At 44.8% G+C, this 55,232-nt stretch carries 70 protein-coding genes, 11 tRNA genes and 1 pseudogene (2 of these 82 cut by a window edge); 80 read left to right on the top strand and 2 right to left on the bottom strand.

The genetic code is table 11. The features are described from left to right. The 54 genes and pseudogenes from rpsG to VEHSUH05_RS02730 all read left to right on the top strand — a co-directional run. Positions 1–263, top strand: partial view of a 30S ribosomal protein S7 gene (rpsG, locus tag VEHSUH05_RS02995; RefSeq protein WP_004693556.1) — the 3' portion only. Its footprint begins 208 nt before the window's first position; the window shows 263 of its 471 coding nt (coding positions 209–471); its start codon lies beyond the left edge, outside the window; its stop codon occupies positions 261–263. An 18-nt stretch (positions 264–281) separates the two neighbouring features. Beyond that, positions 282–2,357: an elongation factor G gene (gene fusA / locus VEHSUH05_RS02990; RefSeq protein ID WP_038116211.1), complete on the top strand. Its 2,076-nt coding sequence runs from the start codon at positions 282–284 to the stop codon at positions 2,355–2,357. Positions 2,358–2,407: 50 nt separating this feature from the next. After that, positions 2,408–3,595, top strand: a complete 1,188-nt coding sequence (gene tuf, locus VEHSUH05_RS02985) for an elongation factor Tu (RefSeq protein ID WP_095066419.1) — start codon at positions 2,408–2,410, stop codon at positions 3,593–3,595. A gap of 181 nt (positions 3,596–3,776) precedes the next feature. Continuing rightward, a complete protein-coding gene (gene rpsJ, locus VEHSUH05_RS02980) occupies positions 3,777–4,088 on the top strand; it encodes a 30S ribosomal protein S10 (RefSeq protein WP_004695100.1) in 312 nt (103 codons plus the stop codon). A gap of 12 nt (positions 4,089–4,100) precedes the next feature. Beyond that, positions 4,101–4,742 (top strand): 50S ribosomal protein L3, encoded by a 642-nt coding sequence (gene rplC, locus VEHSUH05_RS02975; RefSeq protein ID WP_038116111.1) that lies wholly within the window; start codon positions 4,101–4,103, stop codon positions 4,740–4,742. A 26-nt stretch (positions 4,743–4,768) separates the two neighbouring features. Further along, entirely contained in the window at positions 4,769–5,392 is a 624-nt protein-coding gene (rplD, locus tag VEHSUH05_RS02970; RefSeq protein ID WP_038116113.1) for a 50S ribosomal protein L4, read from the top strand. Beyond that, on the top strand, positions 5,392–5,676 hold the full coding sequence (rplW, locus tag VEHSUH05_RS02965) for a 50S ribosomal protein L23 (protein WP_004695108.1): 285 nt from the start codon (positions 5,392–5,394) through the stop codon (positions 5,674–5,676). The genes rplD and rplW overlap by 1 nt, the downstream gene beginning before the upstream one ends. 26 nt (positions 5,677–5,702) lie before the next feature. Next, complete coding sequence (gene rplB, locus VEHSUH05_RS02960) at positions 5,703–6,533, top strand: 50S ribosomal protein L2 (RefSeq protein ID WP_038116115.1); 831 nt, start codon at positions 5,703–5,705, stop codon at positions 6,531–6,533. 23 nt (positions 6,534–6,556) lie between these two features. Further along, entirely contained in the window at positions 6,557–6,838 is a 282-nt protein-coding gene (gene rpsS, locus VEHSUH05_RS02955; protein WP_038116116.1) for a 30S ribosomal protein S19, read from the top strand. A 13-nt stretch (positions 6,839–6,851) separates the two neighbouring features. Beyond that, the gene (gene rplV / locus VEHSUH05_RS02950) at positions 6,852–7,187 is read left to right on the top strand and encodes a 50S ribosomal protein L22 (RefSeq protein WP_038116117.1); all 336 of its coding nucleotides are present in this window, start codon (positions 6,852–6,854) and stop codon (positions 7,185–7,187) included. Positions 7,188–7,203: 16 nt separating this feature from the next. Beyond that, positions 7,204–7,872, top strand: a complete 669-nt coding sequence (gene rpsC / locus VEHSUH05_RS02945; RefSeq protein WP_105090685.1) for a 30S ribosomal protein S3 — start codon at positions 7,204–7,206, stop codon at positions 7,870–7,872. Beyond that, entirely contained in the window at positions 7,872–8,309 is a 438-nt protein-coding gene (gene rplP, locus VEHSUH05_RS02940; protein ID WP_038116122.1) for a 50S ribosomal protein L16, read from the top strand. Before rpsC ends, rplP begins: the two co-directional genes overlap by 1 nt. Further along, the gene (gene rpmC / locus VEHSUH05_RS02935) at positions 8,299–8,502 is read left to right on the top strand and encodes a 50S ribosomal protein L29 (RefSeq protein ID WP_004695115.1); all 204 of its coding nucleotides are present in this window, start codon (positions 8,299–8,301) and stop codon (positions 8,500–8,502) included. Before rplP ends, rpmC begins: the two co-directional genes overlap by 11 nt. A 41-nt stretch (positions 8,503–8,543) precedes the next feature. After that, positions 8,544–8,804: a 30S ribosomal protein S17 gene (rpsQ, locus tag VEHSUH05_RS02930; RefSeq protein ID WP_004695116.1), complete on the top strand. Its 261-nt coding sequence runs from the start codon at positions 8,544–8,546 to the stop codon at positions 8,802–8,804. A 24-nt stretch (positions 8,805–8,828) separates the two neighbouring features. Beyond that, positions 8,829–9,197 carry a 50S ribosomal protein L14 gene (gene rplN, locus VEHSUH05_RS02925; RefSeq protein ID WP_004695117.1) on the top strand — a complete coding sequence of 123 codons (369 nt, stop codon included), beginning with the start codon at positions 8,829–8,831 and terminating at the stop codon, positions 9,195–9,197. A gap of 18 nt (positions 9,198–9,215) precedes the next feature. Beyond that, positions 9,216–9,536: a 50S ribosomal protein L24 gene (gene rplX, locus VEHSUH05_RS02920; RefSeq protein WP_038116124.1), complete on the top strand. Its 321-nt coding sequence runs from the start codon at positions 9,216–9,218 to the stop codon at positions 9,534–9,536. 23 nt (positions 9,537–9,559) lie between these two features. After that, positions 9,560–10,099 (top strand): 50S ribosomal protein L5, encoded by a 540-nt coding sequence (rplE, locus tag VEHSUH05_RS02915; RefSeq protein ID WP_038116127.1) that lies wholly within the window; start codon positions 9,560–9,562, stop codon positions 10,097–10,099. A 16-nt stretch (positions 10,100–10,115) separates the two neighbouring features. After that, the gene (gene rpsN / locus VEHSUH05_RS02910) at positions 10,116–10,385 is read left to right on the top strand and encodes a 30S ribosomal protein S14 (protein WP_004695122.1); all 270 of its coding nucleotides are present in this window, start codon (positions 10,116–10,118) and stop codon (positions 10,383–10,385) included. Positions 10,386–10,412: 27 nt separating this feature from the next. After that, the gene (gene rpsH / locus VEHSUH05_RS02905) at positions 10,413–10,799 is read left to right on the top strand and encodes a 30S ribosomal protein S8 (RefSeq protein ID WP_038116130.1); all 387 of its coding nucleotides are present in this window, start codon (positions 10,413–10,415) and stop codon (positions 10,797–10,799) included. A gap of 24 nt (positions 10,800–10,823) precedes the next feature. Next, complete coding sequence (gene rplF / locus VEHSUH05_RS02900; protein ID WP_038116133.1) at positions 10,824–11,369, top strand: 50S ribosomal protein L6; 546 nt, start codon at positions 10,824–10,826, stop codon at positions 11,367–11,369. A gap of 17 nt (positions 11,370–11,386) precedes the next feature. Beyond that, on the top strand, positions 11,387–11,767 hold the full coding sequence (gene rplR / locus VEHSUH05_RS02895) for a 50S ribosomal protein L18 (protein WP_038116136.1): 381 nt from the start codon (positions 11,387–11,389) through the stop codon (positions 11,765–11,767). A gap of 18 nt (positions 11,768–11,785) precedes the next feature. Beyond that, on the top strand, positions 11,786–12,289 hold the full coding sequence (gene rpsE, locus VEHSUH05_RS02890) for a 30S ribosomal protein S5 (protein WP_004695136.1): 504 nt from the start codon (positions 11,786–11,788) through the stop codon (positions 12,287–12,289). 14 nt (positions 12,290–12,303) lie between these two features. Next, positions 12,304–12,483 (top strand): 50S ribosomal protein L30, encoded by a 180-nt coding sequence (gene rpmD / locus VEHSUH05_RS02885; RefSeq protein WP_004695138.1) that lies wholly within the window; start codon positions 12,304–12,306, stop codon positions 12,481–12,483. Between the two features lie 22 nt (positions 12,484–12,505). After that, a complete protein-coding gene (gene rplO, locus VEHSUH05_RS02880) occupies positions 12,506–12,949 on the top strand; it encodes a 50S ribosomal protein L15 (protein ID WP_054674630.1) in 444 nt (147 codons plus the stop codon). A 1-nt stretch (position 12,950) separates the two neighbouring features. Continuing rightward, positions 12,951–14,213, top strand: coding sequence for a preprotein translocase subunit SecY (secY, locus tag VEHSUH05_RS02875; protein ID WP_038116141.1), 1,263 nt, complete (start codon positions 12,951–12,953; stop codon positions 14,211–14,213). A 12-nt stretch (positions 14,214–14,225) separates the two neighbouring features. Beyond that, positions 14,226–14,789: an adenylate kinase gene (locus VEHSUH05_RS02870; protein WP_038116143.1), complete on the top strand. Its 564-nt coding sequence runs from the start codon at positions 14,226–14,228 to the stop codon at positions 14,787–14,789. A gap of 3 nt (positions 14,790–14,792) precedes the next feature. Continuing rightward, entirely contained in the window at positions 14,793–15,563 is a 771-nt protein-coding gene (gene map / locus VEHSUH05_RS02865; protein ID WP_105090683.1) for a type I methionyl aminopeptidase, read from the top strand. Between the two features lie 23 nt (positions 15,564–15,586). Further along, the gene (gene infA / locus VEHSUH05_RS02860; protein WP_004695147.1) at positions 15,587–15,805 is read left to right on the top strand and encodes a translation initiation factor IF-1; all 219 of its coding nucleotides are present in this window, start codon (positions 15,587–15,589) and stop codon (positions 15,803–15,805) included. Positions 15,806–15,831: 26 nt separating this feature from the next. Further along, the gene (gene rpmJ / locus VEHSUH05_RS02855; protein WP_004695148.1) at positions 15,832–15,945 is read left to right on the top strand and encodes a 50S ribosomal protein L36; all 114 of its coding nucleotides are present in this window, start codon (positions 15,832–15,834) and stop codon (positions 15,943–15,945) included. Positions 15,946–15,968: 23 nt separating this feature from the next. Then, positions 15,969–16,337, top strand: coding sequence for a 30S ribosomal protein S13 (gene rpsM, locus VEHSUH05_RS02850; protein ID WP_038116149.1), 369 nt, complete (start codon positions 15,969–15,971; stop codon positions 16,335–16,337). Between the two features lie 19 nt (positions 16,338–16,356). Beyond that, positions 16,357–16,746, top strand: coding sequence for a 30S ribosomal protein S11 (gene rpsK / locus VEHSUH05_RS02845; protein ID WP_004695151.1), 390 nt, complete (start codon positions 16,357–16,359; stop codon positions 16,744–16,746). 73 nt (positions 16,747–16,819) lie between these two features. Beyond that, a complete protein-coding gene (locus VEHSUH05_RS02840; protein WP_038116152.1) occupies positions 16,820–17,821 on the top strand; it encodes a DNA-directed RNA polymerase subunit alpha in 1,002 nt (333 codons plus the stop codon). A 12-nt stretch (positions 17,822–17,833) separates the two neighbouring features. Beyond that, positions 17,834–18,169 carry a 50S ribosomal protein L17 gene (gene rplQ, locus VEHSUH05_RS02835; protein ID WP_038116154.1) on the top strand — a complete coding sequence of 112 codons (336 nt, stop codon included), beginning with the start codon at positions 17,834–17,836 and terminating at the stop codon, positions 18,167–18,169. 176 nt (positions 18,170–18,345) lie between these two features. After that, positions 18,346–19,179: pseudogene (locus VEHSUH05_RS02830) on the top strand (energy-coupling factor transporter ATPase); the annotation flags it as partial. Positions 19,180–19,349: 170 nt separating this feature from the next. Further along, complete coding sequence (locus tag VEHSUH05_RS02825) at positions 19,350–20,210, top strand: energy-coupling factor transporter ATPase (RefSeq protein WP_054674638.1); 861 nt, start codon at positions 19,350–19,352, stop codon at positions 20,208–20,210. After that, positions 20,200–21,003 (top strand): energy-coupling factor transporter transmembrane component T family protein, encoded by an 804-nt coding sequence (locus tag VEHSUH05_RS02820; protein WP_105090681.1) that lies wholly within the window; start codon positions 20,200–20,202, stop codon positions 21,001–21,003. The genes VEHSUH05_RS02825 and VEHSUH05_RS02820 overlap by 11 nt, the downstream gene beginning before the upstream one ends. After that, positions 21,000–21,785 (top strand): tRNA pseudouridine(38-40) synthase TruA, encoded by a 786-nt coding sequence (truA, locus tag VEHSUH05_RS02815; RefSeq protein ID WP_105090680.1) that lies wholly within the window; start codon positions 21,000–21,002, stop codon positions 21,783–21,785. The genes VEHSUH05_RS02820 and truA overlap by 4 nt, the downstream gene beginning before the upstream one ends. Before the next feature lie 275 nt (positions 21,786–22,060). Next, positions 22,061–23,812, top strand: coding sequence for a 2-oxoacid:acceptor oxidoreductase subunit alpha (locus tag VEHSUH05_RS02810; RefSeq protein WP_105090679.1), 1,752 nt, complete (start codon positions 22,061–22,063; stop codon positions 23,810–23,812). 1 nt (position 23,813) lies between these two features. After that, positions 23,814–24,686: a 2-oxoacid:ferredoxin oxidoreductase subunit beta gene (locus tag VEHSUH05_RS02805; protein ID WP_105090678.1), complete on the top strand. Its 873-nt coding sequence runs from the start codon at positions 23,814–23,816 to the stop codon at positions 24,684–24,686. A gap of 154 nt (positions 24,687–24,840) precedes the next feature. Further along, on the top strand, positions 24,841–26,187 hold the full coding sequence (locus tag VEHSUH05_RS02800) for an MATE family efflux transporter (protein WP_105090677.1): 1,347 nt from the start codon (positions 24,841–24,843) through the stop codon (positions 26,185–26,187). A 103-nt stretch (positions 26,188–26,290) separates the two neighbouring features. Further along, entirely contained in the window at positions 26,291–27,178 is an 888-nt protein-coding gene (locus tag VEHSUH05_RS02795) for a prephenate dehydrogenase (protein ID WP_105090676.1), read from the top strand. Between the two features lie 56 nt (positions 27,179–27,234). Beyond that, the gene (gene cobT, locus VEHSUH05_RS02790) at positions 27,235–28,272 is read left to right on the top strand and encodes a nicotinate-nucleotide--dimethylbenzimidazole phosphoribosyltransferase (RefSeq protein ID WP_105090675.1); all 1,038 of its coding nucleotides are present in this window, start codon (positions 27,235–27,237) and stop codon (positions 28,270–28,272) included. After that, positions 28,269–29,372 (top strand): nicotinate-nucleotide--dimethylbenzimidazole phosphoribosyltransferase, encoded by a 1,104-nt coding sequence (locus VEHSUH05_RS02785; protein WP_105090674.1) that lies wholly within the window; start codon positions 28,269–28,271, stop codon positions 29,370–29,372. The genes cobT and VEHSUH05_RS02785 overlap by 4 nt, the downstream gene beginning before the upstream one ends. 201 nt (positions 29,373–29,573) lie before the next feature. Then, positions 29,574–29,648, top strand: a tRNA-Gly gene (locus tag VEHSUH05_RS02780). A 5-nt stretch (positions 29,649–29,653) separates the two neighbouring features. After that, a tRNA-Asn gene (locus tag VEHSUH05_RS02775) sits at positions 29,654–29,729 on the top strand. Between the two features lie 30 nt (positions 29,730–29,759). Next, positions 29,760–29,835 (top strand) — tRNA-Lys (locus VEHSUH05_RS02770). A 5-nt stretch (positions 29,836–29,840) separates the two neighbouring features. Further along, positions 29,841–29,915, top strand: a tRNA-Glu gene (locus tag VEHSUH05_RS02765). A gap of 3 nt (positions 29,916–29,918) precedes the next feature. Further along, positions 29,919–29,994: transfer RNA gene (locus VEHSUH05_RS02760), tRNA-Val, on the top strand. A 3-nt stretch (positions 29,995–29,997) separates the two neighbouring features. Further along, positions 29,998–30,072 (top strand) — tRNA-Gly (locus tag VEHSUH05_RS02755). Positions 30,073–30,077: 5 nt separating this feature from the next. Continuing rightward, positions 30,078–30,153, top strand: a tRNA-Asn gene (locus VEHSUH05_RS02750). Between the two features lie 34 nt (positions 30,154–30,187). Further along, a tRNA-Gln gene (locus tag VEHSUH05_RS02745) sits at positions 30,188–30,262 on the top strand. A gap of 11 nt (positions 30,263–30,273) precedes the next feature. Further along, positions 30,274–30,349: transfer RNA gene (locus tag VEHSUH05_RS02740), tRNA-Lys, on the top strand. Positions 30,350–30,354: 5 nt separating this feature from the next. Then, positions 30,355–30,429 (top strand) — tRNA-Glu (locus tag VEHSUH05_RS02735). Between the two features lie 4 nt (positions 30,430–30,433). Next, positions 30,434–30,509 (top strand) — tRNA-Val (locus tag VEHSUH05_RS02730). 87 nt (positions 30,510–30,596) lie between these two features. Here the strand turns inward: VEHSUH05_RS02730 and VEHSUH05_RS02725 are convergent. Together VEHSUH05_RS02725 and VEHSUH05_RS02720 are read right to left on the bottom strand one after the other, a co-directional pair. After that, entirely contained in the window at positions 30,597–30,920 is a 324-nt protein-coding gene (locus tag VEHSUH05_RS02725; RefSeq protein WP_105090673.1) for a YnfA family protein, read from the bottom strand. A gap of 2 nt (positions 30,921–30,922) precedes the next feature. After that, positions 30,923–31,822: a LysR family transcriptional regulator gene (locus tag VEHSUH05_RS02720; RefSeq protein WP_105090672.1), complete on the bottom strand. Its 900-nt coding sequence runs from the start codon at positions 31,820–31,822 to the stop codon at positions 30,923–30,925. Between the two features lie 299 nt (positions 31,823–32,121). Between VEHSUH05_RS02720 and rpsD the strand changes: the two genes are divergently transcribed. From rpsD to hemA, 26 genes are all read left to right on the top strand, one after another. Continuing rightward, the gene (rpsD, locus tag VEHSUH05_RS02715; protein ID WP_008602541.1) at positions 32,122–32,709 is read left to right on the top strand and encodes a 30S ribosomal protein S4; all 588 of its coding nucleotides are present in this window, start codon (positions 32,122–32,124) and stop codon (positions 32,707–32,709) included. Positions 32,710–32,931: 222 nt separating this feature from the next. Continuing rightward, positions 32,932–33,372, top strand: a complete 441-nt coding sequence (gene rplM / locus VEHSUH05_RS02710; protein WP_105090671.1) for a 50S ribosomal protein L13 — start codon at positions 32,932–32,934, stop codon at positions 33,370–33,372. 20 nt (positions 33,373–33,392) lie between these two features. Continuing rightward, entirely contained in the window at positions 33,393–33,785 is a 393-nt protein-coding gene (gene rpsI / locus VEHSUH05_RS02705) for a 30S ribosomal protein S9 (protein ID WP_005377846.1), read from the top strand. Positions 33,786–34,170: 385 nt separating this feature from the next. Continuing rightward, positions 34,171–34,749: a TMEM175 family protein gene (locus VEHSUH05_RS02700; protein ID WP_038125724.1), complete on the top strand. Its 579-nt coding sequence runs from the start codon at positions 34,171–34,173 to the stop codon at positions 34,747–34,749. A gap of 321 nt (positions 34,750–35,070) precedes the next feature. After that, the gene (fabM, locus tag VEHSUH05_RS02690) at positions 35,071–35,862 is read left to right on the top strand and encodes a trans-2-decenoyl-ACP isomerase (RefSeq protein ID WP_105090670.1); all 792 of its coding nucleotides are present in this window, start codon (positions 35,071–35,073) and stop codon (positions 35,860–35,862) included. Between the two features lie 171 nt (positions 35,863–36,033). After that, positions 36,034–36,789: a 6-phosphogluconolactonase gene (gene pgl, locus VEHSUH05_RS02685; protein WP_105090669.1), complete on the top strand. Its 756-nt coding sequence runs from the start codon at positions 36,034–36,036 to the stop codon at positions 36,787–36,789. A 35-nt stretch (positions 36,790–36,824) separates the two neighbouring features. Next, positions 36,825–37,067 (top strand): Sec-independent protein translocase subunit TatA/TatB, encoded by a 243-nt coding sequence (locus tag VEHSUH05_RS02680; protein WP_054674656.1) that lies wholly within the window; start codon positions 36,825–36,827, stop codon positions 37,065–37,067. 11 nt (positions 37,068–37,078) lie between these two features. Beyond that, a complete protein-coding gene (locus VEHSUH05_RS02675) occupies positions 37,079–37,387 on the top strand; it encodes a heavy-metal-associated domain-containing protein (protein WP_038117867.1) in 309 nt (102 codons plus the stop codon). Positions 37,388–37,453: 66 nt separating this feature from the next. Further along, positions 37,454–37,897: a cupin domain-containing protein gene (locus tag VEHSUH05_RS02670; RefSeq protein WP_105090668.1), complete on the top strand. Its 444-nt coding sequence runs from the start codon at positions 37,454–37,456 to the stop codon at positions 37,895–37,897. 99 nt (positions 37,898–37,996) lie between these two features. Beyond that, the gene (locus tag VEHSUH05_RS02665; RefSeq protein WP_105090667.1) at positions 37,997–39,400 is read left to right on the top strand and encodes a DASS family sodium-coupled anion symporter; all 1,404 of its coding nucleotides are present in this window, start codon (positions 37,997–37,999) and stop codon (positions 39,398–39,400) included. Positions 39,401–39,926: 526 nt separating this feature from the next. Then, complete coding sequence (ilvD, locus tag VEHSUH05_RS02660; protein WP_105090666.1) at positions 39,927–41,597, top strand: dihydroxy-acid dehydratase; 1,671 nt, start codon at positions 39,927–39,929, stop codon at positions 41,595–41,597. Between the two features lie 47 nt (positions 41,598–41,644). Further along, complete coding sequence (gene ilvA, locus VEHSUH05_RS02655) at positions 41,645–42,868, top strand: threonine ammonia-lyase (protein ID WP_038117885.1); 1,224 nt, start codon at positions 41,645–41,647, stop codon at positions 42,866–42,868. An 18-nt stretch (positions 42,869–42,886) separates the two neighbouring features. Then, entirely contained in the window at positions 42,887–44,596 is a 1,710-nt protein-coding gene (ilvB, locus tag VEHSUH05_RS02650; protein ID WP_105090665.1) for a biosynthetic-type acetolactate synthase large subunit, read from the top strand. Then, positions 44,596–45,084: an acetolactate synthase small subunit gene (gene ilvN, locus VEHSUH05_RS02645; protein ID WP_038117884.1), complete on the top strand. Its 489-nt coding sequence runs from the start codon at positions 44,596–44,598 to the stop codon at positions 45,082–45,084. The genes ilvB and ilvN overlap by 1 nt, the downstream gene beginning before the upstream one ends. An 11-nt stretch (positions 45,085–45,095) precedes the next feature. Further along, complete coding sequence (locus VEHSUH05_RS02640; RefSeq protein WP_054674660.1) at positions 45,096–45,881, top strand: ABC transporter ATP-binding protein; 786 nt, start codon at positions 45,096–45,098, stop codon at positions 45,879–45,881. Positions 45,882–46,018: 137 nt separating this feature from the next. Continuing rightward, entirely contained in the window at positions 46,019–47,026 is a 1,008-nt protein-coding gene (gene ilvC / locus VEHSUH05_RS02635; protein WP_105090664.1) for a ketol-acid reductoisomerase, read from the top strand. Positions 47,027–47,179: 153 nt separating this feature from the next. Beyond that, entirely contained in the window at positions 47,180–47,641 is a 462-nt protein-coding gene (locus tag VEHSUH05_RS02630; RefSeq protein WP_038117851.1) for a DUF3290 family protein, read from the top strand. A 12-nt stretch (positions 47,642–47,653) separates the two neighbouring features. Beyond that, entirely contained in the window at positions 47,654–48,364 is a 711-nt protein-coding gene (locus VEHSUH05_RS02625; protein ID WP_105090663.1) for a DUF421 domain-containing protein, read from the top strand. 86 nt (positions 48,365–48,450) lie between these two features. Further along, positions 48,451–50,178, top strand: coding sequence for a radical SAM protein (locus tag VEHSUH05_RS02620; protein ID WP_105090662.1), 1,728 nt, complete (start codon positions 48,451–48,453; stop codon positions 50,176–50,178). Positions 50,179–50,257: 79 nt separating this feature from the next. Continuing rightward, the gene (locus tag VEHSUH05_RS02615; RefSeq protein WP_105090661.1) at positions 50,258–51,232 is read left to right on the top strand and encodes a purine nucleoside phosphorylase YfiH/LACC1 family protein; all 975 of its coding nucleotides are present in this window, start codon (positions 50,258–50,260) and stop codon (positions 51,230–51,232) included. Between the two features lie 171 nt (positions 51,233–51,403). After that, on the top strand, positions 51,404–52,090 hold the full coding sequence (locus VEHSUH05_RS02610; protein ID WP_105090660.1) for a YggS family pyridoxal phosphate-dependent enzyme: 687 nt from the start codon (positions 51,404–51,406) through the stop codon (positions 52,088–52,090). 53 nt (positions 52,091–52,143) lie between these two features. Continuing rightward, the gene (locus VEHSUH05_RS02605; RefSeq protein ID WP_038117842.1) at positions 52,144–52,635 is read left to right on the top strand and encodes a cell division protein SepF; all 492 of its coding nucleotides are present in this window, start codon (positions 52,144–52,146) and stop codon (positions 52,633–52,635) included. 26 nt (positions 52,636–52,661) lie between these two features. Then, positions 52,662–53,456, top strand: a complete 795-nt coding sequence (proC, locus tag VEHSUH05_RS02600; RefSeq protein WP_105090659.1) for a pyrroline-5-carboxylate reductase — start codon at positions 52,662–52,664, stop codon at positions 53,454–53,456. A 2-nt stretch (positions 53,457–53,458) separates the two neighbouring features. Next, on the top strand, positions 53,459–54,244 hold the full coding sequence (locus VEHSUH05_RS02595) for a YlmH family RNA-binding protein (RefSeq protein ID WP_105090658.1): 786 nt from the start codon (positions 53,459–53,461) through the stop codon (positions 54,242–54,244). 56 nt (positions 54,245–54,300) lie between these two features. Further along, positions 54,301–54,948: a precorrin-2 dehydrogenase/sirohydrochlorin ferrochelatase family protein gene (locus VEHSUH05_RS02590; protein WP_105090657.1), complete on the top strand. Its 648-nt coding sequence runs from the start codon at positions 54,301–54,303 to the stop codon at positions 54,946–54,948. Then, positions 54,917–55,232 carry the beginning of a glutamyl-tRNA reductase gene (gene hemA, locus VEHSUH05_RS02585; RefSeq protein ID WP_038117836.1) on the top strand. 956 nt of this gene lie beyond the right edge of the window, so 316 of the gene's 1,272 nt are visible here — the first part of the coding sequence; it begins with the start codon at positions 54,917–54,919; its stop codon lies beyond the right edge, outside the window. Before VEHSUH05_RS02590 ends, hemA begins: the two co-directional genes overlap by 32 nt.

The following is a 55,232-nucleotide window of genomic DNA, read 5'->3' as shown; positions in this document are numbered from 1 at the left end:
TGCCTGTGCTTGAAGTGCGCGCTCGCCGTATCGGTGGTGCTAACTATCAGGTACCAGTTGAAGTTCGCGCTGATCGCCGTCAAACCCTGGGTATTCGTTGGGTTGTAAACTACGCTCGTCTTCGTGGTGAACGCACTATGAAAGAACGCTTGGCAGGCGAATTGATGGACGCTTTCAACAATGCAGGCGCTGCAATCAAGAAAAAAGAAGATACTCATAAAATGGCAGAAGCTAATAAAGCATTTGCTCATTATCGTTGGTAATAAGAGGAGTTGACAACTGTGGCAAGAGAGTTTTCCTTAGCAAAAACTCGTAATATCGGTATCATGGCTCACATCGATGCCGGTAAAACAACTACTACAGAACGTATCCTCTACTATACAGGTATCGTTCACAAGATCGGCGAAGTACACGAAGGTGCTGCTACGATGGACTGGATGGAGCAAGAGCAAGAACGTGGTATCACAATCACTTCTGCTGCAACAACTTGTCAATGGAAAGAACATCGTATTAACATCATCGATACTCCTGGTCACGTTGACTTTACTGTAGAAGTAGAACGTTCTCTACGTGTTCTTGACGGCTCCGTAGCGGTGTTCAGTGCCAAAGGTGGCGTTGAACCTCAATCCGAAACTGTATGGCGTCAAGCGTCTAACTACGGTGTACCTCGTATTGCTTATGTAAATAAGATGGATACGATCGGTGCTGACTTCTTTAACGTAGTTGACATGATGAAAACCCGTTTGGGTGCAAATTCCGTAGCGATTCAAGTGCCGATCGGCGCCGAAGATACTTTCCAAGGCATCATCGATTTGATGACTATGAAAGCGGAAATTTACAAATCCGATGACGGTAAAGAATTTGAAATCACTGATATCCCGGCTGAATATCAAGAAGTGGCGGAAGCTCGTCGCGAAATGATGATCGATGCTATCGCTGAAACTGATGACGATATCATGATGAAATATTTGGAAGGCGAAGAAATCTCCATAGAAGAATTGAAAGCAGCGATGCGTAAAGCCGTTATCGCTAACCAATTGTTCCCGGTTCTTTGCGGTTCTTCCTACAAAAATAAAGGTGTGCAAATGTTGTTGGACGCTGTCATCGATTACATGCCTGCTCCAATCGATATTCCACCTATTAAGGGTGTTGTTCCTGGTACTGAAGAAGAAACAACTCGTCCTTCTTCCGATGAAGAGCCATTCTCCGCATTGGCATTCAAAATCATGGCTGACCCTTATGTTGGTAAATTAGCGTTCTTCCGTGTGTACTCCGGTACATTGGAATCCGGTTCTTACGTTTTCAACTCCACTAAAGGTAAGAAAGAACGTATTGGCCGCATTCTTCAAATGCACGCTAACTCCCGTAAAGAAATCGAACGCGTATATTCCGGTGATATCGCTGCGGCGGTCGGCTTGAAGGATACCACTACAGGCGACACATTGTGTGATGAAAAAGCTCCTGTAATCCTTGAATCCATGGAATTCCCGGAACCGGTTATCTCCGTTGCCGTTGAACCTAAAACAAAAGCTGACCAAGAAAAAATGGGTACGGCTCTTGCTCGTTTGGCGGAAGAAGATCCTACTTTCAAAGTTCGCACCGATGAAGAAACAGGTCAAACAATTATTTCCGGTATGGGTGAGCTTCACTTGGATATCATCGTTGACCGTATGCATCGTGAATTCAAAGTAGACTGTAACGTAGGTAAACCTCAAGTTGCGTACCGCGAAACTATCCGCAAGTCTGTTAAGGCTGAAGGTAAGTTCGTACGCCAGTCCGGTGGTCGTGGTCAATATGGTCACTGCTGGTTGGAATTGATTCCTCAAGAACCGGGCGCTGGCTTTGAATTTGAAAACAAGGTCGTAGGTGGTGCGATTCCTCGTGAATACATCGGACCTGTTGAAAACGGTGTTAAAGAAGCTATGGAAACCGGTGTTATCGCCGGATATCCAATGGTTGACATCAAAGTTATCGTATTCGACGGCTCTTACCATGACGTTGACTCCAACGAAATGGCCTTCAAAATCGCCGGTTCTATGGGCTTTAAAGAAGGTGCTCGCAAAGCGGACCCTGCATTGCTTGAACCGTACATGGCCGTAGAAGTAGACGTTCCTGAAGAATATATGGGCGACGTAATCGGTGACTTGAACTCCCGTCGTGGTCGTATGGACGGCATGGAAGCTCGCAATGGTAACCAACATATCAAAGCATATGTTCCGTTGAGTGAAATGTTCGGTTACGCAACTGATCTTCGTTCCAAAACGCAAGGTCGCGGTAACTACTCCATGACATTCGATCATTATGAAGAAGTTCCTAAGAAAATTGCTGAAGAAATTCAAGCAAAGAAAAATGGTTAATCTCACATTTGATTAATAGAATTACTATTTTCCTCGGAGGATAATTTAAAATGGCTAAAGAAAAATTTGAACGTACGAAACCGCATGTTAATATCGGTACAATCGGTCACGTTGACCATGGTAAAACTACTTTGACTGCTGCAATCACTAAAGTATTGGCTGAAAAAGGCCAAGCTGACTTCCAGGATTACAGCATGATCGATAAAGCTCCTGAAGAACGTGAACGCGGTATCACAATCAACACTGCACACGTTGAGTATGAAACTGAAAATCGTCACTATGCACACGTTGACTGCCCGGGCCATGCTGACTATGTTAAAAACATGATCACCGGCGCGGCGCAAATGGACGGCGCTATCTTGGTTGTATCCGCAGCTGACGGCCCTATGCCTCAAACTCGCGAACACATCTTGTTGGCTCGTCAGGTTGGCGTTCCTGCAATCGTAGTATTCTTGAACAAAGCCGATATGGTTGATGACGAAGAATTGATCGAATTGGTTGAAATGGAAGTTCGTGAACTTCTTTCTTCCTACGAATTCCCTGGCGACGAAGTACCTATTATCGTAGGTTCCGCATTGAAAGCTTTGGAAGGCGACGCTCAATATGTAGCAAAAATCGACGAATTGATGGCGGCTGTAGACTCCTACATCCCAACTCCAGTTCGTGATACTGATAAACCTTTCTTGATGCCTGTGGAAGACGTTTTCACAATCACCGGTCGTGGTACAGTAGCAACTGGCCGTGTTGAACGTGGTGAAGTGAACGTTGGTGACACTGTAGAAGTAGTAGGCTTGAAAGAAAAAGCTGAACAATATGTTGTTACAGGTCTTGAAATGTTCCGTAAAACATTGGATTCCGCAGTAGCAGGTGACAATGTGGGCGCATTGCTTCGCGGTGTTGACCGTAAAGACATCGAACGTGGTCAAGTATTGGCTAAACCGGGTTCCATCAACCCACACACTAAATTCAAAGCAGAAGTATACGTTTTGACTAAAGAAGAAGGTGGTCGTCATACGCCATTCTTCTCCAACTACCGTCCACAATTCTACTTCCGTACAACAGACGTAACAGGTGTTGTAAACCTTCCTGAAGGTGTAGAAATGTGTATGCCTGGCGATAACGTAACAATGGAAATCGAATTGATCACTCCAATCGCTATCGAAGAAGGTCTTCGTTTCGCGATCCGCGAAGGTGGCCACACAGTAGGTGCCGGTGTAGTAACACAAATCGAAGGTTAATATACCTTTTATGCTCATCGCAGTAATGCGCTGAGTACAATACTTGCAGCACATAAGAGCGGCAGATACTGCCGCTCTAGTGTTGTGTTTTTAAACTATGAAGTAGAAGGTTGCCTCTGCGGGGGAGAATTTCTATGGAGCAGTTCATTCATGAAATGGACGACAGGAGGAATTATTAATAATGGCTAAACAGCAAAAAATCCGTATTCGCCTTAAGGCATACGACCACAAAGCTCTCGATCAAAGCGCTGCTAAGATCGTAGACACTGCAAAAAGAAATGGCGCTATGGTTTCTGGTCCGATTCCATTGCCAACAGAAAAGAATATCTTCACGATTCTTCGTTCAGTACATGTAAACAAAGACTCCCGTGAACAATTCGAAATGCGTACACATAAACGCTTGATCGATATTCTTGAACCAAATTCGAAAACAGTAGATGCTATCACTCGTTTAGATTTACCGGCTGGTGTATCTATTGAAATAAAACTATAAGGAGGTGCGATAATGTCTAAAGCTATTTTGGGTAAAAAATTAGGAATGACACAAGTCTTCACAGCTGAAGGCCGTTTAGTTCCTGTAACAGTAGTGGAAACTACCCCAAGCGTTGTAGTGCGCGTAAAGACTGTTGAAACAGACGGCTACGAAGCAGTACAAATTGGTTACGGTTCCATTAAAGAAAAACATTTAACAAAACCTGTAAAAGGTCAGTTCGACAAAGCTGGCGTAGATCCAGTGAAATACCTTCGCGAAGTTCGCGTTGACAATGCGGCTGACTACACAGTAGGCCAAACTCTGGCAGCTGATATCTTCGCAGAAGGTGAATTGGTGGACGTAGTGGGTACAGGTAAAGGTAAAGGGTTTGCTGGCACGATTAAACGCCATAATTTCTCCCGTGGTCCTGAAACTCACGGTTCCAAATCTCACCGTGAACCTGGTTCCATCGGTCCTATGATCTCCGGTGGCGGCGGTAAGGTATACAAAGGTAAAAAACTCCCTGGACAAATGGGTGGTTACAGAGTTACCGTACAACGCTTATCCGTTGTGAAAGTTGATGCTGAACGTAACCTTTTATTGGTTAAAGGTGGTATCCCAGGCGCTAAAGGTAGCTTGGTTATGGTTCAGAGCACGGTTAAACCTGTTAAATAATCATTTGTCGAAAGGAGGATTATGTAATGCCTACAGTAGCAACATATAATCAATCCGGCGTTAAAGTCGGTGAAATACAGTTAAACGATGCAGTATTCGGCGTTGAAGTAAACGAAGCCGTTATGCATCAAGCCGTAGTTCGTCAATTGTCTAACGAACGTCTCGGCACACATGCAACAAAAACTAGAGGTATGGTTCGCGGCGGCGGTCGCAAACCTTGGAAACAAAAAGGTACCGGTCGTGCACGTGCAGGCTCCAGCCGTTCCCCAATCTGGATCGGTGGCGGTACTACATTTGGTCCTCAACCTCGCAGCTATTATAAAGCTATGCCTCGTAAGGCTAGACGTTTGGCAGTTAAATCTGCTCTTAGCGATAAAGTGAATAATAGCGAATTATACGTTTTGGAAGAAATCACATTAGCAGCTCCTAAAACTAAAGAAGTGTTGAACATTCTTAACAGCTTCAACGTTGGTGATGCAAAAGTATTGTTCATCACTGAAGGTGATGTAAATGTTGAACGTTCCGCTCGTAATATCCAAGGTGTTAAAGCATTGGCTTGCGAAGGTATGAACATTTTCGATCTTCTTCATTACGATAAGCTCTTCATTACTAAAGGCGCTGTCGAAAAAATCGAGGAGGTGCTCGGATAATGCAATTACATGATGTACTAATCCGCCCGGTTATTACCGAAAAATCCACTATGCTTATGGAAGAAGGCAAATACACTTTCCGTGTGCCTTTAACTGCAAATAAAGTGCAAATCCGTCAAGCAGTTGAAAAAATCTTCAATGTAAAAGTAGAGAAAGTAGCTACTATTCGCGTTTTAGGCAAAACTAAACGCATGGGTCGTACACAAGGTAAACGTAGCGATTACAAAAAAGCTATCGTAACCTTAAAAGCTGGCGAATCCATTGAATTCTTTGAAGGTGTCTAAGAGTCTAGTTGTAAGGAGGCCCACTAATGGCAATTAAATCATTTAAACCGTACTCCGCTGGTCGCCGGTTTATGACAGTATCCGCCTTCGACGAAATCACAGCAAGCAAACCGGAAAAATCCTTGCTCACTAAGATTTCTCAAAAAGGTGGTCGTAACAATACTGGTAAAATGACGGTTCGTCACCAAGGTGGCGGTCATAAACGTCAATACCGTATCATTGACTTCAAACGTACTAAAGATAATATTCCGGCTAAGGTAGCTACAATCGAGTATGATCCTAACCGTTCTTCTCGCATTGCTTTGCTTAACTATGCTGATGGTGAAAAACGTTATATTTTAGCGCCAAACGGCTTAAAAGTTGGTGACGTTGTATTCTCCGGCCCTGATTCCGATATTAAACCTGGTAACTGCTTACCATTGATGAATATCCCAGACGGTACTCAAATTCACAATATCGAATTGAAAATCGGTAAAGGCGGTCAAATCGTTCGTTCCGCTGGTACATCCGCTCAGTTGATGGGTAAGGATAATGGCTATGCTATCCTTCGTTTGCCATCCGGCGAAATGCGCCGCGTACGTCAAGAATGCCGTGCGACAATCGGTGTTGTTGGTAACGCTGACCACAGCAACCTTGTAATCGGTAAAGCTGGTCGTCATCGTTGGATGGGCGTTCGTCCTGGTAACCGCGGTGTTGTAATGAACCCTTGTGACCATCCACATGGTGGTGGTGAAGGTAAATCTCCTGTTGGTCGTAAACATCCTGTTACACCTTGGGGCAAACCAGCACATGGTGTTAAAACTCGCGACAAGAAAAAAGCTTCTAACAGCTTGATCATTAAACGTCGTACAAAATAGGATAAAGGAAAGGAGATAAAATAGTGTCCAGATCTATTAAAAAAGGCCCTTTCGTAGCAGATCATTTGCTTAAGAAAGTTGATGCTTTAAACGAAACTAACGAAAAGAAAGTTGTAAAAACCTGGTCCCGTGCCTCTACTATTATCCCTAGTTTTGTAGGCCACACAATTGCTGTGCATGATGGTCGCAAACACGTACCTGTATTCATTACAGAAGATATGGTAGGTCATAAATTAGGTGAGTTCGCCCCTACACGTACTTATAGAGGTCATGGTAAGGACGAAAAATCTACAGGCAAAAAATAGGAGGAAATAATACATGGAAGCAAAAGCAATCGCTAGACATATCCGAATCGCGCCTCGTAAAATCCGTATCGTAGCAGATTTAGTGCGCGGTAAAAACATCGGCGAAGCATTTGCCATCTTGAAGTTTACTCCGAAAGTTGGCGCCGATGTAGTAGAAAAAGTAATGCGTTCTGCTGTAGCAAATGCAGAACACAATTTCGATATGAATGTTGACAATCTTTACGTATCCGAGATCTTCGTTGATCAAGGCCCTACATTAAAACGCATTCATCCTCGTTCCCGTGGTCAAGCTTTCAAAATCTTGAAACGCACTAGCCACGTAACAGTAGTAGTTAAAGAAAGAGCTTAAGAAGGAGGGAATCAGAGTGGGTCAAAAAGTTAATCCACACGGTTTGCGTGTCGGTATCGTAAAAGATTGGGACGCAAAATGGTATGCAGATAAAGATTTCGCTGCTAATCTTCATGAAGACGTAAAAATTCGTAACTTCTTGAAAGAAACCCTTTTCATTGCTGGTATTTCCCGCATTGAAATCGAGCGTACAAATAAACGTATTAAATTGACTATCCACACTGCAAAACCAGGTATGGTTATCGGTCGTGGTGGTGCTGGTATCGAAGATATCAAAAAAGCAATGACTCGTTTCACTGATAAACAAGTGGACGTTAACATCGCTGAAATTAAACAGGCAGACATGGATTCGACATTAGTTGCTGAAAACATTGCCGGCCAATTGGAACGCCGTATTGGTTTCCGCCGCGCAATGAAACAAGCTGTTGGTCGTACGATGCGCTTGGGTGCAAAAGGTATTAAGATCATGGTAAGCGGTCGTCTTGGTGGCGCTGAAATCGCTCGTAGCGAATCCTACCGTGAAGGTTCTATCCCATTGCATACATTGCGTGCAGACATCGACTATGGTACTGCTGAAGCTCATACAACATACGGTTGTATCGGCGTTAAAGTATGGATTTACAAAGGTGAAGTTTTGCCTGAGGCGAAACAAACGCCTGCTAAGAAGGAAGAAGGTGGCAAGTAATGCTTATTCCAAAGCGCGTAAAACATCGTAAGCAATTCCGCGGCCGTATGAAAGGTCGTGCTATGCGCGGTAATACAGTGTCTCATGGTGAGTTCGGCTTGGTAGCATGCGAACCATCTTGGATTACAAACCGTCAAATCGAAGCTGCCCGTATTGCTATGACTCGTTATATCAAACGTGGCGGTAATGTATGGATTAAAATTTTCCCTGACAAACCAATCACAGCTAAACCTGCAGGTACTCGTATGGGTTCCGGTAAAGGTTCGCCTGAATACTGGGTAGCAGTGGTTAAACCAGGTCGTGTAATGTTTGAAATGGACGGTGTGCCTGAGGCTGTAGCTCGTGAAGCTATGCGTCTTGCAAGCCATAAACTTCCAATCAAATGCAAATTTGTTGTTAAGGGTAAAGAATTGGGTGGTGACGTAAATGAAGGTTAATGACATTCGCAATATGAGCGCTGCCGAAATGGAACAAAAAGTTTCCGGTCTTAAGGAAGAGTTATTTAACCTCCGTTTTCAGCTTGCAACAGGTCAATTAGAAAATCCTATGCGCATTCGTGAAGTTAAGAAGACAATCGCTCGTATTAAAACTGTACAACGTGAAGTTGAACTTAAATCTGAAAACGCATAATAACACAGATTTGTTAAAGTTTGAAAAGGAGGCTTAAAATCGTGGCAGAAGAAAGAAACGTACGTAAAGTCCGCGTAGGTAAAGTTGTTAGCGACAAAATGGACAAAACTGTTGTTGTTGCTGTTGAACGTAAAGTACCTCACGCATTATATAATAAGCCAATGGTTAGCACAAAACGCTTCAAAGCTCATGATGAAAACAATGAGTGTCAAATTGGCGATACAGTTAAAATTGTAGAAACTCGTCCACTTTCTAAAGATAAATGTTGGAGAGTTGTTGAAATTCTTGAAAGACAAAAATAAGAGTGATGTAAGGAGGAATAGACGATGATCCAGCAACAAACAATTTTGAATGTTGCCGACAACACTGGTGCTAAACGTATTATGTGCATCCAAGTCATGGGCGGTTCTTATCGCAAATTCGGCAATATCGGTGACGTAATCGTTGCTTCTGTAAAAGATGCATCACCCGGTGGCGTTGTCAAGAAAGGCGACGTAGTCAAAGCTGTTATTGTTCGTTCTAAAAAAGGTATCCGCCGTCAAGACGGTTCCTATATCCGTTTTGATGAAAACGCAGCAGTAGTTATTAAAGATGACAAGACCCCTCGTGGTACTCGTATCTTTGGACCGGTAGCGAGAGAACTTCGTGAAAAAGACTTCATGAAAATCGTTTCTTTGGCTCCGGAAGTATTATAAGAAGGAGGAACGCAGCATATGGCTAAATTACAAATCAAAAAAGGCGATACCGTTGTTGTTATCTCCGGTAAAGATAAAGGTAAGCAAGGTAAAGTAATCGCTACTGAACCTAAAAAAGAACGCGTATTTGTTGAAGGCGTTAATACTGTAAAACGTCACACAAAACCTTCTCAAGCTAACCCACAAGGCGGCATCGTTACTAAAGAAGCTGGTATCCATGTTTCCAACGTAATGATCGTTGATCCAGAAACTAAAACAGCTACTCGTATCAAAAAAGTAGAAGGTAAAGACGGTAAATTCGTTCGCGCTACTGTTAAATCCGGTACAGTACTTAAATAATCAGGAAAGGAGGAGCTACATAAATGTCTCGTTTGTTTGAACAATACAACTCTGAAATCAAAAAGAGTATGCAAGAAAAATTCAGTTACGGCAACGTAATGGAAATTCCTAAATTGGAAAAAATCGTTATCAACATGGGCGTAGGTGATGCAGTAGGCAATGCAAAAGCATTGGAAGCGGCTGTTCATGATTTGACTATCATTGCAGGTCAAAAACCTGTAATCACAAAAGCTAAAAAATCCATTGCGAACTTTAAAGTTCGTGAAGGCATGGCGTTGGGTACAAAAGTTACTCTTCGTGGCGAACGCATGTATGAATTCCTTGATAAATTGATCAATGCGGCATTACCTCGTGTACGTGACTTCCGCGGTATCAGCGCTACTGCATTTGATGGCCGTGGTAACTACGCTTTGGGTCTTAAAGAACAGCTCATCTTCCCTGAAATCGAATATGATCAGGTAGAACGCGTTACTGGTATGGATATCATTATCGTAACAAGTGCTAATACAGATGAAGAAGCTCGTGAATTGTTGACTCAATTCGGTATGCCTTTTGAAAAATAATAGGAGGAACATATAGATGGCTAAAAAATCTATGATTGAACGCGAAAAGAAACGCGCTAAAATCGTTGAAAAATATGCAGCTAAACGTGAAGCGTTAAAAGCAGCAGGTGATTATGAAGGCTTATCCAAATTACCGGCTAATGCATCCCCGACACGCTTGCACAATCGTTGCAACTTAACTGGTCGTCCTCACGGCTATATGCGTAAATTCGGTATCAGCCGTATTGCGTTCCGTGAATTGGCGTATAAAGGACAAATTCCTGGTGTTAAAAAAGCCAGCTGGTAATATTAGACGAGAGGAGGTTTTTAGATTATGGTAATGACCGATCCTATCGCGGATATGCTTACGCGCATCCGTAATGCAAATGCTGCACTTCATGAAACGGTAAACATTCCGGCATCTAGAATGAAAGCAGCTGTTCTTGAGATCCTTTTACAAGAAGGTTTCGTAAAGAACGTAGAAAAAGAAGAAAACACTTTAAAAGTAACTTTGAAATATGGTTCCAATAGCGAAAAAGTTATTACAGGAATTAAACGTATTTCCAAACCTGGTTTACGTGTTTACGCGAAAAAGGAAGAACTTCCTCGTGTACTTGGTGGTTTGGGTATTGCAGTTATTTCTACATCTAAAGGCGTTATGAGCGACAAGCAAGCTCGTAAAGAAGGTCTTGGTGGCGAAGTAATCGCATACGTTTGGTAATAGTAACAAGAGGAGGTAGAAATAATGTCACGTATCGGTAGAATGCCTATCGAGATTCCTGCAGGCGTTACTGTTACATATGATAATCATCATATGCATGTAAAAGGTCCTAAAGGCGAATTATCTCGCGATTTGCATCCAGATATGAATATCACTGTAGAAGGTAACACAATTACAGTAGCTCGTCCTTCCGAAGACAAAGCTCATCGTTCCCTTCACGGTTTGACTCGCGCTCTTGTTGCTAATATGGTAACAGGCGTAACTGAAGGATTCACTAAAACGCTTGAAATCAACGGTGTTGGTTACAGAGCGGCTAAACAAGGCAATAAATTAGCTCTTACACTTGGCTTCTCTCATCCGGTAGAAATGGAAGCTCCAGCTGGTATTACAATTGATGTTCCGGCTCCTAACAAAATCGTTGTGTCTGGTGCAGACAAAGAAGTTGTTGGTGCAGTAGCAGCTGATATCCGTAAATGGAGAAAACCTGAACCTTACAAAGGCAAAGGTATCCGCTATGAAGGCGAAGTTGTTCGTCGCAAAGCTGGTAAAGCTGGTGCAAAAGGTAAATAGTAATATCATCTATATAAATGAAAGGAGTGAATATCTTGCCTCGTAAATCTAATAGAAACATCGCACGAGCAAAACGTCATCTTCGTATTCGCCGTCACATTTCCGGTACGGCAGCTTGCCCACGTTTGAACGTATTCCGTTCTTTAGGCAATATCTATGCTCAAGTTATCGATGACGTAGCAGGTACAACTTTGGTGGCTGCTAGCTCTTTAGATAAAGATTTGAACTTGTCCTATGGTGGTAACATAGCCGCTGCTAAAGCTGTCGGTGAAGCAGTTGCTAAAAAAGCTATCGCTAAAGGCATTGACACAGTAGTGTTTGATCGTGGTGGTTATATTTACCACGGCCGCGTAGCAGCACTTGCAGAAGGTGCTCGTGAAGCAGGCTTAAAATTCTAAGAAGGAGGAACTATAGACATGGCGAGAATTGACTACACCAGTCTTGATCTTAAAGAAAGAGTAGTATTCATCAACCGCGTAGCCAAAGTAGTTAAAGGTGGTCGTCGTTTTTCCTTCAGCGCACTTGTAGTTGTTGGTGATGGCAACGGTTATGTAGGCGTTGGCTTAGGTAAAGCAGCGGAAGTACCTGAAGCGATTCGTAAAGGTATCGATGATGCTAAGAAAAATATTGTAAATGTAGCGATTAAAAATGGTACAATCCCTCACAGCGTAACAGGCGTATTCGGCGCAGGCCGCGTATTCTTGAAACCGGCTGCTGAAGGTACCGGCGTTATCGCCGGCGGTCCTGTTCGTGCCGTATTGGAATTGGTTGGTGTTCGTAACATCTTGACTAAATCCTTGGGTTCTTCTAACCCTAATAATATGGTTCGCGCTACAATCGAAGGTTTGAAAGATTTGAAACGCGCTAGCGAAGTTGCTGAACTTCGTGGTAAAACCGTTGAAGAAATCTATAACGCGTAATAAGGAGACAAGAAATGGCACAAGTTAAAGTAACATTAACAAGAAGCTTAATCGGTCGTCCTGAAGATCAACGCGCGACAGTTAAAGCTTTGGGCTTGAAGAAAACTAATTCTCAAGTCGTTAAAGAAGTAACACCTCAAATCGAAGGTATGCTTCACAAAGTTAGACATTTAGTAAAAGTTGAAGAAGTTTAATACTGATAAGGAGGTGCACTGAATGAAACTTCATGAATTACAACCGGCTGCCGGTTCTAAAAAAACTAGAACTCGTGTAGGTCGTGGTCTTGGCTCCGGTTTGGGTAAAACTTCCGGCCGTGGTCAAAAAGGTCAAAACTCCCGTAGCGGCGGTGGCGTTCGCTCCGGTTTTGAAGGTGGCCAAATGCCTCTTTATCGTCGTTTGCCAAAACGCGGTTTCAACAACGTATTTGCTAAAGAATATGCTGAAGTTAACGTAGCACAATTAAATCGCTTTGAAGATGGTGCAACAGTTGATCCTGTAGCACTTATTGAAGCCGGTATTTTGAAAAATGTACGCGACGGTATCCGTATTTTAGGTAACGGTACATTGGAAGTAAAAAACTTGACTGTTATCGCTAACGGCTTCACTAAATCTGCTGAAGGAAAAATTACAGCAGCAGGCGGAAAAGTAGAGGTGATCTAGGGTGCTAGATAGCCTCTCGAACATCTTTAAGATTACCGAATTACGTAATAAGATTTTATACACATTGATGATGTTTGCTGTATTCAGAGCAGGCATTCATATTCCTGTGCCAGGTGTAGATGCATCTGTTATCGAATCCTTGTTTACATCCGGTAACCTATTCGGTCTATTAGACTTGTTTGCTGGTGGTGCGCTAAGTAAGTTCTCTATCTTTGCAATGAGTATTACTCCTTACATTAATGCTTCCATCATCATGCAACTGCTTCAAGCTGTAGTTCCTCAGTTTGAGGCGTGGAGTAAAGATGGTGAAGAGGGTCGTAAGAAAATAGCGAAGGTAACTCGTTATGGCACCGTAGTCCTTGGCTTTGTACAAGCCTCCGGCATGGCATTTGCCCTCAAGGCAAATAACGCTTTGGTAAATAATGATTTCCTTAGTGTATTCGTTGTGGCCATCATCCTTACAGCAGGCACATGCTTGTTGATGTGGATCGGTGAACAAATCACAGCATATGGTGTAGGTAATGGTATTTCCCTGATTATCTTTGCCGGTATCGTCGCACGTTTACCGGATGGACTTCAAACCATTTACCAATACATCGAAACGGGAACAATTAATATGTTCCAAGCATTTTTATTTGCTGTAATTGCATTGGCGATGATCGCTATCGTTGTCGCAGTTACACAAGGCCAACGTCGTATTCCGATTCAATACGCTAAACGCGTGGTAGGTCGTAAAATGTACGGTGGTCACTCTACATTCTTGCCGTTGAAAGTCAATCAGGCAGGTGTAATTCCCATTATCTTTGCGTCATCTGTGTTGATGTTCCCTGTAACACTTGCGCAATTTATCGACAATGATATGGTTCATAAATTTGCGGATTACTTCACATGGGGAACGCCGTTACAAACGGCATTGTATGCAATATTGATCTTCATATTTACTTACTTCTATACTGCGATCTCTATCAACATTACAGATATGGCAGATAATATGAAAAAATACGGTGGTTTTATCCCAGGTATTCGTGCGGGTAAACCAACTGCTGATTATGTGGATAACGTGATGACCAAGATCACTTTGGCAGGCGCTGTATTCCTAGCTGTCGTTGCTATCGTACCGAATTTCCTCGGTACTATAACAGGCGTCCAGGGCGTATACTTTGGTGGTACGGCTCTTCTCATCGTTGTAGGTGTAGCACTTGATACAATGCAACAAATTGAGTCGCTCATGGTAACACGCCACTACAAGGGCTTTGTTAAATAGGAGGGAAACAATATGTATATTCTATTAATGGGACCTCCGGGTGCCGGTAAAGGTACTCAGGCGGCTCGACTTATTGAAAAATACGGTATTCCCCAAATTTCAACAGGTGATATGTTCCGCGCTGCGATTAAGAACGAAACACCTCTTGGAGTTGAGGCTAAAAAATACATCGACGCCGGTCAGTTGGTGCCTGACAGTGTAACTGTCGGTATCGTGCGTGATCGATTGGTTAAAGATGACTGCAAATCTGGATTTATTCTTGATGGATTCCCAAGAACTACGGCACAGGCTGTATCCTTGGATGCAATCCTTAAAGAATTAGGAATTGCTCTTGATGCGGTGCTTAACTTGAACGTTCCTTCCGAGGAATTGGTTAAACGTATCAGTGAACGGGCTGTTCTTGAAAATCGTGCTGATGATAACCCTGAAACAGTACAGAAACGTCTAGCTGTGTACGAAGAATCTACAAAACCGTTAATTGATTACTATCGCAATAGCGGATTATATCAAGAAATCGACGGTTTACAAGATGTAGACGCAGTATTTGCCGACATCATTAAGGCTTTGGAGAAATAATCCATGATTATTTTGAAATCGTCTCATGAAATTGAATGTATCCGCAAGGCAAGTAAGCTTACAGCAGACACGTTGTCCTTGTTAGTAGAAAAGGCTAAACCTGGCATCACGACGCTTGAGTTAGATACAATTGCCGAAGAATATATTCGCAGCCACGGTGGTATACCAAGTTGTAAAGGGTACTATGGATTCCCGGCAACAATCTGTGCTTCTATCAATGATGAAGTCGTTCATGGTATTCCGAGCGCCAAGCGGAAGCTTAAAAACGGTGATATCATCAGTATTGATTTAGTATCATCCATTGATGGGTATCACGGCGATTCGGCTGTGACGATTCCTATCGGTCATGTCAAACCCGATGTGATGAAATTGTTAAAAGTAACAGAAGAAAGTCTGTTCAAGGGAATTGAACAGGTGAAGGTAGGCAACCATATCGGTGCTATCGGTCACGCTGTTCAAACGTATTGTGAGAAACATGGTTACGGTGTCGTTCGCGACTTCGTAGGTCATGGTTTAGGCCGCGAAATGCATGAAGATCCACAAATACCGAACTACGGCAGTCCTGGACAGGGACCGCTTATGAAACCGGGGATGGTATTGTGTATCGAACCTATGATTACATTGGGTTCTTATCAAGTTCGTGTATTAGGGGACGACTGGACGGCGGTTACCGCTGATGGTAAAGCTGCCGCTCATTTCGAACATACAGTGGTTGTTACAGAAAACGGCCCTGAAATATTAACTATGCGGGATGAACTGCGGTTAATTAAATAAAACAGGTAACCGGAGGAAAAGATATGTCAAAAGAAGACGTTATTGAGGTGGAAGGTACGGTAGTTGAGGCTTTACCGAATGCTATGTTCCAAGTTGAGTTGGAAAATGGTCATATCGTATTGGCTCATGTGTCAGGCAAAATGCGTATGAATTTTATCCGTATTCTTCCTGGTGATAAAGTTACTATGGAACTGACACCGTATGACTTAAATCGTGGTCGCATCACCTATCGCTTTAAATAAGCATAGGGTCCACAAAGGAGGTACTAATGAAGGTTCAACCATCAGTTAAAAAGATATGCGAAAAATGTAAAATCATTAAACGCAAAGGCCGTGTAATGGTTATTTGCGAAAATCCAAAACATAAACAAAAACAAGGATAATCTGATAGGAGGTGGAGATTTAAATGGCACGTATCGCCGGTGTAGATTTACCTCGTGATAAACGAGTGGAAATTGGTTTAACTTATATTTATGGTATTGGTCCGACTCTTGCTACTGAAATTTTAGCAAAGACAGGCATCAATCCTGACACACGTGTTCGTGATCTTTCTGAAGATGAAGTTGCGAAAATTCGTGAAGTGTTAGATGCTGATTACAAAGTTGAAGGTGACCTTCGTCGTGAAGAAGCTCTTAACATTAAACGCTTGATTGAAATCAACTCCTATCGAGGCAAACGTCATCGTATGGGTTTACCACTTCGTGGTCAACGTACTAAAACGAATGCACGTACTCGCAAAGGTCCTAGAAAAGCAATTGCTGGTAAAAAGAAATAAGATAAAGGAGGGATAAAGCGTGGCTAAAAAAGTTGTTAGAACTAAAAGAAAAGAAAAGAAACATATTGAATCCGGTGCGGCTCATATTCGTTCTACATTCAATAACACTATCGTAACTTTAACTGATACAAACGGTAATGCGTTGTCTTGGGCTTCCGCTGGTGGCTTGGGCTTCCGTGGTTCCCGTAAATCCACTCCATTTGCAGCACAAATGGCGGCGGAACAAGCTGCTAAAGCTGCTATGGAACATGGCCTTCGCACTGTTGAAGTATTTGTAAAAGGTCCTGGATCCGGTCGTGAAGCTGCGATTCGTGCTTTACAGGCTGCAGGGCTTGAAGTTACTTCCATTAAGGACGTAACTCCAATTCCTCATAATGGTTGTCGCCCTCCAAAACGCCGTCGTGTATAATTCATAGGGACCGCTTTGGTACGGTTTGCTATAATTAAACTATGAACGTGTGTTATATAGGAGGATGTTCCTGATGAGCGAAGAAAAGAAACTTAAAATCGAGAAAGTGGACATCGCTGATGGCGGTCGTTATGGTAAGTTCGTATGTGAACCTTTGGACCGTGGTTATGGTATCACTCTCGGTAATAGCTTACGCAGAATTTTGCTTTCATCCTTGGATGGGGCAGCTATCACCTCTATCAAGATTGATGGAGTTCTTCATGAATTCTCAACTATCCCAGGTATTCGCGAAGATGTGACGGATATTATCCTTAACTTGAAGCAATTGTGTATTAAACTTGAAGAAGATGCACAAGTACCGTTGGAAGTCCATATGGACTTTCAAAAGGATGGCGTATTAACAGCCGGTGATTTAGCTGAACAATTCCCACCGGAAGTAGAAGTATTGAATCCTGAACTCGTGATTGCGACAATGGATGAGACTGCTCACCTCGTAATGGACGTAGTGATTGAACGTGGCAAAGGCTATGTTCCGTCCACGAAGAATAAAAAAGATACGGATGTAATCGGTTGTATTCCTATCGATTCCATCTATTCTCCGATTCTTCGCGCTAAATACGAAGTGAGTGATGTTCGTGTAGGTAATGAAATGGACTTCGACAAACTGACATTGGAAGTTTGGACCGACGGTTCTATTACCGCTGCTGATGCAGTGGCAAAATCTGCTGCCATTATGATTGGTTATTTAGGGAACTTCACTAAATTAGCTCATTCTGCTGATGTTGTTGCTGTTGGTAGTGCTGATGACGGTATTATTATCGGACCTACTGATGATCCTGTGGATCAACCTGAAGATGAAGGTCCGGCAAAGATTTCCATCGATGAATTGGAATTATCCGTGCGCGCTTACAATTGTTTGAAACGTGCCGGCATCAATACAATTGCAGATTTGCTAGACAAAACCATTGATGACTTAGGAAAAGTTCGCAACTTAGGTAAAAAATCCATCGATGAAATTGAGGAAAAACTCAACAATCATCCGGGCGGATTTAGACTTAAACAAAAAGGCGAATAAGGAGGAAGACGAATGTACAGAAAATTAGGCCGCGACAGCTCCGCTCGTAAAGCGTTGTTCCGTGGAATGTTAACATCTTTCTTCCAACATGAGCGTATTGAAACGACTGAAGCTAAAGCGAAAGAACTTCGTTCTTTAGCAGATCAGATGGTTACATTGGCTAAACGTGGTGATCTTCATGCACGTCGCCAAGTTCTTTCATACCTTATGGATGAAGATGTAGTAAAAAAATTGTTTGATACTATTGCTCCAAAATATGCTGAACGCCAAGGCGGTTACACTCGTGTAATCAAAACTGGTATTCGTAAAGGTGACTCTGCACCTTTGGCTATTATCGAGTTGGTTTAATCAAACTCATACGGTGTTGTAACTTCGGTTGCGACACCGTTTTTTTATTGTCAATTTTGTGGTACAATCGATGAGTATAAATGTCATAATATATTAGCAGTTATCGTAAATGATGAAAGTAAATTGTCAACCTTTCACAAAGAGGCGAAATTGACTAGAAAGATATGAGGCTATTCATGAACGAACAGGACATTATGATCGATGTGGATCATATCAGTCATATTTACACAGATGAAAACGGCAATGATGTACGCGCATTGGATGATGTGAGCTTGTCGATCAAGCGTGGCGAATTTGTCTGCATCATCGGTACTAACGGTAGCGGTAAGAGCACGCTGGCCAAGCATTTTAACGTATTATTACAGCCCAGTATCGGTAAAATTCGCGTGTGCGGATATGATACGAGCGATGAAAATCACATATGGGATATTCGACAACATGTGGGCATGGTATTCCAAAATCCGGATAATCAGATTGTGGCGGCCGTCGTAGAGGAGGATGTCGCTTTCGGTCCGGAAAATTTAGGCGTTCCCAGCGAAGAAATCGTGGCTCGTGTCGACGCGGCTCTCGAAGCGGTGAACATGACGGAATACAGAGAACATGGGCCTCATTTATTGTCTGGAGGGCAGAAGCAACGCATCGCCATTGCCGGTGTATTGGCGATGAAACCGGACTGTATCGTTCTCGACGAACCTACGGCCATGTTGGACCCTAAGGGGCGGCGTGAGGTCCTTGAAACCGTACATAAGCTCAATAAAGAAGAAGGCATTACGATTGTACTTATCACTCATTTCATGGAGGAAGCCGTAACGGCTGATCGCGTAATCGTCATGAGGAACGGCAAAAAGTTACATGACGGTACGCCGCGCGAAATCTTCAGTCATGTGGATGAATTGAAATCCATCGGCCTCGATGTGCCGGTAGCATCGGAAATTGCTTTCAAATTAAATCAGCATAGCTATGCATTAGGGGACAGTATCATCAACAATGAAGAACTGGCGGATGCACTTATCAAATCGGATAAAGGTTCGCGTCTGATATGTGACGGTATAGCTGCGGTTGAGAATATTACGGCAGATAGTGCTGCTACAGCTGTTACCGCAACTACGGCTACTACGGAGGTAAATCATCTTGAAGCGAATAGCATTGTTAACACGGTAAGAGGGGAGGGTGCCCGGTAATGGCGATTGTATTAGATAATATCACCTATACATACGGTATGGGAACACCTTTTCAAAAGACGGCCCTTCACGGCGTTTCTCTTACTATTAATAATGGTGAGTTCTTAGGGATTATCGGTCATACCGGATCCGGTAAATCTACATTCGTTCAACATTTGAACGGCTTATTACATCCTACTACGGGAACCGTTACGGTGAACGGCGTGGATATCAGTGCTTCTACGGAGGAAGCGAAGCGGATGCGCCATAAGGTGGGTATGGTATTCCAATATCCGGAGCATCAGCTGTTTGAGGAGACGATTGCTCAGGATATCGCCTTCGGTCCGAAAAATTTAGGTTTCTCGGAACAGGAAGTGGATGAACGCGTGCGCGATGCCATGAAGTTTGTAGGCCTTGACTATGATACGTATGCGGAACGGTCTCCGTTTCATCTTTCCGGAGGTCAAATGCGCCGCGTCGCCATTGCCGGCGTGGTGGCTATGGATCCGGATTTTCTCGTTCTGGATGAACCGTCCGCCGGACTTGATCCGTTCGGTCGTGAGGAAATATTTGAAGAGATTATCCGACTTCATAAGGAAAAAGGAATTACGGTTATTCTTGTATCTCATAATATGGAGGATATCTCCCGCATGGCTTCGCGCCTTGTAGTTCTCGATAAGGGACGTATCATTCTCGATGGGGCTCCCATGGATATTTTTAACGATCATCGCGATGAATTGCAGGCTATCGGGGTTGACGTACCGCCGGTATCGGTAACGATGGAATATCTGCGCTCTCGCGGCCTCGATGTATCAAACCGTGTACTCTCCGTAGATGATGCAGTTGCTGCTATCATGGAAGGAGGCAGTCATGTTAAATAATATAACGATCGGACAATACTTTCCGGGCAATTCCTTCTTGCACCGCATGGATCCGCGTGCGAAAATCATTGCCACTACGATTTTCGTGGTAGCGATTTTCCTGGCTAATTCGACATTAGCATACGGTATTGTGGGAGGCTTTACGATTTTTGCGATGCTCTTATCGCGCTTGCCGCTCCGTTTGATGTGGACGGCCATTAAACCGCTGTGGATTATCATCGTATTTACCATGGGTATTCATATATTTACGACACCGGGCAACACGATTTTTTCGTGGGGGTTTATCAATATCAGTGATCAAGGTGTGGCGATGGGCTTGCAGATGGCGGCGCGCCTCATATTCCTGATTCTGTTTTCATCGCTGTTGACGTATACGACGTCACCGATACGCTTGACGGACGGCATTGAGCACTTATTGAATCCGTTCCGCTGTATCGGTGTGCCGGCTCATGAACTGGCGATGATGATGACGATTGCGCTGCGGTTTATTCCGACCTTGCTGGATGAAACGGATCGTATTATGAAAGCTCAATCAGCACGTGGCGCGGACTTTGTGACGGGCTCCATCATTCAACGGGCAAAGAATATGGTACCGCTTTTAGTGCCTTTGTTTATCAGCGCTTTCAGAAGGGCCGATGAACTGGCTACAGCCATGGAGGCGCGCTGTTATCGGGGCGGTGTGAATCGGACGCGTATGAAGGCCCTCAAGGTGACCTATGTCGATTATATCGGCGTCGGCGCTGTTATTATCGTTACGATTATCCTTCTTATATTGTGGTGGTTCGGGTTATGAGAAATATACGACTGATTGTAGCTTATGACGGGACGGATCTGGCTGGCTATCAAAAGCAGCCTGATGACAAGGGGCTGACCGTGCAGGGCTGTCTGGAATACGGTTTGTCGCGTATCTGTAATGAACCGATTCAGATTTACGGGGCGTCCCGCACTGATGCGGGGGTGCATGCAAAGTTTCAGGTATGCACGTTCCGGACGTCCGGCTCGATTCCGGTGGAGAATATTCCGCGAGCCATGATTGCGCATATTCCTGAGGACATCGTTGTCACTGCGGCGGAGGAAATCCCCATTGACTGGAAGCCTCGGTGGAACATATACGGCAAGGAATACGCATACACCATTTATAATCGGGAAATAGGGAATCCGCTAACAAAACGTTTCCATTGGCATGTGAAGAAGCCTCTTGATATTGAACTGATGCGTCAAGCCGGCGCTGAACTCGTCGGAACGCATGACTTTACGACTCTGCAAGGGACGAATTCGACGCCGGCTAATCCGGTGAAAACGATTCTGGGGATTGCCGTTGAAGCGGATGGCCCGAATGTGACCATATCCGTTGTAGGGGATGGTTTCCTGTATCATATGGTGCGCAATATTGCGGGGCTTCTTGTCGATATAGGACAGGGACGGCGCAAGGTGGAGGATATCAGAGGGTATTTAGAGGCCAGAGACCGCCGTGTTATCGGTAAAACAGCACCACCTCAAGGCTTGTGCCTGGAGGAGATTTTCTTTACCGAAGCGCGCTTGCAAGAGGTGCTTGAGAATAAATATTCTATATAATCCGATATAGCGATAAATGGATTGAGTAATAAATTTAATCAATAAATCTAACCGGCAAAAGAGGTACTGCGTGATTACAGTATCTCTTTTTATTTATAGATTTTAGTTATAATACGGTGATTTATACCTATTATTATGTGAAATGATACATTGTAAAGCGATTTTAGACATGATACAATGACCTTGTAAGACAGGTTTGTTACGTGTATATCGGTTAAATAAGTACGATAGACTCTTGTCAGCAGTATAATTTTATCCTAAGGAGGGTGAATCTCTTGCAAAAGCGTAAAGATTTTATCTGGAAAATGGGCGGCCAACAAGGTGAAGGTATCGAGAGCTGTGGCGAAATCATGGCCACAATCCTCGCTAAAGAAGGGTATTCTTTATATAGTCAACGTTTATTCGCATCCCGCATTAAGGGGGGGCATACTACATTTGCATTGCGTGTAGCATTGGAACAAATTATGTCCATCGGTGAAGGTGTCGACTTTCTGCTTGCTTTGGATCAGGAAACCGTGGACATGCATGGCGGTGAAGTTCGTGATGGCGGTTATATCATCTGTGACAGCAAGGTGAATCCGGACTTTTCCAAATTTGAAGGTTCCAAGGTTCATTGTTTGTCCCTGCCTATTTCCGAAACAGCGATGAAACAAGGCTCCTTGTTGATGCGTAATATCGTTGCCCTCGGTATGTCCGTAGCACTTCTCGGATTTGATACGAAGATGTTCAAGGACGCTATTACTGCTAAATTTGCAAAAAAATCTCAGGAAATCGTAGATAAGAATTTACAGGCCTTTGATGACGGTCACGGCCTGGTTATGGAACAGTTGGGCGATGTGGATATCGACACATTGCCGGCTCCGGGTAAAAAGGATCAGATGTTCCTGCTCGGTAATGAAGCCTGTGCACTCGGTGCGATTGCTGCGGGCTCTCGCTTCATGGCATCCTATCCGATTACACCGGCATCCGAAGTTATGGAATACATGATTAAGAACATGGATAAATTGGGCGCCACCATCGTTCAGACAGAGGACGAAATCGCGGCCTGCATGACTGCCATGGGCGGTGTGTATGCCGGTGTTCGCGGCTTTACATGCACATCTGGTCCGGGCTTAAGCCTCATGGCGGAATCCTTATCCATGGCATCCATGGCTGAACTTCCAATGGTTGTTATCGATGTACAGCGTTCCGGTCCATCCACGGGGATGGCTACCAAGGTGGAACAGTCCGATATCGATGCGGCTTGCTATAATGCACACGGTGATTATTCGGGCATCGTAATTTCGCCTACATCCATCGAAGAATGCTTCTATGAAATCCAGAAGGCTTTCAACTTGGCTGAAATGTATCAATGTCCGGTTATCTTTATGCCGGATTTACAACAAGGCTTGAATAAACAGTCCGTTCCGTCCTTTGACTTGAACCGCGTGCCTATCAATCGCGGTAAGATGATGAAGGAATCCGATCTTCCTGCATTGGAACAACCTCATTATTTCAAACGCTTTGAATTGACTGAGGACGGTATTTCCCCTCGTACAATTCCGGGTATGAAAAACGGTCTGTTCCTTTCTACAGGTCTCGAACATAATGAAGAAGGTAAACCGGCGGAAGCCCCTACGATGCACGTATCGCAAACGGATAAACGTTTCCGTAAATTGGAAACCGTAGCGGATAACTATGAACCGTTCTTGAATAATGCAAAATACGATGAAGCGGATGTACTCGTTGTAGGTATTGCTTCCAGTCGTGGCGCTATTGAAGAGGCGGTAGCGGAATTCGATCAGGAAGGCGTTAAGGTTAACCACTTGCAATTGCGCTTGATTAAACCGTTCCCGGCTAAACAGTTGCAACCGTTCATGGATGCTGCGAAAAAAGTGGTTATCGTAGAGCACAATAAAACTGGTCAATTGGCTAACTTATTTAAAATCAACATGCATAAGAAACATAAGATTTCTAGCTGCTTGAAATACGATGGTAATCCATTCACAAAAAGTTATGTGAAAAATGCGATTAAGGAGGTCCTATAATATGACAACAGCTAAAGATTACAGAAATGATATTCGTCCTAACTGGTGTCCAGGCTGTGGCCATTATGGGGTTCAAGCGGCAATTACTGACGCTGTAGTAGCGAAAAATATTCCACCAGAAAAATTAGCCGTAATTTCCGGTATTGGTTGCTCTAGCCGTATCGGTGGCTATTTCTACGCATATGGCGCTCATACAACTCATGGCCGAGCACTTCCTTATGCGCAAGGCGTAAAGCTTGCTAACCAGGACTTGGAAGTTATCGCATGTTCCGGTGACGGCGATGCATTTGCTATCGGCATGGGACATACGATTCATGCGTTTAAACGCAATGTAAACATGACATACATCGTAATGGATAATCATGTATACGGTTTGACTAAAGGCCAGGCATCCCCTCGTTCCGATATCGGCTTCGTTACAAAAACGACGCCTCGCGGTGCCTTTGAAACGCCGTTATCCGTATGTGAAACGGCGATTGCCGCCGGTGCTACATTTGTGGCTCAAGGCTATATGATTAACCGCGCGGAACTAGTTGATCTTATTCAACAGGCGATGGACCATGAAGGTTTCTCCTTCATCAATGTATTCAGTCCTTGTGTTACTTATAATAAACACAACAGTTATGATTGGTTTAAGGAACACTTGACTGCATTGCCTGAAGGGTATGATCCGACAGATCGCGCAGCGGCGTTCAAGGTATTGAGCGAAACACAAGGCTTGGTAACGGGCTTACTCTACCGGGATAACAGCCGACCATCCTTTGAAAAAGCAATGGCTGACGCTAATGGGGGTCCTCATCCTCATCCATTGACAGAGGATGTTGTAAAACCTGATCAAGCTCTATTTGACAGCCTTTGTAATCAATTTAAATAATACTTTCACAATATATAGCTGTCCCGTTAAGGATGCGGCGTATATATGAATGATGAAACGTGTCATCTGCGGATGGCACGTTTTGTTTTGTCACATAGGGGCGGAGAACATGATATAATAAAATCATTGTATGAAATTTTTGCCAGAGGGTTTTATGAAAGCATACGAAAAGGGGATTAGCTTATCTATTTGGACTTTGAGCTGGCCGATTTTTATTGAAGTGTTTTTGCAAATGCTTGTAGGTAATATCGACCAACTCATGATGAGTCACTATTCACCAGAAGCGGTGGCAGCGGTAGCTAATGCAAATCAGATTTTAAATATTTTTATTATGCTCATCATCGTTATGAGTACGGCGACAACGATAATGATTGCCCAGTATTTAGGGGCAAGGAATCAGTCGAAGCTATCAGAGGTTTGTACCGTCAGTTTGGTAATGAATTTCTTGTTCTCCTCTATAGCAGCGATATTCTTTATAACTTGTCATGAGTGGATTTTTACGTGGCTCGGTATTCCGCAGGAAACGATGAGTGATACATCGCTGTATACGACTATTGTTGCGGCGGGGTTGCCGATACAGGCTATGTATTATGCATTAGTTGCTGTATTTAGAGGTCATTCATTGACGCGTATCACCATGTATGTAGCGCTTGTTATGAATATTATCCATATTATGACGAACTATGTACTAATTTTCGGACACGGCTCGATACCGAGTCTGGGTGTTTTAGGTGTGTCGATTTCCACGTGGTTATCTAAGGTGGTAGGACTTGTTATTATCGGATATATATTTAAACGCTTATTAACCTTGGAGATTAGTTTCAGATTTTTAAAGCCTTTTCCGTGGCATACGATTAAGTCGTTGTTGCACATCAGTGTGCCGTCAGGTGGTGAAACCTTGAGCTATCAATTGTCTCAGACGACGATTATGAAGATGGTCAATATTTTGGGATTAGCCGTAATTAACACGAAGGTGTATGTATCAGTTATTGCCATGCTCTGTTATGTATATACGATAGCCCTCGCTAATGCATCACAAGTTATCGTTGGCTTTCTCATGGGGGCTAAACGGCAGGACGAAGTAACGAATCGCGTGTGGCATTCTATGTATTTAGCTATTGTTATTAACGTAGGGCTTGCCACATTTTTTTATGTGACTAGCGATATTGTGTTATCAGTATTTACTTCCGATCCGGAGATTTTAGAGCTGGCACATAAAGTATTGTTCGTGGAGATTTTTCTTGAACTAGGTCGCGCCGTAAATATCGTTATGGTTGGCTGTTTACAGGCGGCAGGTGATATTCGGACGCCGATGCTGGTCGGTATCTTCGGTATGTGGCTGTGCGCAGTATCATTGTCATACCTGTTCGGTATTTATTGGGGCTGGGGGCTTGTAGGCATATGGGTTGCTATGGCGATTGATGAAATCTTGCGAGGATTGTTATTTGTATATCGTTGGTACAGCGGTAAATGGAAAAACAGACGTCTTATTGAAACTTGATGTTGTAGTGCGGCTTCCCTTCGATTTCTTTATTATTGATAAATCATATGTAGCATTGCATTGGAGAGTGTAGACTGCTAGATGGTTGTGAAAGTAGGTTTATATGAGCAAGACTGTTGGTATCATCGGACTGGGCCTGTTGGGCGGTTCGTTGGCGAAGGCTTTGAAAGCATATACGGATTATGAGGTGGTAGGGTATGCCCGCCGTCAGGAGGTTTGTGATGCGGCCTTGCAGGACGGTGTCGTAAAATTCGCGTGGACAGAGGTGGAACCCCTTATTGAAGCGTCGGATATGGTCGTATTTTCCTTGCCTCCTGATACGAATGCACGCCTGTTCAAGGAGGTGGCGCATCTTTTTAAGCCGGGGCAGGTCGTGACGGATGTATCCAGTGCAAAAGAGAATTTTGTACGTGCCGTATATGAATCGATTCCGAAGGGAACCTTTTTCGTATCCGTTCATCCCATGGCGGGGTCCGAAAAGGGCGGCTATGAAGTATCTCATAAAAATCTGTTCAAAGGTATGGGATGGATCGTATTAGAGGATAAGGCCTCCGACGTATATAGTGAAGCTGTAGCTCAGGAGCTGGCGGATATGGGCCGCGCATTAGGTTCCCGCATCGAGTTTGTCGATATTTACGCACATGACGCGTATTTGGCCATGGTCAGTCATATGCCTCATTTAATGGCGGCCATGCTGACACAGGTTTCCGGCGGTGATGAGCTGGGGGAATTACGTATGAAATTATCCGCAGGAGGATTTCGCGATTGTACCCGCATAGCCGGCGGATTGCCGTCCATGTGGCGGGAAATCATTTACGGTAATCGCCATAATGTGCTTGAAGGCTTGGAGAAGATGGAAAGAGAAATTCTTCGGGTAAAGGAGATACTTTCACAAGATGACGACGGGGCGGCACTGGAATCCTATCTGGAGCGCAGTCGGAATATACGAAATACCTTGCCGTATCTGACGGGTCAAATCAAAGACAGCTAAGAGGAGAAACAGCTGATTTCAGGACGGATAGATTAGAATCTGATAAGGGAGATTACATGGGTTTGTTACAAGAAACCTGCAGTGCGATTAAGAAACGCAACGCAGAGATTGAACAACATATTATAAATCGATGGAATGCGGCATCGCCGGTCGAACAATACGGTCGCCTGGTGGATATAGTGGCTCAGTATGGGGCCGCCACGAATCAAGATTCCGTTACGGTGCCGAAGCCGTGCATGATTATCGCTTCGGCGGATCATGGCGTGGCCGACATGGGTGTCAGCGCATATCCAAAGAAAACCACCGTCGGCATGACGCAAAATTACCTGATTCCTAAAGGGGCGGGGGCTAATTCCCTGGCGAATTACTGCGGTGCTCAAATGGAAGTTATCGACATGGGGATTGATGCGGATATGAGTTGGGTGCCGGGGCTTCGCAGCCATAAGCTCGGTATGGGGACGAAGAACTTTGTGAAAGAACCGGCCATGACACGTGAACAAGCCATTGAAGGCATTGAAACGGGGATCCGCCTCGTGGAGGAAAAAATCAGAGACGGTTATAATGTGTTTCTCGTTGGTGAAATGGGCATATCAAATACTACGGCCAGTGCACTCATGACGGCTAAGTTTGCAGGACTTACAGCGGAAGAGGCGACAGGTCGAGGAACGAATATTTCCGATGAGCGCCTTAAATTAAAGCAACGCATTGTTCATGACGTATTGGAAAAATATAAGGATATTCAGAAAGATGATGCTATCGGAATTTTATCATCTGTAGGCGGCTTCGAGTTTGCCTGCATCGTGGGCGTCATATTAGGGGCTGCGGCGAATCATGCGTTAGTTATTATCGACGGTTTTAACACATCCGCCTGTGCATTGGTGGCGAAGCACTTGGCACCTCATGCGATGGATTATGTGATGGCATCTCATTTGTCCGCTGAAAAAGCGGCTAAATCATCTTTGGAAAATTTAGGCCTTACGGCATATGTCGATTTGGGCCTATGTCTCGGAGAGGCGTCGGGCGGCTCTATTCAAATGGGTATGCTGGATCTTGCCGTTCATATGTATACGGCTGTTACAGGAGGTAGGGCATGAGAACTTTCACAATAGAACCGTTGCATGCACCGTCCATGGAGGCATGCCGTTTACGTATTGATAATCTGACAAAACCTATTTATAGCCTTGCTATGCTAGAAACTATAGCAGAGCGTTTTGCAGGGATTCTTGGGAATCCAAAACCGAATCATTTGCGCCATGGTGTGCTTGTTGTGGCAGCCGATCACTTGGTGGATGGCCCGCAAAATAGTCAGCACGGTAGTGAAAGTTACGCTGCCATAAAACACTTTAATGAAGGAACGACGGCAACACAGGGGGCGGCTTTTAAATTAAATGCCGATGTACATGTTGTCAATGTCGGACTTGAGCAGGATACATCCCGTTTGGAGAATATTGATACAAAAGTAGTCCGTAAGGGTTCTCATTTCTTTGGTGTGGAACCCGTCATTTCCCGAGAGGAATTAGACCGTACTATTGACCTTGGCTTTAAGTATGCTGATAAACTACACGATGATGGATTACAGGTCGTAGCTATCGGTAATATAGGGGAACGAGCGTTTCTGGATGCTTTAGTAACGACTGCCGCTATTACAGGTTGTGCGTATGAGGATATTCTCGTTCATACGGAGTGCGGTCCTACGGTAGAGCAACGAGCTGCTCATATTCATTCCTTTGTGGATCGTTTTAACATTGCTGTGGATGACTGGTCCGCTTTGAGTGAAAGCGAGCGCCGTGATGCGGTATTGCATTTGCTTCACGTAGCAGGGGGATTAGATATTGCATTCTTAACGGGTTTTATCTTAGGTGCTGCCGGTCATCGCATGGCTGTAGTCTTTGATAATGCCGTAACCGGTGCCGCTGTTTTGGCTGCTGTTACCATTGACCCGTTAGTTAAGGGTTATGTATTCTCATCTGCCGCCTATGATGAACCTATTCATAAGGAGCAATGTCGATTCCTTGAGGTAAAACCATGTTTATACTATAATTTGCAAATTGATGAAGCTTTAGGTTCAACCATGGGACTATCTGTTATCGATGCGTCCATGCATATGCTGAACGATATGAAAACTTTCATTGAGGCCGATGTGAAAGCGGCGGAAGACGGTGCCGGTAAAGGGCGACAAAAGGATATAGAGTGATTTATAGTATAAGAAGCAGCGCTATGGAGTGGAAGAAATTTCACTTCATAGCGCTGCCTATTTTGGACACCGGGAAATTCATAGAAAATGATTGACACTGGCGGCTATAATTTGATAGTATTATATAGCAGTTAAGACATATGAGTGATATATCTTGACTACGTATTGTTAATTATGTTATATTAATTAACAGTTCTGTATGCGGGAATAGCTCAGCGGTAGAGCACCGCCTTGCCAAGGCGGGGGTCGCGAGTTCGAATCTCGTTTCCCGCTCCATATGTTCCTCGATAGCTCAGTCGGTAGAGCAATCGGCTGTTAACCGATCGGTCGTAGGTTCGAGTCCTACTCGGGGAGCCATTTCTCTTTTGAGACTGCCTACTGGCATATGACTCACTAGCTCAGTTGGCAGAGCACCTGACTTTTAATCAGGGTGTCCCGCGTTCGAGTCGCGGGTGAGTCACCAATCATGGCCCGTTGGTCAAGCGGTTAAGACACCGCCCTTTCACGGCGGTATCCCGGGTTCGATTCCCGGACGGGTCACCACATGGACGATTAGCTCAGCTGGGAGAGCGCCTGCCTTACAAGCAGGATGTCGGCAGTTCGATCCTGTCATCGTCCACCACATGCGGGAATAGCTCAGCGGTAGAGCACCGCCTTGCCAAGGCGGGGGTCGCGAGTTCGAATCTCGTTTCCCGCTCCATATGTTCCTCGATAGCTCAGTCGGTAGAGCAATCGGCTGTTAACCGATCGGTCGTAGGTTCGAGTCCTACTCGGGGAGCCATTTTTTTATTTCTGGTACTGGTATACCACTATGTAGGGGTATCGCCAAGCGGTAAGGCAACGGACTCTGACTCCGTCATTCAAAGGTTCGAATCCTTTTACCCCTGCCAAAACTTTATATGACTCACTAGCTCAGTTGGCAGAGCACCTGACTTTTAATCAGGGTGTCCCGCGTTCGAGTCGCGGGTGAGTCACCAATTGCGGCCCGTTGGTCAAGCGGTTAAGACACCGCCCTTTCACGGCGGTATCCCGGGTTCGATTCCCGGACGGGTCACCAACATGGACGATTAGCTCAGCTGGGAGAGCGCCTGCCTTACAAGCAGGATGTCGGCAGTTCGATCCTGTCATCGTCCACCAAAATAAGCGGTTGTCTTCGGACAACCGCTTTTATCGTTTTATGTCGACGTATATATATCGTTTTATATTCCGGCTATACATATCATCTTACCTTGGTGCATACATGATGATATAAACGCCGATGAGGCAGACAAGTCCGCCCAGAATATCGTACATATCGGGACGTAATCCGTCTATGAGCCACCCCCATAGGATGGAGAGGGCGATGAATACACCGCCGTATGCGGCGTAGACCTTTCCGAAATTCGCCTCCGGCTGAAAGGTGGGGATGATGCCGTATAGTATGAGTATGAGCGCACCGGCCAGAAGATATAAAGGACCTTTGTCATCGCGCATGTAAAGCCACACGAGATAACCGCCGCCGATTTCGGCGAGGCCTGCGAGTATAAAGAATAGAATTGATAAGAGCATAATTATATTTGTGCCGGGGATTCACGTTGTACATAATCCATGAATGTGCTCATGGTTTCCGTTTTGGAGTTATTTTTCTTAAATGCAAAGCATACCTGCAATTTAAACGGTTTTTCCAACGGAACATAACCGTCGGAAATGTTTAAAGAATCCAGAATTTGTCGAGCCACGATACAACCGGAGTTATTCTTCTGACAGTAGTCGATCATCGTGTACGGATTGGATAATCGGCTGCCGCGGATATGGATATTCTGCTGTCCGTTGCCGACATAGTTTTTTAATGTACGATACATAAAGTATTTAGGCGGATACATGAGCAACGGCTGTTGCTGAATCGATTTGAGACTGGCAGTTTTCATACCTTCAATCAGATTCGGTGCATAATAGACGAACTCATCCTCACGAAGCGCCGTTGATTCATACAGGGACATATCCTTATTGTTCGGCAAATAGAGAAGGGCGATGTCGATGCGGTTCTCGCGCAAGTCGAGCATCAGTTCTTCTTCTTCCATGTCATAGATGCTGACGGAGAATTCCGGATGATTGCGGAAAAAATGTGATACATAGCCGTTCAGACGGATATCGCCCAAGCTGCGTAGCACGCCGATATTCAGGATAGGTCGTTCCACCTTGCTCGCTAGCCGGATGGATTGAATCGCCCGTTCCAATGTATCCAGTACTTGCTCCGCTTCAGGCAAGAACAATTCGCCTTCCGGTGTCAAACGACTGCCTCGCGTCGAGCGGGATATTAATTTCACGCCTACTAAGCGCTCCAATTTTTTCATTTGAGCGCTGAAAGCAGACTGTGTAATATTCATAGATTGTGCAGCTAATGTAAAGCTACCTGTTTTATTATAGGTAATAAAACTTTGCAGCTCTTGCATTGTAGGTAATTCTTTCATATGGATCCCCCAATTTAATCATAAAACTCCCATGCTAACTATTACCTTACTTAATCGTATTGTAGCATATCACAAGTATTTTTTCATCTAAATCTACAAAACGCGATGAATCATGCGGAATCGATATAGCAGACAGGTTTATCGTAAAAGTTATACTTTCAAAAGAGCGTTATGCATTTGTTTCAATAACTTCCACACGTATCACTAATTGACATGGATAGGGGGAAGTGATATTATTTATAAGTACCTTTATGTGTAGGTACGGATTTTTTTTATTTAAACTATGAGGTGATAATCACATGGCAACGAGAAGAGAGGCTCGATTCAAACTTTGTCGTCGCTTTGGTGTGAACGTATTCGGTCACGCAAAAGCCTTGAATCGCGTCAAGAAAGACCAACGTCAGAAGAAAATGTCTGAGTATGGCACACAATTATTAGAAAAACAGAAAGTTAAAGCTTACTACAACTTGCTAGAACGCCAGTTCGTACGCTATTATGATAAAGCGAAAAAAATGCAAGGTGTTACAGGTCAAAATATGTTGATCCTTTTGGAACAACGCCTTGATAACCTTGTATATCGCATCGGTTTCGGTAACTCCATTCGTCAAGCTCGTCAAATGGTAAACCATGGCCACATCTTGGTAAACGGTCGTCGCGTAGACATTCCTTCCTTCTCCTGCAAACCAGGTGATGTAATCGAATTACGCGAAGCATCTCGTGACAACGAAATGTTCAAAACTAACTTCCAAGAGCTTCGTTCTTTCGAACTTCCTTACATTGAAAAAGACTTGGACGGCTTCAAAGCTACATTCACTCGTCTTCCTCAACGTGAAGAACTTCCTATCGAAGTTAACGAAACACTTATCGTCGAATTGTATTCGAAATAATTTGGCGCTATTTCCCGCAGTGCTATGCACTGCGGGTTTTTGTATGTTGTGTGTATTAAAAAATTAATTTGATGACAGCACATAACTGTTAAATTTTAATTGACACAGCCTTATAAAATCTGTATACTATTCGGGTAGGCTTATGTCGTGTTTCCATTAGCCCCGGAAGCGAGGACTAGCTGATTTTGGTAGAATTATGACGTTATTAGGAGGATAAGCAGCATGAAAACTACATTTATGGCCAATCCGAACACAATCGAACGGAAATGGTATGTTGTTGACGCTGAAGGTAAAACTTTAGGACGCCTTGCTGCCGAAGTTGCAAAAGTTCTTCGGGGCAAAAATAAACCAACTTTCACACCACACGTAGACACTGGTGACCATGTGATCGTTGTAAACGCTGAAAAAATTCGCGTAACTGGTAAAAAATTGGAACAAAAGGAATACTTCCGTCACTCTGGTTACCCAGGTGGTTCCCGTTTCACTAAATTGTCCATGATGCTTGAAAAACAACCTGAACGTGTTGTTGAAATGGCAGTTCGTGGTATGCTTCCAAAAAATAAATTGGGTGCACAACAATACCGTAAATTAAACGTATACGCTAGTTCTGAGCATCCACATGCAGCTCAAAAACCAGAAGTATTAGAAATTTCCGTACGATAATCTAGAGGGAGGAACATATAATGGCAGTAGCACAATATTACGGCACTGGTCGTAGAAAATCTTCCGTTGCTAGAGTTCGTCTGGTACCGGGCACAGGTAAAATCACTGTTAACAAACGTGAACTTAATGAATATTTCGGTCGCCAAACTTTGGAATTGATCGTAAAACAACCTTTGAACTTGACTAACACAGTTGAACAATACGATGTTATCGCAACTGTAGCTGGTGGCGGTCCTTCCGGTCAAGCTGGTGCAATTCGTCACGGTATCTCCCGTGCGTTATTGGACGTAGATGGCGAACTTCGTCAATCTTTGAAAAAAGCTGGCTTCTTGACTCGTGACCCACGTATGAAAGAACGTAAAAAATACGGTCTTAAAAAAGCTCGTAAAGCATCACAATTTAGTAAACGTTAAAACTTACTTACATTTATTGAAAGCATTTCGTATCAAAAATACGGAATGCTTTTTCTGTTCACCCCAAATTTTTGTAATTAGGTGATACTTGAAATTGATACAAATTTGATTGTTCTTGATAAATCTAAGCAACAATAAGTGATCAAGTGAAAAGGGAGAAAATTGAAAGAAAATGTATCTTTGATAGTAGGCATTTATTGTGAAATATGATATATTTATTAATTAGATGAATGAATATTTCTAAAATTAAATAAGATATGACAGATGCATGTTTTTTAGTGTATCTTGTTTGTACTCAAAGTATGAAATGAATATCTATTATTTAAGATTAATAAATATTATACGATGAGATAGAATGCTACAAAATGAAAGGCGATGTAATCTGATGAAGAAAGATAGATTAATTGCATTGACAGATGCGGTTCTAGCAATTATAATGACTATCCTAATCTTAGAATTAGAAAAACCAACGACACCAAGTCTTCAAGCTTTTTGGGATTTACGGCAAAATTTCTTTGCTTATTTTCTTTCCTTTTTCTGGTTGGGATCGTTATGGATGGCACTAAACAAATTATGGGAAAAGGTTGAGAGAATTTCTCAAGAAGTTGTTTGGTGGAATTTGTATCTTTTATTTTTTGTTTCGTTTATGCCCTATGCTACTGGAATAGTTAGTAGTCATTTCATGAATCATACGGCACAGCTCTTTTATGGACTGATCGTTATTGTTTCAACGGTAGGAAACTGGTTTTTACATAAAGCAATTGATAAACCCAATATAGATCAGAAAGAATTACTTGAAGCTACCGCACAATATAGAAAGTTCTTGATACCTGACCTAATAATTAAAGGAGTGGGATTGATTCTATCCGCAATTGTCTATCCTCCGATTATGATGTATAGTGTTTTAATTGCGGCATTTTACGTCATAACTTTAAAAACACTATCTGAAAAAAAGAGTGGATAACTAAGCTGTTTTTAACTAAACTGAAACCCATACTTATCAAATACGGTCTTAAAAAAGCCCGCAAAGCAAGCCAATTCTCCAAACGTTAATATTTGGACAACAGGTCATTACACCTGCAGACAATGTCTGCAGGTGTTTTTGCATTATAGACTGTTTATAGCTTAGGTCTTATTTTTAGTTTATGGCGTATACGATTACCGTATTGTTTTGAATTTATTGGGTTATATAATTCTATCATTTACAGGGACATTTAATTCTCCTATAATAGATATATAATAATCGAATTTTTTCGAAAATAGATTTTCATATAGGAGAACTCATATGATTTATAATACAATTCAATACGTAGTGGACAACGGCATTGGTACGTTGACATTTAATCGGCCTACAGTGGCGAATGGTTTTAATATCGAGATGTGCAAGGAGATCCTTGAGGTTTTAGATAACGCACATAATGATGAAAGTGTTCGTGCTTTGCTCATCAATGCTGAAGGTAAGGTATTCTCTGCTGGTGGCGATTTAACAGAAATGGAACGGGCTGTAAATGATGGTGATACAGAGTCTTTATTTGAAATTGTTGAACTAGTAGCTCAAATTTCTATGGCTATGAAACGATTACCTAAACCTGTTATCATGAGCCTTCAAGGCGCTGCAGCAGGTGCTGCCTTCAATATGGCTTTGGCGGCGGACTTTGTTGTAGCTGCTAATAACGTACGTTTTATTCAAGCCTTTGTAAACGTTGGCCTTGCTCCTGATGCGGGCGGTTTATTCCTACTAACTCGTTCTATTGGTATGAACCGTGCTATGCATATCGTTATGACCGGTGAAGCCGTATCTGCTGAAAAAGGTAAGGAACTTGGCTTTGTGTATAAGGTTTGTGAACTAGAGGATCTAGAGACCGCTACAAGACGCCTTGTTGAGAAGTTGGCAAAAGGACCTGCACAATCTTACCGTGTTATGAAGGAAATGATGTGGAATAGCTTCTTAGCGGGGTGGGAAGAGTACAAGAAGTTTGAGGTAGAAAACCAATGTGCATTAGGTCTTTCAGAGGACTTCAAAGAAGGTGTACGTGCTTTCACAGAGCGTCGCCGTCCTAAATTTGGTCACAATTAATATGGCTTTATGAATATATGGAATGGAATTTCCTGTAATTCATAAGAAGATATGAATATAATTAGAACCGATGTGGCTCCAACTATTGAGTTACATCGGTTTTTTCTTTCATTACACCGAAAAAGTGTATATAATAGAACTATTGAAATAGTTTTAGGAGGTCCATATTAGATGGCTCAAGATACAATTAAGTGTTATGACAGTCCTGATGATGTCGTGAATGCTATGGTGGAGGATTTTATCGCTTTCACCAATGAGGAAATCGCCCGTACCGAGACTTGTGTCGTGGGGATTACAGGGGGAACGGTGGTAAACGGATTATTGGAAATGCTCAATTCTCCGGAGTATATCGATCGTTTGAACTGGGAGCGGGTATTCTTTGTATGGACGGATGAACGTTTTTTACCGCAATCTCATGAGGATAATTACTATAATCGCGTAAAGCCTTATCTATTGTGCAAAGCTCGTGGTGCGGCTCATTTTCTGCCGATTAACACGGAATCCAAGACCGTCGTGGAGGCGGCCGGGGAATATGAGAAAGAGGTTCAGACGGTTCTCAAGGCGTGCAAGAAAGGCGGTCTTGATCTGGCGATTCTCGACCTCGGTGAAGACGGTCATACGGCCGGGTTATTTGCGGGGTCTCATGCATTGCGTATAACGGATCACGATGTGGTGGCCGTTGAGGACGGCAAGGTATGGGAACGTATTTCCATGACATTCTCGTTTCTTGCTAAAACTGATGCGGTATGGTTTACTGTGACCGGTGAAAGCAAGAAGGCGGCTTTAACAAAGGTGTTGTACCAGCGTGAGGACTACGAAGATACGGCCTGGGACAAGCGCATCGGTCGCGTGTTGCCGGGGGCGGTACTTTCACAGGAAGATATGACCTGGTATGTGGACAAAGCCGCTTATGATGATGTACACTAAAGAGTGTAGTATAAGTAGAAACAAAGGAGATACATATGGGGTCTATAGGAACACCTGAATTAATAGTTATATTAGTGATTGCTCTAGTTATCTTCGGACCTGGAAAATTACCTGAAGTGGGTAAAGCTATCGGTAAAGGCATCAATGAGTTTAAAGATGCCATATCGGGGCCTAAAAAAGCTGTAGACGAAACGAAGGAAGCCGTTAAAAAAGCGACGACCATCGATGTGACGGCAGGGGCCAAAAACAATGATAAACATAAGGAAACTGAAGATTAGGAGGTATCACTATGTGTAAAGATTGTGGTTGCGGCGAAGATAATGGCGTTGTTACAAAGGTATTTACCGTACCGGGCATGATGTGCAGTAATTGTAAAGAAACTGTAGAAGGTGCATCGTTAGGATTACCGGGCGTATTGAGTGCGGAGGTGGATTTGCCGGAAAAAACGGCGACCGTATCTTTTGATCCGGCTAAGGTATCTGTTGAGACGATTACAACGGCCATCGAAAAGACGGGCTTTGAAGTGGCATCCGTCGCGGACGGTGTACATAAGCATAGTCATGGTTTGATGGGTACATTGAAACGTCTTTTTAAATAATCGGACTTATGGAGCTGTATTGAAACATTGTTTCGATGCAGCCCTTTTTTGTAATGAGGTGATAGGATGATACGCAAGTTTGATGCGCGAAATTTCAAGTGGGATGGCGTAGATACTTTGGTATACAAGCAGGACGGCAGTCCTTTTAAGGATGTGACGCGACAGGTCCTCTATGACGGTGCTTACGATATTCCTTGTCAATTCCGCTATTTTGAATGTCTGCCCGGCGGTTATTCCACATTGGAGTATCATGAACATACTCATATGGTCATGATATTTAGGGGAAAGGGGCAGCTGTTACTGGGGGATGACATTCATGATGTTGAGTCCGGTGATTTCATCGAAATTCCGGGCAATACGATTCATCAGTTCCGCGCGAATAAGGGGGATTATGTCGGATTTCTCTGCCTCGTGAATAAAGATCGGGATAAGGTGAAGTTGTTATCGCCGGAACAGATGGATGAGCTGCAGCGGAATCCTAAAATCAAAGCTTTTTTAGAAAGTTGCTGATAAGGTATGGCGGTTATGTGTGATGATCGCCTTATAATTAATTGTAATTGTAATTGAACGTGTGCTGTTAATGGGTGTGCAGATTTAGGGGGAGGTCCTATGAATACATGGATACGAGCGGCCTTGACATTTTTGGTGGGGCTCATTATTTGGTTCTTGCCTCATACGGAGGCGATTAAGCCGGAAGGCTGGCATTTATTAGCTATTTTTACGGCTACGATTGTAGGCTTTATTTTACGGCCCTGGCCGACGGGTATTATGGCTCTGTTCGGTATCGTAGCGGCGGTGGCGACACAGTCCATTACCATGGTACAGGCTCTCGGCGGTTATGCGGAGACCAATGTATGGCTCATCGTGGCAGCCGTATTCTTCTCGCGGGGCATTATTAATTCAGGACTCGGTAGGCGCATTGCGTACACCTTGATCAGGGCCTTCGGCACCAGCTCTTTGAAACTGGCCTATGCTCTGGCGTGTACCGATTTGATTATTTCGCCGGCGACGCCGTCCAATACGGCACGGGGCGGCGGTATTATATTTCCGATTGTACAGAATATTTCTCTTGCCTTCGGTTCCGAACCGCATGGCCCTACGTCTCGACGTATCGGTGCGTACCTGATGACGACGGCACATACGATTAACACCATTACGGTCACGATATTCCTGACCGCCTGTAGCGGCAACTTGTTGATTACATCATTAGGTGCGAAGCTGTTCGGCTACGATATTTCGTGGTGGGAATGGTTTCAGGCCGGCGTAATTCCGGGCGTTATCTGTATGATTCTGATGCCGTGGTTCATATACAAGATTTATCCGCCTGAAATCAGGGAAACCCCTGAAGCGGCCGCGATGGCTCAAAAGGAACTGGATGCTCTCGGGCCTGTTACGAAAGCTGAGATTTCCGTGGCTATTATCTTTGTGCTTTGTATCTTGCTTTGGGCCACTGCTATTTGGACTAAGCTTCATCCGACAGTTGTCGCGATGATGGGGGTATTGGCTTGCGTTGTAACGGGATCCCTTACATGGGAGGATATCCTAGGTGAACGCACCGGTTGGGATATCCTCATCTGGATGGGTACCCTTGTAGGCATGGCCGGACTTCTCGGTAAACTTGGCGTAGTGGCCGTTTTTGCCGACTTTGTCAGTCAGCATTTAGCAGGTTTTGACTGGTTCTGGGCATCCTTCATTATTTCCGCAACCTTCGTGTATTCTCAGTACTTCTTTGCTAGCGGCACGGCCCGTATTACGGCACTATTCTCCGCCTTTGCGGCGATTCTGGTCGCGATGGGGGCACCGATTCCGTTCACCATCTTGCTGTTCGGTTTGATGAACAGTCCGGGCTGTACGTTGACCCATTATAGCTCCGGTGTCACGCCGATTTTCTTCGGCTCCGGCTATGTGCCGCAAGGTACGTGGTGGCGCGTAGGCCTCGCCATATCTGTTGTGAGCTTTTTGATTCACTTCTGGGGCGGCACGTTCGGCATGTGGCTTTTCGGTATTTTATAATGTATATGATCCCTCGCTACGGCGGGGGATTATTTCGTTACATGGTTTAATGGGGAAAAGATTAATTTTGAGATAGATTTTTTCTATACCCAACCCTCATAAATTTTTATGATGTTTTCCCGTATTAGACTAATGTTTATCTTGCATAGCACAATGTAACGTGATATTATAATTTCATATTACAGATTATTTCAGGAGGAAACATGTTAGGTTTAGTCATTAGCTTGTTGATTATCGCGCTCGTCGTGATTATTAAAAACATTCGAATTATGAACAACAACTTAACACGTTTTTGTCTTAGAAGTTCCGCGAATGGTTTAATATACAATCAATAAGATTTGGCTATATGGTTTGTTTCTTATATGTATATTTTCCAAGGGATACATAGGCTTATCTATGTATCCGGGAATTCTGTAAACAAGAGAAATATCATTTGTAAACTTTTAAGGCGATTCATAGGAATCGTCTTTTTTATTTTGTGAAAGCCGTCCAAGTGGATACTTTCAAAGGAAACGAGGAGATCATCATGAGTTGTAGAAGTGACAATTTGAAAACGGGCGTGGCACGTGCACCACATAGATCGTTATTGAAGGCATTGGGCTTTGTTGACGAGGAAATGGGCAGACCCGTTATCGGTATTGCGAATTCTTTCAACGAAATTATTCCAGGTCACGTAGGACTCAAAAATATTGTGCAAGCCGTAAAGGACGGCATCCGAAACGCAGGCGGTGTTCCGATTGAGTTCAATACAATCGGTATTTGTGACGGTCTTGCGATGAACCATATCGGCATGAAATACTCCTTGGTGACTCGTAATATCATCGCGGACTCTATCGAGGCCACTGCGATGGCGACGCCGTTCGATGCGATGGTATTCATTCCGAACTGCGATAAGGTCGTACCGGGTATGTTAATCGCTGCGGCACGACTCAATATTCCATCCGTATTTGTATCCGGCGGCGCTATGTTGGCCGGCGTACATAAAGGCAAGAAAATTGGCTTATCCGATGTATTTGAAGCGGTCGGTAAGCATCAAACCGGTGAAATGGACGATGCGGAACTGCAGGATATCGAAAACAGCGCATGTCCTACGTGCGGATCCTGCTCCGGTATGTACACAGCTAACACGATGAACTGTTTGACGGAAGCCCTCGGCATGGGGCTTCCCGGTAACGGAACCATTCCTGCCGTATACTCCGAACGTTTACGTTTGGCGAAACTGGCAGGCATGCAGGCGGTAAAGGTTCTCAAGGAAAACCTCCGTCCGAAGGATATCATGACTCGTGAAGCCTTTGAAAATGCGGTAGCCCTCGATATGGCTTTGGGCGGCTCGTCCAATACGGCGCTTCATTTGCCGGCTATCGCACACGAAGCGGGTGTAGAGTTAACCTTGGATGACTTTGACCGCATTGCTCAAATCACACCGCAATTATCTAAATTGTCTCCGTCCGGCGTTTACTTTATCGAGGATCTGTATGCGGCCGGCGGCGTATCCGCTGTACTGAAACGCTTAGCGGAAAACGGTCGACTTCATAAGGATTGCAAGACCGTAGCCCTAAAAACGCAAGGTGAAATCGCAAAGGCGGCTCATGTCGTTGATGAAGATGTTATCCATCCGTGGAATAATCCTGTACATGAAACCGGCGGCATCGCGGTGCTTAAAGGAAATCTTGCGGTAGACGGCTCCGTTGTAAAAGCAGGCGCTGTCGATGCGGATATGCTCGTTCACTCCGGCCCTGCCAAGGTGTTCAATAGCGAAGAAGAAGCGGTTGAAGCGATTACGGGCGGTAAAATCGTAAAGGGTGATATCGTTGTTATCCGCTATGAAGGGCCTAAAGGCGGTCCGGGCATGCGGGAAATGTTGACGCCTACATCGATGATCGCCGGTATGGGCCTCGATAAAGATGTGGCGTTGTTGACTGACGGCCGCTTCTCCGGTGCTACACGCGGCGCTTCTATCGGTCACGTATCTCCGGAAGCCGCTGCAGGCGGTACCATCGCCATCGTTGAAGACGGGGATATCATCAATATCGATATTCCGAACGGTACATTGGAACTTGCTGTGTCCGACGAAGAAATCGCTCGTCGTAAAGCGGCGTTGAAATCTTTCAAATCGAATGTGACCGGATATCTTAAGAAATATGCGCTTCATGTATCCTCCGCCGCACAAGGTGCTATTGAGGTATTTGAAGATTAAGAATAGTATAGTTGGATTTAATGTCCCTGATGGGTGAAGGTGTATTCATGCGTAAATTATATGATTTTATGGAAGCTCGGGAACGGTTAAACACGATTACCGTAAAAACAAAATTGCTCCATAGCGATGTGTTTTCGGACGAGTGCGGCAATGATGTATATATCAAGCCGGAAAACTTGCAGATAACGGGCTCCTTTAAGGTCCGCGGAGCCTATAATAAGATTGCTAAATTGACGGAAGAGGAAAAGGCTCGCGGTGTCATTGCCGCATCCGCCGGCAATCACGCACAAGGGGTGGCTCTGGCTGCTAAACGCCTCGGCATCAAGGCGACTATCGTTATGCCGAAACATACACCTCTTATCAAGGTCAATGCGACAAAGCAATATGGTGCGGAGGTTGTACTGTCCGGTGAAATTTATGATGAAGCGTATCAGAAAGCGATGGAACTACAAAAGGAGCACGGATATGTATTCGTTCATCCCTTTGATGATGAAGATGTAATCGAAGGACAGGGAACCATTGCTCTCGAAGTTCTGGATGAACTGCCCGATGCGGATATTTTGTTAGTGCCCGTCGGAGGGGGCGGCATCGTGTCCGGCATTGCGGCGGCGGCGAAGCTGAAAAATCCTCGGATCAAGATCATCGGCGTGGAGCCGGAAGGCGCCGCCAGTGCTTTGGCTGCTTTGAAAGCGGATCATCCGGTGCCTCTCGACGAAGTGGCGACGATTGCGGACGGTACGGCGGTGCGATTGATCGGTGAAACCACATTGGAATACATCAAGAAATATGTAGATGATATCGTTACCGTCTCTGACTATGAATTGATGGAAGCCTTTTTGTTGCTTGTTGAAAAACATAAATTGGTGGCTGAAAACTCCGGTATTTTACCTTTGGCGGGCCTAAAAAAATTGGACTGCCGCGGTAAAAAGGTGGTCGCTATCGTCAGCGGCGGCAATATCGACGTGCTGACGATTTCATCCATGATCAATAAAGGACTTGTGCTGCGGGGCCGTATCTTTACATTCTCTGTAAACCTTCCGGATAAACCGGGGCAGCTGGTGGCCGTTTCTGAAATGCTTGCCGATGCAGATGCGAACGTAATCAAGCTTGATCATAATCAGTTTAAGAATCTGGACCGCTTTCACGAGGTGGAATTACAGGTGACTGTTGAAACTAACGGAGAAGAACATATTCAAAGTATTATTGAAACTTTTAAAAAGAATGGTTACACCATTAAGCGTTTAAATTCCAGTGAAATTCTATCCGAATAGCTGGTTGAAAGGGTTCCTATGAGTGCAGAAACAATCAATGGGGCACGAATTGTCCTAGAAACACTACATCGCCTCGGCGTAACCGATATGTTCGGGTATCCGGGCGGTGCCGTTATTCCAATTTATGATGAAATTTATAGCTTCCCTGAAATCAAACATTATTTTGTGCGTCATGAACAGGGGGCGGCTCATGCGGCTGACGGCTATGCGCGTGTATCAGGGAAAATAGGTGTATGTCTCGCTACATCCGGACCGGGCGCGACGAATCTTGTGACGGGTATCATGACCGCTTATATGGATTCCGTACCGATGGTGGCCATTACCGGTCAGGTCGGCCGTCCGTTTATCGGTAAAGATTCGTTTCAGGAAGCGGATATCCAGGGGATTACGATGCCGATTACAAAGCATAATTACCTCGTTCAGGATATTCACGACCTGCCCCGCATCATCAAGGAAGCGTACTTTATAGCGGGTACAGGTCGTCCGGGGCCTGTATTAATCGATATTCCGAAGGATATTCAGACGGAAACGATATCCTTGGCTGAATACAATAAATTGTATGAGGTTCCGATCAGTCTGGAAGGATATGATCCTACCTATAAGGGCCATCAGGGCCAGATTAAAAAGGCGGCAACGCTTATTAAAAATGCGAAACGGCCTTTGATCATCGCCGGTGCCGGTATTTTGAAAGCTAACGCCATGGCGGAGCTGAAGGAATTGGCGGAAACGGCACAGATTCCCGTTACCAACACACTGGTAGGTATAGGCGGTTTCCCGGGAAATCACGAACTGGCGCTCGGCATGGTAGGAATGCACGGCTCCGTTGCGGCCAATAATTGTACGGATGAGGCGGACCTCGTCATTGCGGCGGGTATCAGATTCCATGACCGCATTACGGGTCATCCTGATTTCTTCTGCAAAAAGGCGAAGATTATTCACATCGATATCGACCCTGCGGAAATTGATAAGAACGTTGCCATCGATGTGCCTATTGTAGGCGATTTAAAACATGTATTATCCGACCTCAATGCATTGGTGGAGCCGGTGACACACGAACCGTGGCTGGCGCAGATTCGTGAATGGCAGGAGGAATATCCGATGGTGGTGCCCGAGCCTGACAAGGATGAATTACATCCTCAGTATGTGTTGTCGGAGCTCAACAAAATTATCAATGATGATGCCGTCATCGTGACAGATGTAGGACAGCATCAAATGTGGGCGGCTCAGTTCTTAACTCATAAATCTCCTCATACGATCGTGACATCGGGTGGTGCGGGTACCATGGGTTACGGCTTGCCGGCTGCCATAGGTGCTCAAGTGGGGGCCCCTGATAAGCAGGTTATCCTCGTCGTAGGTGACGGCGGATTTCAAATGACCTTCGAGGAACTCATGATGGTACGTCAATATAATCTGCCGATTAAAATCGTCATCATCAACAACGGTTATCTCGGTATGGTTCGTCAATGGCAGGAAATCTTTAATGACCGTCGTTATTCCTATGTTGATCTGGAGGTGAGTCCGGACTTCCTGAAACTGGCGGATGCCTTCGGTTTGAAAGCTAACCGTCTTGATACCGTAGAGGCTCTCGATAAGAACTTTAAGCGATATATTACATCTCCGGGCAGCATCATTCTGGACTGTCGCGTGTCCCGCGAGGATAATGTATTGCCGATGATTCCGGCCGGCGGCACCGTGAGCGGTATGATGGGCAAGAAAGGGGTGCTATGATGGTAAAAGAACATCAGGTCTTAGTCATTGCGAAGAATACGCCCGGCATCGGGACGCGTATTCTGGCACTCTTTAATCGTCGCGGATTTAACGTTACGAAGATGACATCCGGTGTGACGAATACGCCGGGATATGCGCGGATTACGCTTACCGTCGAGGCGGATGATCGCATACTGGATCAAGTGCAGAAACAGATTTATAAACTCATCGATGTTGTTAAGGTCAAGGTCTTTGAGGACCATGATGTAGTCTGTCGCGAACTGATGCTTATCAAGGTGAAAGCGACAGCATCCACACGGTCTCAAATCGTTCAGATTGCCGATGTATATCGCGGCAATGTGCTCGATATTTCTCCGACGTCCATGATTATCGAGGTCATCGGCAGTGAAGAAAAGTTACGCGGTTTTATCCAGATCATGGAGACCTACGGTATCCTTGAAATCGCTAAAACCGGTATTACCGCTATGAGTCGTGGAGAAAAGATTTAGGAGATGATACTGTGGGTGATGAATTACTCCATTATGAAAACGTCTGTTTTCGGCGTGACGGCAGGCCGATTTTAGACGATGTCAATTGGCATGTGGAGTCCGGTGAAAACTGGGCCCTGCTCGGACTGAACGGGGCCGGTAAATCGACGATGCTCAACATGATACCGGCGTATCAGATTCCTACGACGGGAACGCTTCGCGTATTCGGACACGAATTCGGCAAATATGCGTGGCCGAAAATCAAGGCGCGTCTCGGCTTCGTCAGTTCCGTATTGGGACAGTTTCAATCGACACTGGACAAACAAAAGGTGGAAGACGTCATCATTTCCGGTGCTTTCAGCAGTATCGGTATTTACCGGACGGTGGATGACATGACTCGTGCAAAGGGTATGCGGTTACTCGAGGAATTCGGCCTCGCCTATCTGGAGGGGCATCGGTTTCATACCCTGTCCGCCGGTGAGCAGCGACGTGTTTTATTGGCGCGGGCTATCATGGCCGACCCGGACTTGCTCATTTTGGATGAGCCTTGTGCAGGTCTTGATTTACCGGCTCGGGAGAAATTTCTGCGAACCGTGGAGTCCCTCGTAGAGGAGCAGCACACGCCGATTGTCTACGTTTCACATCAGATTGAGGAAATATTGCCCGTAATTACGCATGTGGCGATTTTGCAGGAGGGCAGAATCATTCGTGCGGGCCCGAAACAGGATGTCCTGACGGACTCCGTTTTGTCAGACGTATTCGGCATGACCGTACAGGTCGTGTGGGAGCGGGACCGTCCGTGGGTTATCGTGCAATAGTTATTGCGTTTTATCATGGGATATTCATATTGTCCTTTGATAATGAACAAATGTACTCCACGGCTTATGTATATATGTAAGCTCGTGTACAGTATATATTACATATTCTATTTGAATATCATTGGAGGTTGTCTAACATGGCAGGTAAAATTTTAGGTACTACAGTTTATTATGATGCGGATTGTAATTTGAGCAAATTGGAAGGCAAAAAAATTACAGTTTTAGGTTACGGTTCTCAAGGTCATGCGCATGCATTGAACTTGAAAGAAAACGGCATGGATGTGACAATCGGACTTCGCGGCGGATCTTCCAGCTGGAAAGCGGCTGAAGAAGCAGGTCTTACCGTAAAAGAAACGGCGGAAGCTGTTAAGGGTGCGGACATCGTTATGGTATTGATTCCGGACGAATTGCAGGCAGATGTTTATGCTAAGGATATCGCTCCTAATTTGAAGAAAGGCGCATACTTGGCATTTGCTCACGGTTTCAACATTCACTTCGGTAAAATCGTTCCTCGTGAAGACGTAAATGTATTCATGGTGGCGCCTAAAGGCCCTGGCCATTTAGTTCGTCGTACATACCAAGAAGGCTCCGGCGTTCCTTGCTTGTACGCAGTAGAAAAAGACCCGTCCGGCGACACTGAAGAAGTTGCCTTGGCATGGGCATCCGGTATCGGCGGCGGTCGTTCCGGTATCTTGGAAACAAACTTTAAATCCGAAACGGAAACCGACCTTTTCGGTGAACAAGCTGTATTGTGCGGCGGCATAACAGAATTGATCAAAACAGGCTTTGAAGTATTGACTGAAGCCGGATATGAACCTGTAAATGCGTACTTTGAATGCCTGCATGAAATGAAATTGATCGTCGATCTTATCTACGAAGGCGGCTTCCAAAAGATGCGCCATTCCATTTCCAACACTGCTGAATACGGTGACTACTATGCAGGTCCTCGCGTAATCACTGCAGATACTAAGAAAGCTATGGAACAAATCCTGACGGATATTCAATCCGGTAAATTTGCCGATGAATTCTTGGCGGATTCCAAGAACGGTCAGAAATTCCTTAAAGAACATCGTGAAGCGGCTGCTAATCATCCAATCGAACCGGTTGGTGCGGAACTTCGCAACTTGATGAGCTGGTTAAAATAATACTTATAAAGTGTATCACAGAAAGAACAGCCTTTCGGGGCTGTTCTTTTTTGTAAAATAATGGCTGTGACAATATCTTTATCAATATCTTTATATCGAAAAATTTAATGTGTTGTATGGTATAATAAATTATATTTGAAAGGAGCGAATTATATGGATTTTTATACTGTTTCCTATGTGGAGAGCCAAATTACAACGGGAAATATGTGGCTGTTTATCAGTTTCTTAGTTGTTTTGCTGGGCCTACTGATTGTTGGTATTCAAGTCATGCGTAACGGTTTTACGAGTCGCTATCGTGATTTGACGGTTATCTTATCTCTTATTGTGGTCTTTTTTCTCGGCATGGAGTATCAGGAATACGGACGCATGAGATCCAATTCGGAGGATTCATCGCGGATGCTTACGTTTTTGAATGCTTTCAGCAATGATCGATCCGTACCGCGTGATCAGTTGGCGGTCAATTCCTTAAAGGTACGTAACGGCATGATTTTAAAGGTCAGTGATGCGTATTATGAGGTGCAGTTTAATCCTGAATATACGACCTATACTATTACGCGCGTATATACGGTGAATCCGACGGATCGGATTCATGACAAGGATGAAGTACTACCTTAAGGAGGAGTGTATATGACAGAATCTATGATCATCTATGGCATGATTTTTGCAAAACTCGCCATCGGTCTCTTAGCGATTATCTTACAGATTAACTTGATGGGGAAAGGTAACCTGGCACCTACATCCGCACTGGATCAGTTACAAAATTACGTTCTGGGCGGTATTATAGGCGCAATTATTTATAACGACCAAATCGGTATTTTACAGTTTATGCTCGTTCTTATTTTGTGGACTATTCTGGTTATGACCCTTAAATTTCTGAAAGGGAATCTACGATTTTTTAAAACTGTTTTGGACGGTCATCCGGTAATCGTTATCGAAAAGGGTGTCGTTCTTACAGAGGAATGCATGCGCTACGGTATTCAGGCGGCGGAACTGAAGCTTAAATTGCGCGGGGCGGGCAGCCAATATGTAAAGGATGTCAAACGGGCTGTACTTGAACAGAACGGTGCCCTTACCGTCGTTCAATACGGAGAAGATAATATCCGATTTGACCTCATCAATGACGGTCAGATTAATACTTTCACATTGGACCTTATCGAAAAAGATAAGGAATGGCTCGAACAGGAAGTAAAGAACAAAGGTTATACCGTTAAGGAGATTTACATTGCCGAATATATAGATGGTGAGGTTGTTCTTTATCCGTATGAAAAGAAACATCGTCCTCGATTGGTGCAGAAGGTCAGTGATAAAGTCAGTGACAAGGTAAGCCATATAAAATAGTTGAAATTAATTAAATACAGGGTTATGTGATAAAACATAATGTATTGAATTGTTTTTTGCAGTGAATTCGTATAGAAAGGATTGTAGTGAATCGTAAGGATTTAATCGATCGATTACAACAACTCCATAGAGATGAGGACAGTCGCGTGACGATTAACCCTCATGCATCGCAGAAGGTGGTCATCGTTTACCCGAACACGTATTATGTGGGCATGAGTAATTTGGGGCTTCATATTATTTATGAAGAAATAAATCTACGTCCTGACAGCGTGTGTGAGCGGATTTTTCTGCCTGAGAAAAAGGAATTGGATGCATATGATAAGACCAAAACGCCGCTTATGAGCATCGAAACCCGGCGCGCCATGCATCAGTTCGATGTGGTCGCCTTCGATGTGACCTTTGAGATGGACTATTTCCATATTCCTCTGATGCTGCGCCACGGACGCGTGCCTGTGATAAGTCGCGACAGAACTGAATTCGATCCCATTGTTATCGCCGGCGGACCTTGTGCAACCTTTAACCCTGAACCTTTTGCGGACTTTATCGATGCCTGTATTATCGGTGAAGGGGAGGGCGTTGTTACCTCCGTATTGGATCGTATTCGGGAGGGACGCAATCGTGGTGAAAGCAGGGAACAGGTCATAGCATCTCTGGCGAATATCGACGGTGTGTATGTGCCTGTGCTCTATACGCCGCGGTATGATGAGAAAAATCGCTTTACGGGCTATGATATTTCCGGTGATGCGCCGAAGCGTATACGTCGTCACTTCGGGCCGTTGACGAGCGGCGGAGAGACGGTGGTGGCGACGAATTATACGGAGTTCGGTGCCATGTACATTATCGAAGTGGCTCGCGGCTGTGGACGTCATTGCCGGTTCTGTATGGCCGGTTACTGTTTCAGAGTGCCTCGTGTACGTTCCTTGGAGGTTCTGAAAGAAGGTGTCGACAGGGCGGAGCAGCTCGGTAAGAAAGTAGGCCTTATGGGGGCCGCCATCTCCGATTATCCTGAGGTGGATGATTTGGTGACCTATATTCGTTCAAAGGATATGCGCTACTCCTGTGCATCCTTGCGGGCCGATTCGTTGACACAAGCCGTTGTGGACGGACTTGCGGACAGCGGTCAAAAGACGATTACCATCGCACCGGAAACGGGCAGTGAACGCTTGCGTCGCGTTATCAACAAGGGTATCAGCGAGGAGCATTTACGAAATGCCGCCACCTTGTCCGCCAAATCAGGCATTCAACATATGCGACTGTATATCATGATCGGTTTGCCGACGGAAACGGATGAAGATATCGATGCCATCATCAGCCTTGCGGAGCGCACCCAGGCGCATATGGCCGAAGTGGGCTGTAAAGGACGGTTGACCTTGAGCATCAATCCGTTTATACCGAAGCCGTTTACACCGTTTCAATGGATGGCGATGGCTCATCAGAAAGATGTGGAACGGAAGTTGCAATACATAAAAAAATCACTGCAGAAGAATCGCCGCATCGAGGTTCTCGTAGAATCGCCGAAGGAAGCCTATATTCAAGGTGTGCTTGCTCGCGGAGACCGACGCTTAGGCGCCGTCATCGCCGCCTGTGCGGCAGATAGGGGCAGCAAATCCTTTAAGGCGGAGATGAGAGCGGCCGGCCTCGATATGGATGATATGAATTATCGGGAACGCAGCTTTGATGAATGCCTGCCGTGGAGCCATCTCGACATGGGCTTACGGGACGGATATCTGGAGATGGAATGGAAACGGTCTCTTGATGAAGCCTATACGCCTCCGTGTGCGGACGGCTGTAAGCGCTGCGGTGTATGTGAATAACTTTAGGGATGTAACTTTGTATATGTAAATGGCTTAGTACATATTGATAATCCTGTATAGAAAGGGCGTTTTATAACTTATGAAAAATGACGTGGAGCGCATTGATGTCGAAGGCCCTTATGGGAAGTGGTCGTATGAGCAACCTCTGTGGGCTAACCATTTTCCGGTTGTCATGGGGGACACGTACCGTCACGGTGGAGTGTCGGAAAAGCCGTATGATTCTTTAAATTTAGCCTTTCACGTGGGGGACGATCCGGAGTCGGTACGTCGAAATCGTTCTGTTATTACAGACTATTTAGGCGTTGATGCAGGCCGTATTACCTGCGGAAATCAGGTGCATGGCTTAAAGGTTGTAGAGATTACGGAACAGCATATCGGGGCCGGTGCCTTTAACAGCGAGACGGCTGTCGATGATTGCGATGCCATATTTACAAAGATTCCGAATGTGCCGTTATTATTATTTACCGCCGATTGTGTGGGGGTCGGCATTTATGATGCGGCACACCATGCATTGGCTGTAGTGCATGCGGGTTGGCGCGGCGCTATCGACCATTTGCCGGTTCGGACTATCGAAACCATGCATGCTGTATACGGAACAAAGTTCGAAGACTGTTATGTTTACTTGGGTCCCAGCATCGGGCCCGAATCCTTTGAGGTAGACTGCGGGTTAGCGAAGCGATTTGAACAGTCCTGGCTGGTCATGACGAATCGGGAGGTAACGGATCTGGTTCGTTATAGGAACAGCAGTTCGCTTGATGGTATACCGTCGGATTGCTCCGAAAGCTTCGACAGTTCTGATAACGCAATGAATTGTAGGGAAAGTGGCAGTGATATGAATGACCGTGACGCTACATCTGCAGACGTTTATAGAGATAAAGGCTATGTTAATTTGTGGGCTTTTATCGAAGAAGGCCTCATTGTTCACGGTGTGCCTAAAGAACATATCTGCATCGGCGGAACGGACAGCATGATAGCGGCGGATTGTTATTCCTATCGCCGTGAAAATGGTATAACAGGTCGCATGGCATTATTCGGTATGCTTCGGGCGCGATAATGCCGCACCGCGAATATAATTAAAATGCGTAGAAATATACTGTATCATGTCAGAAATTCGCATGGTATATGCGGTAAACGATATACATTCGCGGCTAAATACTATATAATAGAATAGTCTATACTGATATATTTGTTTATTATTATATAGAGATTGAAGGGGGACTTTCACATGATTGAAGAATCCCTGCACGCAGTACAGCAGCGCATGGCGGATGCTATGGCGCGTGCCGGTCGCGTGGATACGGCTATTCTGGTGGCGGTTACAAAGAATCATCCTGTTTCCGCTATTGAAGAGATTTCCGGTCTCGGTGTAACTCATGTGGGGGAAAATCGAGTACAAGAGGCGAAGGAAAAGCAGATGCTCTATAAAGGACCTCGATTGACATGGCATTTGATCGGTCATCTGCAGGTCAACAAGGTGCGTCAGGCGGTTCCTATGTTTGATCTCATTCACTCCGTAGACAGTCGTAAATTATTGGATGAAATCGAGAAGGTGGCTGCAAAGCACGATAAGGTGCAGGACATATTGTTGCAGGTCAATATAGCCCGTGAGGAGTCGAAGTCCGGCATGTCCGTCGAGGAATTTCCGGATATTCGGGATTACGCGAAGACGTTGCCTCATGTGCGGGTTCGGGGAATGATGTGCATCGCGCCTTTCTTTGATGATCCGGAGGAAGCACGTCCCATCTTCCGCGTAGCTCATGCCTTGTATGAGGATATGAAACGCTATTTCGAAGAAGGGCAGATTCAATATTTATCTATGGGGATGACTCACGACTTTGAGGTGGCTTTGGAAGAGGGCGCCAACATCGTTCGTGTAGGCACAGCCATCTTTGGGGAACGTGTATATTACTAAATTTTTGTATTACTCAGTTTATACCGCGTTAGTTTTATCAGGAGGAAAAATCCATGGCATTGGGAGATTACTTAGACAAAGCAAAAAACTTATTCTTAGCGAAAAATGATGACGACTATGAATATGATGATTACGATTATGAAGATGAAGAGGAATACGAGGATGAAATCGCTCCTGTAGCAGCGGCCCCTGTATCCGGCGCATCTGAATTTCATCCACGCAAGGTAGGAGGCCAATCTACAATGACACAACGTCCAACGGCAATGAAAGTAATTGTTATTGAACCAAAGGTATTTGAGGATTCTGAAAATATTACGCATCAATTGCGCGATATGCGTCCCGTATTGATCAATTTTGAAAATACGGATCCTCATGAAGCCGCTCGTATTGTAGATTTCGTATCCGGCGCGACCTTTGCCTTGGATGGAAAATTGGAAAAGGTAGGTAAGGACATTTTCATGTGCGTACCTGTTAACATTTCTATTGATTACAATGATAATGAAAGCAGCACCGAGCAAAACGAATATTCTTGGCAAAATAAATAAATTCCCTGAAAATGGCGGTGACAAATATGTTAGGTAAAACCTTATGTATCGGTGTCGGCTCGATGGGCGGAGCTCTGCTTCGCGGTGCGTTGCAGCATGGCGTGTTACAAGCGTGTGACACGCATATTCTGGTGCGTCGCGAGGAACAATGCCGGGAATTGAACGATGAATTGGGTGTTGCAGGATTTACCGCGATGCCTGATGTAAGGAACTATAATACCATATTGCTGGCCGTAAAGCCTCAGGTGTTACCGGCTGTGCTGGAGGAATTGAGCCAAGTAGCATACGGGACGACGATGATATCCGTAGCCGCCGGGGTTACATTGGATACTTTGAAAGAAGCTGTTCCACAAGCTAAATGGTTCAGAGCTATGCCTAATACACCGGCAGCCATAGGGGTAGGCATGACCGCTCTCACCGGGGATGATATGGAAACGGACGTAGCCCGCGGTGTGCAGGCTTTGTTCGAAGCCGTCGGAGAAGTGGCGGTGGTGAGCGAAGCCGATCTTGACCGATTGGGCGCTTTATCCGGAGCCGGTCCCGGCTATATGTTTGTCATTCTCGATGCCTTAGCCGATGCGGGCGTTCGTATCGGACTGCCTCGTCAACTGGCCATTAAGGCTGCCGCACAGACCATGTACGGTGCCGGTAAGATGGCCCTTGATAGCGGGCTGCATCCGGCTGTGTTACGCGATCAGGTAACGAGCCCGGGAGGTACGACTATCGCCGGTATCGGGGCTATGGAAAAGGGCGGATTGCGCAGTGCCATCCAGGACGGTGTTGCGGCATGCCTTGCTCGGTCGAATGAATTGGGGAAATAATTTTGGCAGATACTAGTAAATTAATTCGATATTTTGAAGCCAGCGGTAGCGGCGAAGAAGCGCGCCGTATGCTGGACCTTGCGGAGCAGGTGGTAAAGGGCAAGCCCTATCGTGTGGCGGACTTTACGAGCCCTGCGGGCCTTGTTATCGCCGATGCGATAAAGGCGAATTATCCGCAGCTGTCGGTGAAAACCGATGGCGGTTATGAAGGGGCGGAACGTATCCGCATCGCCTTTGTAGATAGCGACTTTAACGGTACTGTGGACATGGGTATCCGCGCGTTAAAGGTGAACTGGGACCCTCGGTTCCGATTGCTCACTCATCGCGATGTACTGGGCTCTTTGATGGGTCTCGGTATTGATCGCTCCAAATTCGGTGATGTAATCGTACAGCAGGGGGGCGCTCAAATCCTGGTGGATGAAAGCGTAGCGGACTTTGTCATTCAGAACTTTACGAAGATTGCTATGGTTTCCGTGTTTGTAGAGCCGATTGAGCTTGCGGACATTGCCCCGAAGGAAGAAAAAATTAAAGAAGTACGTACTACTGTCGCATCTTTGCGTTTAGATGCGGTGGCAAGTTCCGGGTTCAGCGTATCCCGAACCAAATTGGTGAGCGCTATCAACGCCGGATTACTGCAGGTAAACTGGCAACCGGCTAAGGGGGCATCTCAAGAGGTAAAAGAGGGAGATGTCATTTCCATGCGCGGTCGTGGCCGAATGAAGGTGGAAGCCATTACAGGTACATCCCGAAAGGGGCGTATCGGCGTATACCTTAAACGATTTATGTAGGCAATTAAAAATCGGCTTGACCATCAAGCCGATTTTTTTATTATAGCAGGTGAGTTATGGTATCCATCACATTTCAACCCACAACTGAAGATATGATTTTGTTCATCGGCGGCGGTGAGGTGGCGGAGAGACGGATTCGACTATTTATCGATGAGCCCTGCCGGATTGTGGTTATAGCGCCGTCTGCGACGGCAGCGGTCGGTACCTGGGACAGAGAAAAACGTCTCACCTGGCATGAGAGGGCTTTCACGGAAGATGATGAATCACTCATCGCTCAAAGCAGATTGTTGTTTGTCTGCACGGATAATCATGAATTAAATGATCGATTATATGAATTAGGTCAGGCCCATCGCGTGTGGACGAATCGTAGCGATAACCCGTCAGCGTGTACTTTCACAGTGCCGTCCTCGCTGGATCTGGGTGATTTACATATCGCCATCGGTGCCAATCATGCGGGGCCGCGTATCAATCGGCTGGTGAGACGAGATATGATGAATCATTATGATCAGTTGCAAAAGGCTATGCCCGGACTTAAAATATTTAGAGAAGAAGTAAAGTTACTGCTTCCCACACCGGAGGCCCGTCAGCAGTTCTGGCGGGACCATTTAACGGAGGATACATTTGAAGCCATTCTCAAGGGAGAGTGGAGAAGTATAGAGGAGAAACTACGCCATGCAATTAGTGGTATTAGGTCTAAATCATAGAAGTGCCGCTGTGGAGGTGCGTGAACGTTTCTCGTTTGAAAAGGACGAGGTAGTCGAAGCACTGAACCGCCTCTATGAGTATGATTCTATTTCAGAATGCGTTATATTATCCACATGTAACAGAACGGAAATTTATGCCGTTTTAGAGGATGTGGACTGCCCGAAGACGTATATGTTAAGGCTGTTACAAGACTTGAAGGGCGCCGAGGCAATTGATGAGAAAGCATTCTTTTTCTATGAGGAAAGAGATTGTATTGAGCATCTGTTCCGTGTGTCCGCCAGTC

The sequence above is a fragment of the Veillonella denticariosi JCM 15641 genome, assembly GCF_002959855.1.
Classification (GTDB): Bacteria; Bacillota; Negativicutes; order Veillonellales; family Veillonellaceae; genus Veillonella; species Veillonella denticariosi.
Note: the sequence above shows the minus strand (reverse complement) of the source record. Positions and strands in the feature narration are given on the sequence as shown.

Excerpts from the sequence above, each read along its gene's own strand:
- VEHSUH05_RS02785 (WP_105090674.1), top strand. The coding sequence starts at position 28,269 with ATGAGAACTTTCACAATAGAACCGTTGCATGCACCGTCCATGGAGGCA.
- rplC (WP_038116111.1), top strand. The coding sequence starts at position 4,101 with ATGTCTAAAGCTATTTTGGGTAAAAAATTAGGAATGACACAAGTCTTC.
- rplX (WP_038116124.1), top strand. The coding sequence starts at position 9,216 with ATGGCTAAATTACAAATCAAAAAAGGCGATACCGTTGTTGTTATCTCC.
- rpsD (WP_008602541.1), top strand. The coding sequence starts at position 32,122 with ATGGCAACGAGAAGAGAGGCTCGATTCAAACTTTGTCGTCGCTTTGGT.
- rpsE (WP_004695136.1), top strand. The coding sequence starts at position 11,786 with ATGGCGAGAATTGACTACACCAGTCTTGATCTTAAAGAAAGAGTAGTA.
- VEHSUH05_RS02795 (WP_105090676.1), top strand. The coding sequence starts at position 26,291 with ATGAGCAAGACTGTTGGTATCATCGGACTGGGCCTGTTGGGCGGTTCG.
- pgl (WP_105090669.1), top strand. The coding sequence starts at position 36,034 with ATGGCTCAAGATACAATTAAGTGTTATGACAGTCCTGATGATGTCGTG.
- rplV (WP_038116117.1), top strand. The coding sequence starts at position 6,852 with ATGGAAGCAAAAGCAATCGCTAGACATATCCGAATCGCGCCTCGTAAA.
- rpsI (WP_005377846.1), top strand. The coding sequence starts at position 33,393 with ATGGCAGTAGCACAATATTACGGCACTGGTCGTAGAAAATCTTCCGTT.
- rplF (WP_038116133.1), top strand. The coding sequence starts at position 10,824 with ATGTCACGTATCGGTAGAATGCCTATCGAGATTCCTGCAGGCGTTACT.
- rplN (WP_004695117.1), top strand. The coding sequence starts at position 8,829 with ATGATCCAGCAACAAACAATTTTGAATGTTGCCGACAACACTGGTGCT.
- truA (WP_105090680.1), top strand. The coding sequence starts at position 21,000 with ATGAGAAATATACGACTGATTGTAGCTTATGACGGGACGGATCTGGCT.
- rplP (WP_038116122.1), top strand. The coding sequence starts at position 7,872 with ATGCTTATTCCAAAGCGCGTAAAACATCGTAAGCAATTCCGCGGCCGT.
- VEHSUH05_RS02820 (WP_105090681.1), top strand. The coding sequence starts at position 20,200 with ATGTTAAATAATATAACGATCGGACAATACTTTCCGGGCAATTCCTTC.
- rpmC (WP_004695115.1), top strand. The coding sequence starts at position 8,299 with ATGAAGGTTAATGACATTCGCAATATGAGCGCTGCCGAAATGGAACAA.
- proC (WP_105090659.1), top strand. The coding sequence starts at position 52,662 with ATGTTAGGTAAAACCTTATGTATCGGTGTCGGCTCGATGGGCGGAGCT.
- VEHSUH05_RS02605 (WP_038117842.1), top strand. The coding sequence starts at position 52,144 with ATGGCATTGGGAGATTACTTAGACAAAGCAAAAAACTTATTCTTAGCG.
- rplM (WP_105090671.1), top strand. The coding sequence starts at position 32,932 with ATGAAAACTACATTTATGGCCAATCCGAACACAATCGAACGGAAATGG.
- ilvB (WP_105090665.1), top strand. The coding sequence starts at position 42,887 with ATGAGTGCAGAAACAATCAATGGGGCACGAATTGTCCTAGAAACACTA.
- ilvD (WP_105090666.1), top strand. The coding sequence starts at position 39,927 with ATGAGTTGTAGAAGTGACAATTTGAAAACGGGCGTGGCACGTGCACCA.
- cobT (WP_105090675.1), top strand. The coding sequence starts at position 27,235 with ATGGGTTTGTTACAAGAAACCTGCAGTGCGATTAAGAAACGCAACGCA.
- rplO (WP_054674630.1), top strand. The coding sequence starts at position 12,506 with ATGAAACTTCATGAATTACAACCGGCTGCCGGTTCTAAAAAAACTAGA.
- VEHSUH05_RS02800 (WP_105090677.1), top strand. The coding sequence starts at position 24,841 with ATGAAAGCATACGAAAAGGGGATTAGCTTATCTATTTGGACTTTGAGC.
- rplW (WP_004695108.1), top strand. The coding sequence starts at position 5,392 with ATGCAATTACATGATGTACTAATCCGCCCGGTTATTACCGAAAAATCC.
- rpsM (WP_038116149.1), top strand. The coding sequence starts at position 15,969 with ATGGCACGTATCGCCGGTGTAGATTTACCTCGTGATAAACGAGTGGAA.
- tuf (WP_095066419.1), top strand. The coding sequence starts at position 2,408 with ATGGCTAAAGAAAAATTTGAACGTACGAAACCGCATGTTAATATCGGT.
- infA (WP_004695147.1), top strand. The coding sequence starts at position 15,587 with ATGTCAAAAGAAGACGTTATTGAGGTGGAAGGTACGGTAGTTGAGGCT.
- VEHSUH05_RS02825 (WP_054674638.1), top strand. The coding sequence starts at position 19,350 with ATGGCGATTGTATTAGATAATATCACCTATACATACGGTATGGGAACA.
- ilvC (WP_105090664.1), top strand. The coding sequence starts at position 46,019 with ATGGCAGGTAAAATTTTAGGTACTACAGTTTATTATGATGCGGATTGT.
- VEHSUH05_RS02665 (WP_105090667.1), top strand. The coding sequence starts at position 37,997 with ATGAATACATGGATACGAGCGGCCTTGACATTTTTGGTGGGGCTCATT.
- VEHSUH05_RS02610 (WP_105090660.1), top strand. The coding sequence starts at position 51,404 with ATGATTGAAGAATCCCTGCACGCAGTACAGCAGCGCATGGCGGATGCT.
- VEHSUH05_RS02840 (WP_038116152.1), top strand. The coding sequence starts at position 16,820 with ATGAGCGAAGAAAAGAAACTTAAAATCGAGAAAGTGGACATCGCTGAT.
- rpmJ (WP_004695148.1), top strand. The coding sequence starts at position 15,832 with ATGAAGGTTCAACCATCAGTTAAAAAGATATGCGAAAAATGTAAAATC.
- rplR (WP_038116136.1), top strand. The coding sequence starts at position 11,387 with ATGAAAGGAGTGAATATCTTGCCTCGTAAATCTAATAGAAACATCGCA.
- VEHSUH05_RS02625 (WP_105090663.1), top strand. The coding sequence starts at position 47,654 with ATGACAGAATCTATGATCATCTATGGCATGATTTTTGCAAAACTCGCC.
- VEHSUH05_RS02805 (WP_105090678.1), top strand. The coding sequence starts at position 23,814 with ATGACAACAGCTAAAGATTACAGAAATGATATTCGTCCTAACTGGTGT.
- VEHSUH05_RS02700 (WP_038125724.1), top strand. The coding sequence starts at position 34,171 with ATGAAGAAAGATAGATTAATTGCATTGACAGATGCGGTTCTAGCAATT.
- VEHSUH05_RS02630 (WP_038117851.1), top strand. The coding sequence starts at position 47,180 with ATGGATTTTTATACTGTTTCCTATGTGGAGAGCCAAATTACAACGGGA.
- VEHSUH05_RS02680 (WP_054674656.1), top strand. The coding sequence starts at position 36,825 with ATGGGGTCTATAGGAACACCTGAATTAATAGTTATATTAGTGATTGCT.
- fabM (WP_105090670.1), top strand. The coding sequence starts at position 35,071 with ATGATTTATAATACAATTCAATACGTAGTGGACAACGGCATTGGTACG.
- rplB (WP_038116115.1), top strand. The coding sequence starts at position 5,703 with ATGGCAATTAAATCATTTAAACCGTACTCCGCTGGTCGCCGGTTTATG.
- map (WP_105090683.1), top strand. The coding sequence starts at position 14,793 with ATGATTATTTTGAAATCGTCTCATGAAATTGAATGTATCCGCAAGGCA.
- ilvN (WP_038117884.1), top strand. The coding sequence starts at position 44,596 with ATGGTAAAAGAACATCAGGTCTTAGTCATTGCGAAGAATACGCCCGGC.
- VEHSUH05_RS02590 (WP_105090657.1), top strand. The coding sequence starts at position 54,301 with ATGGTATCCATCACATTTCAACCCACAACTGAAGATATGATTTTGTTC.
- rpmD (WP_004695138.1), top strand. The coding sequence starts at position 12,304 with ATGGCACAAGTTAAAGTAACATTAACAAGAAGCTTAATCGGTCGTCCT.
- rpsH (WP_038116130.1), top strand. The coding sequence starts at position 10,413 with ATGGTAATGACCGATCCTATCGCGGATATGCTTACGCGCATCCGTAAT.
- ilvA (WP_038117885.1), top strand. The coding sequence starts at position 41,645 with ATGCGTAAATTATATGATTTTATGGAAGCTCGGGAACGGTTAAACACG.
- VEHSUH05_RS02870 (WP_038116143.1), top strand. The coding sequence starts at position 14,226 with ATGTATATTCTATTAATGGGACCTCCGGGTGCCGGTAAAGGTACTCAG.
- VEHSUH05_RS02720 (WP_105090672.1), bottom strand. The coding sequence starts at position 31,822 with ATGAAAGAATTACCTACAATGCAAGAGCTGCAAAGTTTTATTACCTAT.
- VEHSUH05_RS02675 (WP_038117867.1), top strand. The coding sequence starts at position 37,079 with ATGTGTAAAGATTGTGGTTGCGGCGAAGATAATGGCGTTGTTACAAAG.
- VEHSUH05_RS02725 (WP_105090673.1), bottom strand. The coding sequence starts at position 30,920 with ATGCTCTTATCAATTCTATTCTTTATACTCGCAGGCCTCGCCGAAATC.
- VEHSUH05_RS02670 (WP_105090668.1), top strand. The coding sequence starts at position 37,454 with ATGATACGCAAGTTTGATGCGCGAAATTTCAAGTGGGATGGCGTAGAT.
- rplE (WP_038116127.1), top strand. The coding sequence starts at position 9,560 with ATGTCTCGTTTGTTTGAACAATACAACTCTGAAATCAAAAAGAGTATG.
- rpsN (WP_004695122.1), top strand. The coding sequence starts at position 10,116 with ATGGCTAAAAAATCTATGATTGAACGCGAAAAGAAACGCGCTAAAATC.
- VEHSUH05_RS02615 (WP_105090661.1), top strand. The coding sequence starts at position 50,258 with ATGAAAAATGACGTGGAGCGCATTGATGTCGAAGGCCCTTATGGGAAG.
- rpsJ (WP_004695100.1), top strand. The coding sequence starts at position 3,777 with ATGGCTAAACAGCAAAAAATCCGTATTCGCCTTAAGGCATACGACCAC.
- rplQ (WP_038116154.1), top strand. The coding sequence starts at position 17,834 with ATGTACAGAAAATTAGGCCGCGACAGCTCCGCTCGTAAAGCGTTGTTC.
- rplD (WP_038116113.1), top strand. The coding sequence starts at position 4,769 with ATGCCTACAGTAGCAACATATAATCAATCCGGCGTTAAAGTCGGTGAA.